Raw genomic sequence first — 56,123 nt, 5'->3', positions numbered from 1 at the left:
TCCCCCTGCGGCGGCCTGCGCGGCCCCGCGGAGGTTGAGAGAACTCCGACCAGATAGGAGTGCTCGTGACTCCTCCCCAACGGCCAGGGCCGTGGAGCTTCAAGCCAACCTGACGGCTGGCCCCGGACAAGCCCTGCCCGCCGCCTGACGGCAGGTGATCAGGCTACTACGCTGTGTCGCTCCGCGATGCCAGTTTCAGGATCCGATTCGACCGCTGGCTGAGGTCGGTGGTTTCCCTCGAAAGAAGGTGCTCATGGACCGCCGGATTTTCGGGCTGGAGAACGAGTACGGCGTGACCTGCACGTTCCGCGGGCAGCGACGGCTGTCGCCGGACGAGGTGGCGCGGTACCTGTTCCGCCGGGTCGTCTCCTGGGGCCGCAGCAGCAACGTCTTCCTGCGCAACGGCGCCCGGCTCTACCTCGACGTCGGCTCCCACCCCGAGTACGCCACCCCCGAGTGCGACGACGTGGTCGAGCTGGTGACGCACGACAAGGCGGGCGAGCGCATCCTCGAAGGACTCCTGGTGGACGCCGAGCGGCGGCTGCACGAGGAGGGCATCGCGGGGGACGTCTACCTCTTCAAGAACAACACCGACTCGGCCGGCAACTCCTACGGCTGCCACGAGAACTACCTGGTGGCCCGGCACGGCGAGTTCTCCCGGCTGGCCGACGTGCTGATCCCGTTCCTGGTGACCCGCCAGCTGATCTGCGGCGCGGGCAAGGTGCTGCAGACCCCGCGCGGCGCGGTGTACTGCGTCAGCCAGCGGGCGGAGCACATCTGGGAGGGCGTCAGCTCGGCGACCACCCGCTCCCGTCCGATCATCAACACCCGGGACGAGCCGCACGCGGACGCCGAGCGCTACCGCCGGCTGCACGTGATCGTCGGCGACTCCAACATGTCCGAGACCACCACGCTGCTCAAGGTCGGCGCCACCGACCTGGTGCTGCGGCTGATCGAGGCCGGCGTGGTGATGCGCGACCTCACCCTGGAGAACCCGATCCGGGCGATCCGCGAGGTCAGCCACGACCTCACCGGTACCCACCAGGTGCGCCTGGCCAACGGCCGCGAGGCCAGCGCGCTGGACATCCAGGAGGAGTACTACTCCAAGGCCCTGGAGTTCGCCGACCGCAAGGGGATCAACACCGGCACCATCGCCCGGGTGCTCGACCTGTGGGGCCGCACCCTGGAGGCCGTGCGCACCGAGCGGCTCGACGGGGTGGCCACCGAGATCGACTGGATCATGAAGTACAAGCTCATCGAGCGCTACCGCGAGAAGCACCAGATGAGCATGTCCAACCCGCGGGTGGCCCAGATCGACCTCGCGTACCACGACATCCACCGCCGTCGCGGCCTGTTCTACCTGCTCCAGGGCAAGGGCCAGGCGCAGCGGGTGACCACCGACCTCAAGACCTTCGAGGCCAAGTCGATCCCGCCGCAGACCACCCGGGCCCGGCTGCGCGGGGACTTCATCCGGCGGGCGCAGGAGCAGCGCCGGGACTTCACGGTGGACTGGGTGCACCTGAAGCTGAACGACCAGGCGCAGCGCACGGTGCTGTGCAAGGACCCGTTCCGTTCGGTGGACGAGCGGGTGGAGAAGCTGATCGCGGGGATGTAGCGACCGAACGTGATCAAGGCGCCATGATCGCGATGGCGCGTCCGGCCCCGGTGGTGTCTACCGGGGCCGGACGCGTGCCGGGCATACGCTGTCCGTCGAGTCACGAGAGCCGACTTCGATCGACAGTTAGGACCACCGTGCGCCGCACCGCCGGTTTGCTTCTCACCCTGCCGCTGCTGCTCGCGGTCGCCTGCAGCAGCTCGACCAAGGCGGCCGGCCCGGCGACGCCGTCCACCGCGACGGCCGCGCCGACGGTGCCCACGCCGGTCTCCGAGGCCTCGCCGATGCCCACTCTTTCGGGTGGCGGCTTCGGCAGCAAGGCCACCATCACCATCCCCGAGGGCCAGCAGCCGAGCGGTCAGTTCGTGGTGAACACGGTGGTCGAGGGCGATCGGTCGACGGTCAACAAGGGCGACTGGGTGACCGTCAACTACTCGGCGAAGGACTGGACCACCGGCAAGGACCTGCCCAGCTCGTACGACGACAACGGCAAGCCGCAGCTCTACCAGGCCGGCAGCGGGCAGTTGGTGCCGGCGTTGGACCAGAGCGTGATCGGCAAGAAGGTGGGCACCCGGCTGCTGGTGGTGGCCCCGCCGGCGGCGGCCTTCGCGGACAAGGGCTCCGGCCAGCTGGGCGTGGGCTCGGGGGACACCGTGGTGTTCGTGCTGGACATCGTCGAGAGCGTGCCGCAGGACGCCACCCTGACCGGGACCATGACCGAGCCCGCCGCGACGTCGCCGCAGGTCAAGGACAACGGCAAGGCGCCGGTGACGATCACCATCCCGGCCGGGCAGGCCGCACCCACCGACCTGCAGCAGTCGGTGCTGATCAAGGGCGAGGGCAAGCCGGTCAAGCCCGGGCAGACCCTGGTGGTGCAGTACACCGGGGTGCTGTGGAGCAACGGGCAGCAGTTCGACTCCTCTTGGACGCACGGTGGCGCGCAGGCGGTGCAGATCGGCACCGGCAGCGTGATCGAGGGCTGGGACAAGGGTCTGGTCGGGCAGAACGTGGGCAGCCGGATCCAGCTGGTGGTGCCGCCGTCGCTCGGGTACAAGGACCAGGCGCAGGGCGCGGTTCCGGCGAACTCCACGCTGGTCTTCGTGATCGACATCCTGGAAGCCGTCTAGCGGGCGCTCTAGGAAGTCACCCGCAGGATTCCGTACGCTTGGGCGGACGCTCGTACAACGAAGCGTCCGCCCTCATCCTGAGCTGTCATACTGCCCTCGCACTGTGGCAGGCGCCGCCCGGCGCCGAGGTCCGGGGCGGGCGGTGCGGCGGCAGGCCGGCGGTCAGCACGCCGGGCGCAGACCTGGAAGACCTCGTGGCGAGATGGATGGGGAGTCATGACTGAGAAGACGCCGAGCCCGGGCGGGGCCGGCACCGCGGCGAACGACAGCTCTGCGGGTGACCCGGCCGCCTCTCGTCCCGGCGGCCCGGTTGCCGGGGATCGCGAGTCGATCGTCGTTCCCCCGGCGATCCTGGCGCAGCAGGCCGGCTGGGCGCAGCCCGGCGAGAAGTCGCGCGCCACGGGTGGCACCACGACGGACGACGCCCCGCAGATCTTCGCCAGCAACGTGCGCAAGGCCGACGCCTCGGAGGCCGGGTACGACGAGAACCCGCCGAGCGTGGGCAAGCTGGGCGTGATCCTCGGCACGGTGCTGGCCGTGCTGCTGGTCGGCAGCGGCATCACGCTCTACGTGGTGAACAAGGGCGACTCCTCCAAGGACAGCGCCTCGGCCGCCAAGCCGGATGTGGCAACCGCGCCGCCCACGCCGAGCGCCGAGCCGGTGCCGCCGATCAAGGACAGTGCCAAGGTGCTGCCGACGGTCACCGGTGACTTCGGCAAGAAGGCCGACATCCAGGTGCCGGGCGACAAGTCCGACGGTTCCTTCGTGGTGAAGGTGCTGTCCGAGGGCAACGGCCCCAAGGTGGACAAGAACTCCTGGACCTCGGTGGACTACACCGCCAAGGACTGGAACACCGGCAAGGACATCCCGAGCTCGTACGACAACAACGGCAAGCCGCAGATCTTCCAGGCCGGCACCGACGCGCTGATCCCGGCGCTGGACCAGGCCGTGGTCGGGAAGAAGGCCGGCAGCCGGCTGCTGGTGGTGGCCCCGCCGGCCGCCGCCTTCGGCTCGCAGGGCAAGCCGGACATGTCGATCGGCGCCAAGGACGACCTGATCTTCGTGATCGACGTCCGCAACAGCAACGCGCCCGACGCCGTGGTGAGCGGTACCGTCACCCCGCCGCCGGCGGACTTCCCGCAGGTCAAGGACAACGGCAAGAAGCCGGCCGACATCACCCCGGTGGCGGGCGCCAAGGACCCGACCGAGCTGAAGACCCACGTCCTGATCAAGGGCACCGGGCCGGCGGTGGAGAAGGGCGAGAAGGTCGTCGTCCAGTACACCGGCGCGCTGGCCAAGGACGGCAAGATCTTCGACTCCTCGCTCAGCAAGGGCCAGGCGTTCTCCTTCCCGGTCGGCGGCGGCCAGGTCATCCAGGGCTGGGACCAGGGGCTGGTGGGCCAGACCGTCGGCAGCCGGGTCGAGCTGGTGATCCCGGCCTCGCTGGGCTACGGGGACAAGGGCCAGGGCGACATCCCGCCCGGTGCGACCCTGGTCTTCGTGGTGGACATTCTGGACGCCGGTCAGGGCTGATCCACTTTCGGGTGACAATAGAGGGCGTGTGACCTTCGGGTCCGGCCGCGTGGCCGGAGCCCTACGGGCGGCGGGCGCCCGTACCGTGGTCCAAGAACGGACCTGGGGTGCGGGTGCCCGCCGCTTGGTCGTGTAAGCAACGCGAACGTGAGAAGAGGGACTGTGAGCGTCAACCTCAACGAGAAGCCTGAGATCGACTTCCCGATCGGCGACGCCCCGACGGAGCTGCAGATCCGTGACATCGTCGTGGGCGACGGCGCGGAGGCCAAGAAGGGTCAGAACGTCAGCGTCCGCTACGTCGGCGTGACCTTCGAGACCGGCGAGGAGTTCGACGCGAGCTGGAACCGGAGCCCCAACGAGTTCCGCTTCCCGCTGGGCGGCGGCCGCGTCATCAAGGGCTGGGACCAGGGCGTCGTCGGCATGAAGGTCGGCGGCCGCCGTGAGCTGACCATCCCGTCGCACCTGGCGTACGGCAACCAGTCGCCGACCCCGGCCATCCCGGCCGGCTCGACCCTGATCTTCGTGGTCGACCTGCTGGCCGTCTGAGCCTGCCCTGACCTCGGGCCGGACCCCTCCGGGGGCCCGGCCCGAGGCCGTGTTCGGGCCCGAACGGCACGTCGTGGGGATCAGGCGTGGGACGCGGCTTTTGCAGTGCGTACCGCTACCGGTACGGTCGGTCCCGCCGGGTGAGGATCGCCCGGTTGGCGCACCCCGCGCGCGGCGCGGCACACCGGAAGGGTCAGCGATGGCGATCGCCAAGGCAGAGCGGCTGATGAATCTCGCCCTGTGCCTGATGAACACCAGACGTCCGCTCTCCAAGAAGGAGCTGCGGGAATCCATCGAGGCGTACCGTGAAGCCTGGCAGAACAGCAGCGAGGACGCCTTCAACCGGATGTTCGAGCGGGACAAGGACGACCTGCGCGAGCTCGGCCTGGTGATCGACGTCGACGAGAGCGCCCTGGACGGCGAGCTCGGCTACCTCGCCCGCGCCGACCGCAACCGGCTGCCCGAGATCGCGCTGGACGCCGAGGAGGCCGCCGCGCTCACCCTGGCCGCCCGGGTCTGGCAGCAGGCCAAGATGTCCGGCGCGGCCAGCGGCGCGCTGCAGAAGCTGCGCGCGGCCGGCGTGCCGTTCAGCGAGGCCGAGGGCCGGACCGCCCTGGAGCCGCGCATCCCCGCCCGGGAGGCCGCGTTCGAGCCGCTGCTCACCGCCGCCCGGGACCGCCGTCCGGTGACCTTCGAGTACCGCAAGGCCGGGGCCGCCGCCGTCGAGCAGCGCAGCGTCGAGCCGTGGGCGCTGGAGTGCTGGCGCGGGCACTGGTACCTGGCCGGGTACGACCGCGACCGGGGCGACGCCCGGGTGTTCCGGCTCAGCCGGATCACCGGCAAGGTGAAGGCGAAGAGCGGGGCCTTCCTCGGGACGGTGCCCGAGCACGTGGACGTGCGGGCCACGGTGGCCAAGTTCGCCGGGGAGGGCGCCACCGCCACCGCGACCGTCCGGGTTCGCCGGGGTGCCGGCTTCCCGCTGCGCACCAAGGCGCTGAACAGCAGCCGCGTGGACGAGGGCTGGGACGAGCTGGAGATCCCGTACGGCAACGGGCTGGGCGCCGACCTCGCGGAGTTCGGGCCGGACGTGCTGGTGCTCGGGCCGGAGGAGCTGCGGGCGGATGTGATCGACCGGCTGCGGGCGGTCGCGGGGCTGGACTCGGAGGACGTACGGGCATGAGTAATGCGATCGACCAGACGCGACGGATGCTGTCGCTGGTCACCTACCTGCGCGAGCGGCCCGGGGCCGAGGTCGCCGAGGTGGCCCGGGCCTTCGGGATCAGCGAGCGCGAGCTGATCGGGGACCTCAACGTGCTGCCGATGTGCGGCACCAGTTTCCGCGGCGGAGACCTGCTCGACATCGACACCGACGGTGAGCGGATCTGGTGGCACAACGTCGACGACGTGGCCCAGCCGCTGCGGCTGGCCGCCGACGAGGCCACCGCGCTGCTGGTGGCCGCCCGCGCGGTGGCCGGGCTGCCGGGCCTGCGGGCCGGGGACCGGGAGGCGCTCACCCGGGCCGTCGCCAAGATCGAGAACGCGGCCGGGGAGAGCGCCGAGGGCAGCGCCCGGGTCGGCGTGACCTTCGAGGCCGAGAGCCACGTCTTCGCCGACATCGACCGCGCGCTCAGCGAGGGCCGCCGGCTCTGGCTGCGCTACTACTCGCACGGGCGCGGCGGGATGACCGAGCGCGAGGTCGACCCGATCCGGCTGCTCACCGAGGGCCACACCTACCTCGAGGCCTGGTGCCGCACCTCCGAGGACCACCGGATGTTCCGGCTGGACCGGGTCGCCGAGATCCGCGTCCTGGACGTCCCGGCCGACCCGCCCCGGCGCGAGCCGCGCGACCTGAGCGGCGGGCTGGTCAACCCGGCGGCGGACGACCCCGAGGTGGTGGTGGAGGTCTCCTCCGGCGGGCGCTGGGTGGCCGAGTACTACACCCACGACCGCGCTGAGGAGCTGCCCGACGGCGGGCTGCGGATCACCCTGCGCAGCGCCGACCCCTCCCAGCTGCGCCCGCTGGCGCTGCGGCTGGGCCGGGACGGCCGGATCGTCTCGCCGCCCGAGCTGGCCGAGCAGGCGCGCTCGGCCGCGCGGGAGGCGCTGGCCGCCTACGGGGAGGGGCAGGTCTGACCGGTGGAGCCCGGGACCAGATTCAAGGTGTACTGCTCGGAGTGCCGGGAGAAGGTGGAGCTCCCGGCCGAGGAGTTCCGGCTGACCCTCGGTCGGACCTCGGCGCAGGCGCACTACAGCTTCGGCTGTCCGCTCTGCGGGGCGGCGGTGCGCAAGCCGGCCGGGGAGAAGATCGTCGAGGCGCTCACCGGGGCGGGGGTCCGCACCATGCGGCTCGTCCCGGCCGAGGGGTAGCGCGAGCCTGGCGATAGGGTGGGGCGCATGTCCTGGATGCTCGTCGCCGCCGTCCTGCTCGCCACCGCGGGCCTGCTGGTTCTCGGGGTACTCGCGATCCGGCTCTGGATGGACGTACGGGCGCTGGCCAAGGGCGTGGACGCGGCCTCGCGGGCGCTGACCGAGGCGGCGGGGGAGCTGGCCTCGGCGGTTCCGAACCGTTAGGCGGAATTTCGGGTGGCTCACCGGGGCATCGGCGGTACGGGGGCTGCTGGACCGAGGTAGGGGCGGGTTACGCTCTCAGGTGGCTCCTGAACTGCGAACCGGGAGCCGCTGTCCTGTTCGGGCGGCCGTCGTCGGGGCGTCATCCGCAGCGGTTACCATCCGCGGCGGGCGGCCTGTCGGGCCGTGGAGGCTGAAGGTGGTCGGCGCATGCGCTTGTCGGTGACCGCGATCGTGGTGATCGTGGTGTTCGCCATCGTGCTGTTCGGATCCAAGCGGCTGCCCGATCTGGCGCGCTCGCTGGGGCAGTCACTGCGGATCCTGAGGAGCGAGACCAAGGCGATGCGCTCGGACGGCGATTCGGCCGGGAGCGCGGCGCCGGCCGCGCCGCGGGTCGACGGCGCGGCGAGGTCGTCCGTCAAGACCATCCAGACGGCTCCGGGCGCGTCGGCCACGGCCCGGCCGGTGGCCGAGCCGGGCGCCGGGCCGTCCGCGCCCGACGACCGCCCGCACTGAGCGCGGCGTACGTGACGTACACGACGTACGTGGCGCAGGCGACGCGGGCGGCGCACGCGACCATGGAGGCCCGTCGACCGGCGGGCCTCGACGCACGAGTTGAGGACCGGGGTTGAGCAAGCTCTCCAAGGCGCCGAAGAAGGCACCCAAGGATCCTGAGGGGCGGATGGCCCTCGCCGACCACCTGCGGGAACTGCGCAACCGCGTGGTCAAGTCGGTCCTGGCGATCGTGCTGTTCGCGATCATCGCGGCGATCTACCACAAGCAGATCGAGCACTTCCTGCTCGAACCGCTGCCGCAGTGCGACAAGCAGAACTCGGGCGACTACCACGGGCGCTGCGCCCAGGTGTCCAACATCGGCCTCACTGCCGGCTTCAACTGGATGCTGAAGGTCGCGCTGACCGCGGGCGTGGTGGCGGCCGTCCCGGTCTGGCTGTACCAGGTGTGGGCCTTCGTGGCGCCCGGCCTGCACCGGCACGAGAAGAAGTACGCGGTCATCTTCATGGCCTGCGGCGCCCCGCTGTTCCTGACGGGTGTGGCGTGCGCCATCTGGGTGATGCCGACCATGGTCGAGATGCTGATCTCGTTCACCCCGAGCGACACGACGCCGATCCTGCCGCCCGAGGACTACTTCGACGTCGCCACCCGGATGGTGCTGGTCTTCGGTCTGGGCTTCGAGTTCCCGCTGCTGCTGGTGATGCTCAACATGGTCGGCATCGTGACCGGCAAGCGGCTGCTCAGCTGGTGGCGCGGGATGGTCATGGGCATCACCGTGTTCACCGCGTTCGCCACCCCGGGCGCCGACCCGATCAGCATGCTGCTGCTGGCCATGCCGATCTGGGCGCTGTACTTCGCCGCGGTGGCCGTCGCGCTGCTCAACGACCGGCGCAAGCGGCGCAACAACCCGGACGCCGACCTGGACGACGAGGAGGCCTCGCACCTGGACCTCACGGTGCAGGAGGTCGACGGCGCGGAGTCGGTGAGCGCCTCGGCGGCGCCGACGGCCAGTGCCGCGCCGGTGTCGTCCGGGCGGCACGAGCAGATGGACGACATCACCTGAGCCCGTAGGTCCTCGTGAAGCCCCGGCCCGCCGCCTCCCGCGGCGGGCCGGGGCTTTTTGCCGCCCTGCCGCTCCGGGCGGTCTTGGCAGCGTCGATGGCATGTGACATATTACTGGCGTGCTGAAGACCCAGAGACCTCCCCTGGACGTCGTCGTCGTCGGCGCCGGAGTCGTCGGCGCCGCCTGCGCCTACTACGCCGCCCGCGCCGGGCTCGCCGTCGCCGTCGTCGACCGCGGGCCGGTGGCCGGGGGTACCACCGGGGCGGGCGAGGGCAACCTGCTGGTCTCCGACAAGGAACCCGGGCCCGAGCTCGACCTCGCCCTGCTCAGCACCCGGCTCTGGCGCGAGCTCGCCGAGGACCTCGGTCCGGCCGTGGAGTACGAGCCCAAGGGCGGCGTGGTGGTCGCCTCGACGGCGGACGGGCAACAGGCGCTGCGGGCCTTCGCCGCCGGGCAGGCCGCGGCCGGGGTGGCCGCCGAGGAGGTCCCCGCCGAGCGGCTGCGCGAGCTGGAGCCGCACCTCGCTCCCGGGCTGGCCGGCGGCTTCCACTACCCCCAGGACGCCCAGGTCCAGCCCGCCCTGGCCGCCGCCCACCTGCTGCGCGAGGCCCGCCTGATGGGTGCCGAGCTGATCACCGGGGAGAGCGTGACGGCCGTGGACCTGGGGTCGGACGGCGCGGTGCGCGGCGTACGGACCGACCGGCGCCGACTGGCCGCGCCCGCCGTGGTCAACGCGGCCGGCACCTGGGGCGGCGAGCTGGCCGCCCTCGCCGGAGTGCACCTGCCGGTGCTGCCCCGGCGCGGCTTCGTGCTGGTCACCGAGCCGCTGCCGAGGATCGTCCGGCACAAGGTCTACGCCGCCGACTACGTGGCCGACGTCGCCAGCGGCTCGGCCGGGCTGCAGACCTCCGCCGTGGTCGAGGGCACCCCCGGCGGGCCGGTGCTGATCGGGGCCAGCCGGGAGCGGGTCGGCTTCGACCGCACCCTGTCCCAGGAGGTGCTGCGCCGACTGGCCGGCCAGGCCGCGGCGCTGTTCCCGGTGCTCGCGGACGTCGCCGTGATGCGCGTCTACCGGGGCTTCCGCCCGTACCTGCCGGACCACCTGCCCGCCGTCGGGGCCGACCCCCGGGTGCCCGGGCTCCACCACGCCTGCGGCCACGAGGGTGCCGGGATCGGGCTGGCGCCGGCCACCGGGCTGCTGATCAGCGAGCAGCTGACCGGGAAGCAGCCGGAGCTGGACCTCGCGCCGTTCCGTGCGGACCGGTTCCCGGCCGCGTCAGACTCCTTGGAGAAGCCGTGACCCGTCGTCCCCGCACCCCCGCCGGGCTGGTCGAGGCCCGGCCCGGGCCCGCCCACCACATCGAGTTCGACGGGCGGGCCGTCCCCGCGCTGTCCGGGCAGTCGATCGCCGCCGCGCTCTGGGCCGACGGTGTGCTCGCCTGGCGCACCACCCGGATCGGCGGGCGCCCGCGCGGGGCGTTCTGCGGGATCGGCGCCTGCTTCGACTGCCTGGCCACCGTGGACGGCCGCCCCAACCAACGCACCTGCCTGCTGCCCGCCGAGCCGGGCACCGTCGTCACCACCCAGGAGGGCCACGGCCGTGCCGATCTCGCCGTCTGACCCCCGTGACTCCCGCTACGACCTCGCGGTGGTCGGGGCCGGGCCCGCCGGGCTGGCCGCCGCCGTCACCGCCGCCGAGCTCGGGCTGAGCTGCGTCCTGCTGGACGGCGGGCAGAGCACCGGCGGGCAGTACTACCGGCACCCCGCGCCCGGACTGGGCGCGGCCCGTCCGGACCGGCTGCACCACGGCTGGTCGACCTACACCGGGCTGGCCGCGCGGCTCGACTCCGCCGAGCGGGCCGAGTTCCGGGGCGGCCACCAGGTCTGGGCGCTGGAGCGGACCGGGGACGGCTTCGCGGTGCACGTCACCCGGGGGCCGCGGGCCACCGACCGGGACACCGTCCTGGCCCGGACGGTGCTGCTCGCCACCGGGGCGTACGAGCGGCAGCTGCCCTTCCCCGGCTGGACCCTGCCCGGGGTGGTCACCGCGGGCGGCGCGCAGGCGATGCTCAAGGCCGGGCTGGTGCTGCCCGGGCGGCGGATCGTGGTGGCCGGCAGCGGGCCGCTGCTGCTCGCGGCGGCCTCCTCGCTGGTCAGTGCCGGGGCGGAGGTCCCGGCGGTGGTCGAGGCGGGCGACTACCTCGGGTACGCCCGGCGCCCCGGCGTGCTGGCGGCCGTCCCCGCCAAGCTGGTCGAGGGCGCCGGGCACGGCAGTGCGCTGCTGCGGCACCGGGTCCGGCTGCGGCGGCGCAGCGCCGTCGTGGAAGCCCACGGGACGGACCGGGTCACCGGGGTCACGGTGGCCCGGCTGGACGCGGACTGGCGACCGCGCCCCGGCACCGAGCGGCGGATCGACTGCGACGCGCTGGCCGTCGGGCACGGGCTGCTGCCGCAGATCGACCTCGCCACCGAGCTGGGCGCCGACACCCTGACCGGGCCGGACGGGGCGGTCGCGCTGCGGGTCGACGCCGGGCTGCGCACCTCGGTGCCGGGGCTGTGGTCGGCGGGGGAGACCAACGGCGTCGGCGGCGCGGACCTCGCACTGGTCGAGGGGGAGCTGGCCGCGCACGCGATCGCCGGGGCGCTGCCGGAGCCCGCGCTGCGGCGCCGGCGGGCGCGGCTGCGGGCCTTCGCCGAGCTGATGGCGGCCGCCCACCGGCCGGGGGCCGGCTGGACCGGGTGGCTGCGGCCGGAGACCGATGTGTGCCGGTGCGAGGAAGTGCCGGTCGCGCGGATCCGGGAGGCGGTGGAGGAGCTGGGCGCGGGCGATCCCCGGACCGTCAAGCTGCTCACCCGGGCTGGGATGGGCTGGTGCCAGGGGCGGATGTGCGGTCCGGCGGTGGCCTGTCTGTCGGGTGCCGCGGAGTCCGGGGCTGATCGGCGGCCGCTGGCCTGCCCGGTGCCGCTGGCGCAGCTGGCGGCGGGGGGCCCGGGGTCGATATCGGGCCCGGGTTCGGCGTCGGGTTCGGCGTCGGCGTCGGGTGACGGCTAGTCCGACAGTCCGGCAGTCCGTCGAACGCGCGGGGCGGGGACTCTTGTCTCCGGCCTGTTCCCGTTTATAAAATGTCACACCTCACCAAGGAGCTCAACGTGTCCATCACCCAGCACGACACCACCCGTCCCTGGCGCGGCGTCATGGTCGCCACCGCGATCCCGCTGCGCCCGGACCTCTCCGTCGACTACGACGCCTACGCCGAGCACGTCCGCTGGCTGATCGAGTCCGGCTGCGACGGCGTCGTCCCCAACGGCTCGCTGGGCGAGTACCAGACGCTCACCGCCGAGGAGCGCGCCCGGGTCGTCGAGGTGGCGATCGAGGCGGCCGGCGACGGCTCCCGGGTCATGCCCGGGGTTGCCGCGTACGGCAGCGCCGAGTCCCGCCGCTGGGCCGAGCAGGCCGCCGAGGCCGGGGCGGGCTCCGTCCTGCTGCTGCCGCCGAACGCCTACCGGGCCGACCACGACTCGGTGCGCGCGCACTACGCGGAGGTCGCCAAGGCGGGCCTGCCCGTCGTCGCGTACAACAATCCGATCGACACCAAGGTCGACCTGGTGCCCGCGCTGCTCGCCCGACTGCACGGCGAGGGCTCGATCGTGGCCGTCAAGGAGTTCAGCGGGGACGTCCGTCGGGCGTACGAACTCGCCGAGCTGGCGCCCGGGTTGGACCTGCTGATCGGGGCCGACGACGTGCTGCTGGAGCTGGCGCTGGCCGGTGCGGTCGGCTGGATCGCCGGATACCCGAACGCGCTGCCGGAGGCCTCGGTGGCGCTCTACCGCGCGGCCGTCGAGCACAACCTGGAGATCGCGCTGCCGCTGTACAAGTCGCTGCACTCGCTGCTGCGCTGGGACTCCAAGACCGAGTTCGTCCAGGCCATCAAGCTCTCCATGGACATCGCCGGGCGCCCCGGCGGCCCGGTCCGGGCGCCGCGGCAGCCGCTGGCGCCGGAGGTCGAGGCGGCCGTGCGCGCGGCCACCGAGAAGGCGCTGGCCGAGGGGCTCGCGTAGTCCGTGACCACCCGGCCGGCTGCGGGGGCAGCCGGCCTCAATCAACCGCAACCACATGGGAGTTGTGAGCCATGCGCAGCCGTCACGTGTTCCACGCCGTCGACTCGCACACCGAGGGCATGCCGACCCGGGTGATCACCGGCGGCTTCGGCGTCATCCCCGGCGCCACCATGGCCGAGCGCCGGGTGCACTTCCAGCAGCACCTGGACCACTTCCGCACCCTGCTGATGTACGAGCCGCGCGGGCACGCCGCGATGAGCGGTGCCATCCTGCAGCCGCCGACCCGGCCGGACGCCGACTTCGGGGTGCTCTACATCGAGGTCTCCGGACTGCTGCCGATGTGCGGGCACGGCACCATCGGGGTGGCCACGGTGCTGGTCGAGACCGGGATGGTGCCGGTGGTCGAGCCGGTCACCACGGTGCGGCTGGACACGCCCGCCGGGCTGGTGGTCGCCGAGGTGCTGGTCGAGGACGGCGCCGCCAAGGCGGTGACCATCCGCAACGTCGCCTCGTACTCCGTCGCGCTGGACCGCAAGATCGAGGTGCCCGGGTACGGCACGGTCGGCTACGACCTCGCGTACGGCGGCAACTTCTACGCCATCCTGCCGCTCGCCGAGTTCGGGCTTCCGTTCGAGCGTGAGCGCAAGCAGGACATCCTGGACGCCGGCCTCGCGCTGATGGCGGCCATCAACGCGAGCCCGGACCGGCCGGTGCACCCGGAGAACCCGTCCATCCACAGCTGCCACCACGTCCAGCTGCTCGCCCCCGGCTCCACCGCCGAGCACTCCCGGCACGCGATGGCCATCCACCCCGGCTGGTTCGACCGCTCGCCCTGCGGCACCGGCACCTCGGCGCGGATGGCGCAGCTGCACGCGCGCGGCGAACTGCCGCTGGGGCGGGACTTCCGCAACGACTCCTTCATCGGGACGACCTTCACCGGGCGGCTGGTCGAGGAGACCGAGGTGGCCGGGCGGCCCGCCGTGGTGCCCACCGTCACCGGGCGGGCCTGGATCACCGGCACCGCCCAGTACTTCCTCGACCCGGACGACCCGTTCCCGGCGGGTTTCCTGCTCTGACGCTCCGTTCCGAACTTGCTCCGAAGGGCTGCTAGTTGTGACCATCACCTCGTACAATCCGGCCGATCCGGGCGACCTCGTGGTCGCCGTCGAGGAGCCCGGCGCCGAGGCCGTACGGGCCGTCGTCGGACGGGCCCGGGCCGCGCAGGGCGGCTGGCTCGGGGCCGGGGCGGGCGCTCGGTCGGCGGCGCTGGGTCGGATCGCCGAGACCGTCGAGGCGCACGCGCAGGAGCTGGCCGCGCTGATCGTGCGCGAGGTCGGCAAGCCGCTCGCCGAGGCGCGCGGCGAGGTCGCCCGGACGGCGGCGATCTGGCGGTACTACGCGCAGGCGCCGTACGCGCCGTCCGGGGAGGTGCACGAGCCCGCCGCCGGGCCCGGGCTGCTGCTCACCCGGCGGCGCCCGTACGGGGTGGCCGGGCTGATCGCGCCGTGGAACTTCCCGCTGGCGATCCCCAGTTGGAAGGCCGCGCCGGCACTGGCGGTCGGGAACGCGGCGGTGCTCAAGCCCGCGCCGGAGGCGACGGCGTGCGCGCTGCGGCTGGCGGAACTGGCCGGGTTGCCCGCCGACGTCTTCACGGTGGTGCCGGGAGGGGCCGAGGAGGGCGCGGCACTGGTCGACGCGGCGGACGTGGTGTCCTTCACCGGCTCCACCGGGGTCGGGCGGGCGGTGGTGCGGGCGGCGACCGGGCGCGGGGTGCCGGTGCAGGCCGAACTCGGCGGACTGAACGCCGCTTTGGTGCTACCGGATGCGGATGTGGAGCTGGCCGCCGCCCACATCGCGGCCGCCGTCGCCGGGTACGCCGGGCAGAAGTGCACCGCCACCAGCCGGGTGATCGCGGTCGGCGCGGCCCACGAGCCGCTGCGTGAGGCGCTGGTCAAGGCGCTGGCGGCGGTGGACGACGCGGTGTGCGGGCCGGTGATCAACGCCGCCGCGCGGGAGCGGCTGACGGGGGCGGTCTCGTCGGCCGTCGCGGCCGGGGCGAGCGTGCTCACCGGCGGGCGGATCCCCGAGCGGGCCGGCTGGTACGTCGAGCCGACCCTGCTCGCCGACGTACCCGGCGAACACCCCCTGGCGCGCGAGGAGTTCTTCGGTCCGATCGCGGTGCTGCACGCGGCGGCCGACCTGGACGAGGCGATCGCGCTCGCCAACGACACCCCGCACAGCCTCGCCACCTCGGTGCACACCCGCAGCCTGGACGTGGCGCTGGCCGCCGCCGACCGGCTGGACGCGGGCATGATCCGGGTCAACGCCCCCTCCAGTGGTGTCGACTTCCACCTGCCCTTCGGCGGGACCAAGGGCGCGAGCCACGGCGACCGCGAACAGGGCCGGGCCGCACTGGACTTCTACACCGTGAGCCGGACGGTCAGCGTGCTGCCGGGCGGGGGCGCCTGATGGGCGTCGATGGCCTGATGGATGTCCGGGCGGTGGACTACCACGCGGCCGGTGAGCCGTTCCGGATCGTGCTGGACGGCGCGCCGACGATCCCCGGCGACAGCGTCGCCGAGCGCCGGGCCATCGCGCTCGGCGCGGGCGGCAGCGCCACCGCGCCCCGGCCCAGCGCGCTGGACGCCGTCCGGCAGCTGCTCGTCCGGGAGCCGCGCGGGCACGCCGGGATGTACGGCGGGTTCCTGGTGCCGCCGGACGACGACGAGGCGCACCTGGGCGTGCTGTTCTGGCACAAGGACGGCTACTCGACGGCCTGCGGGCACGGCACCATCGCGCTCGGCGCCTGGGCGGTGGACTCCGGGCTGGTTCCGGCCCCCGCCGACGGCGTGGCCCGGGTGCGGATCGACGTGCCCTCCGGGCGGGTCACCGCCCTGGTGCAGCGGTCCGGCGGGCGCACCACCGGGGTCACCTTCCGCAATGTGCCCAGCCGGGTCAGCGCGTTGAAGCTGCCGGTGACCACCTCGCGCGGGGTGGTCGAGGTCGCGGTGGCGCACTCCGGGGCGTGCTACGCGTCCGTCCCGGCGGCGGCGCTCGGGCTCGCGGTGGAGCCGGGGCAGCTGCCCGAACTCACCGCCGCGGGGCGGGAGATCAGGGCGCTGCTGGCCGACTCGGAGGCGGTCGCGCATCCGACGGACGCGCGGCTGTCGGGCGTGTACGGGGTGGTGCTGTACGACGAACTGCCCTCTGCTGATGGTGTGTTGAGCCAGCGGAACGTCGTCGTGTTCGCGGACGGGCAGATCGACCGCTCGCCCTGCGGCTCCGGAACCTCCGCCCGGCTCGCCGTACTCGCCGCCGAGGGGCGGCTCGCGCCGGGGGAGGAACTGCGCCACGAGTCGATCATCGGCACGGTCTTCACCGGACGGGTCCTCCCCGGGGGCGACCCTCCCCCAGCCTGGCGGCTGGGAGGTGCCCCCAGGGAGGGCGTGGTCACCGAGGTCGGCGGGACGGCGTTCCGCACGGGGGAGCACCGGTTCGTCCTGGAGCCGGGGGACTCACTGGGGACGGGGTTCCTGCTGTGAGTGGTGTCGTGCTGCCTGGTGCCGAGCTGCCCGGTGCGGCGGCTGAGCCGCTCCAGTACGCCGTGCCGGGCACCGGCGGGGTCGGGCCCGCCGGGGCGGTGCGGGCGATCGAGCGGGTGCTGCTGGACGGGTTCGACCCGGAGGCGGCGCCCGCCCGGTCGGCCGTACCGGTGCCGGCGGGGGAGCTGCTGCTGATGCCGGCCGCCGTCGGGCCGTACGCGGGCGTCAAGATCGCCGGGGTCGTACCCGGCAACCCGGCGCTCGGGCTGCCCCGGATCACCGGCAGCTACCTGCTGCTCGACGGGCCCACCCTGCAGCCGTTGGCCGTGCTGGACGGCGCGGCCCTCACAGCCCTGCGCACGCCCGCCGTGACGGCGGCGGCGCTGGCGCGGCTTGCGGTGCCGGAGGCCGAGCACCTGGTGGTGTTCGGCTCCGGGCCGCAGGCGTACGGACATCTGGACGCGCTGCTGGCCGTCCGGCCGCTGCGCCGACTCACCGTGGTCGGGCGGGATCCCGGGCGGGCTTCCGCTCTGGTGGCGTACGGGCGGGGGCTGGGGCTTTCGGCCGGCGCGGGTGGACCGGAGGCGGTCGGGCAGGCGGACGTGGTGGTCTGCTGCACCACCGCGCGGACGCCGCTGTTCGACGGCGCGGTGGTACCCGCGCACGCGGCCGTCGCGGCGGTCGGCTCGCACGAGCCGGACGCGCGGGAGGTGGACGAGGTGCTGGTCGGGCGGGCCGAGCTGTACGTCGAGGCACGGACGGCGGCGGTGCGGGAAGCCGGGGACCTGGTGCTGGCGGGCGTGGGCGGACGGCAGGTGTGGAACCTGGCCGAGCTGGTGCGCGGGGACGCGCTGGTGCCGAGCGGGCGGCCGCGGCTCTTCAAGAGCGTCGGGATGGCCTGGGAGGACCTGGCGGTGGCGGCGGAGGTGTACCAGGACTTCCGACGCGCCTGAGGATCAGTCGCCGAGGAGGCTGGAGTCGGCCTGACGGGAAGGGATCCCCCGTCGGGCCGGCTTCTTTCGTGTTTCAGCGGTAGTTCGTGTTTCAGCAGTAGGTCGAGAGCAGGCGGGCCAGGTGCTTGCCGGCGACGTGCAGGGGTTCCTCGCTGCGGGCGACCTGGGCGGAGAGTTCGGCGCCCTCCAGGGTGTTGATGACGGTGCCGGCCAGTTCGCGGGCGTCCTCGGTGCCGATACCGGCGGCGCGCAGGCGTTCCTCCACGATGGACTGCCAGTTGGCGAAGGCCTCGGCGACCGACTGCTCGATCACCGGGGCGCGGCCGACCGTCTCCAGGGCGGTGGTCGTGATCGGGCAGCCGTCCTGCCAGTCGGAGGCGCGCAGTTCGGTCGCGAGCAGCGTGGTGCAGGTGGTGATCGCCTCGGTCAGGTCCTTGGAGGAGCCGAGACCGGCGCGCAGGATCACGGCGAACTCCTGGTCCCCGTGCCGGATCGCCTCGGCAGCCAACTCCTGCTTCCCGCCCGGGAAGAAGTGGTAGACGGAGCCGAGCGTGGCCTCGGCCTCGCGGGAGATCTGCTTGATCCCGGTGCCCTCGTAGCCCTGGCGCTGCAGTAGCCGGGAGGTGGCCCGGACGATTCGCTCGCGGGTGCCGACGCTGCTGGTCTTCTCGGCGGTCTTCACGGGGGCATCCTAGCCGACGTTCTGAATAGAGCGTTCGTTCCAGAGCTGTGCTAGCGTCGCTCCCGGCGCTGGATAGAGCGTTCGTTCTAGAGGAGGGGCATCCGCATGTCTGTCGAGCTTTCCGCCGGGCTTTCCGCTGAGCGGCAGTCGAAGGCGTCCGTGACGGTGATCGGGCTCGGTCCGATGGGACAGGCCATGGCCGGGGCGTACCTGGACGCCGGCTACGCCGTCACGGTGTGGAACCGTACGGCCGCGCGGGCGGATGAACTGGTCGCCCGGGGGGCCGAATTGGCGCCCAGTGCGGAGGTGGCGGTGGCGGCCAACGAGCTGGTGGTGCTCAGCCTCACCGACTACGACGCGGTGTTCGCCGTACTGGAGTCGGTGGAGGCGGTGGTGGCCGGGAAGGTGATCGCGAACCTCGGCTCGGACACCCCTGAGCGGGCCCGGGAGGTGGCGACGTGGCTCGCCGAGCGTGGGGCCGGGCACCTGACGGGCGGGGTGCAGGTGCCGCCCTCGGGCATCGGCAGCCCGGAGTCGTCCACCTTCTACAGCGGGCCGGTCGAGCTGTTCCGGCGGCACCGGGCCGCGCTGGAGGTGCTGACCGGGGCCGACTACCGGGGCGACGACCCCGGGCTGGCGCAGCTGTACTACCAGATACAGATGGACCTGTTCTGGTCCTCGATGGGTGGCTACCTGCACGCCATGGCCATCGCCGAGGCCAACGGGATCTCGGCCGAGGAGTTCTTGCCCCATGCCGTCGCCACCGCCTCGCTGGTGCCGCGGCTGATCGAGTTCTACGCGCCGCGGATCACGGCCGGGGACCATCGTGGGGATGTCGACCGGCTGGCGATGGCGCTCGCCGGCATCGAGCACGTCCGGCACACCGCGGAAGCCTCGGGGGTCGACGGCGCGTTGCCCGCGCTGCTCGCGGAGGCGTTCGGGCGGGCCGCCGAGGCCGGGGACGGGGCGGCGAGCCTCAGCGTGATGGTGGGGCGGTTCCGGGCGGCGGCGCGGGCGCGATAGCGGCGCGGTGGCAGATCGTGTGCCGTCGGCCGTTGTCACGGTCGGCGGCCGCTGCCACCATGAGGTTCGGCGGGGTTGACGGGGGTGTTCGGATCCCGGACTGTTGCGCGCTCAACGTAACGTGACATTGTACGCTGGTGTTCTGCACCCACCCGGAGGAACACCATGGCCGAGCTCAAATCCCGCACCCTGATCTCCGTGCAGGAGCGGCTCCGCGACCAGGTCGCCCACGCACTCCGGGCGGCCCTGATCTCCGGCGAACTGCGCCCCGGCGTCGTCTACTCCGCCCCCGCCCTCGCCGCCGACTTCGGCGTCTCCGCCACCCCGGTGCGCGAGGCCATGCTCGACCTCGCCCGGGAGGGGCTGGTCGAGGCCGTCCGCAACAAGGGCTTCCGGGTCACCGAACTCACCGAGCGCGACCTGGACGACTACACCGAGATCCGCGCCCTGATCGAGGTCCCGACGGTGGGCCGGGTCACCCGCGCGGCGACCAAGGACCAGCTGGAGCGGCTACGCCCCCAGGCCGAGGCGATCGTCGCGGCCGCGCGCAAGCACGACCTGATCGGCTACCTGGAGGCGGACCGGCAGTTCCACCTCGACCTGCTGGGGCTCGCGGGCAACGCCCGGCTGGTGGACGTGGTCGGCGACCTGCGCAAGCGCTCGCGGCTGTACGGGCTCACGCGGCTCGACGAGAAGGGCGAGCTGGTCTCCTCGGCGGAGGAGCACCTGGAGCTGCTGGACCTGATGCTGGCCGGTGACGCGGACGCGGCGGAGGCGTGCATGACGCGGCACCTCAGCCATGTGCGGTCGCTCTGGGCGGGACAGGACGAGGCGGCGGAGACGGAGCGGCCGGCGCTGCGGCTGCGGGCTCGATAGGGCTGAACCACTCGTCCGGGTGAAGGCTGGGAATCGGGCGTCGGTAGGCGCTCGCGTTCTAAGATGATGCTCTCGACATCGGCAGTCAGGAGGAAATCCATGTCCGCCGCAGCAGTGGAAGAGCCCATGGAGCGGCCGACGCTGCTCGAAGCCGCAGAGCTGATTTCCAACCAGTTCGCCGGGCACCGGGTCGAGATCGTCGGGAGCCAGATCACCGTGACGCCACCGCCGAACGCTTCGCACGGTAAGTCGCTCAGCCGCCTCATGCGGGTGCTGTTCGCGGCAGGCCTCGACGGGGACGACGTCGACGTTCTGCAGAACGTTGGCATTTGGTTGCCAGATGGGCCGTCGGACTATGCCGTGCCTGACTTGTCGGTTGTCGATGCCGACATCGACGACCACTTGATCGAATACAACTGTTACGACCCGGCGGCCTTCCGTCTCGTACTGGAGGTCACGTCGTCCAATCTCAGTGACGACCTGAAGAAGAAGCCCTTCGCGTACGCTGCCGCCGGAGTACCTGTTTACGTCATCGTGGACCGCACGAACCAGCGTGTGATGGTGCTGACCGAGCCACAGGACGGCGAATACCGAGTGCACGCCGTCCACCATCCCGGGCAGTCGTTCACGCTGCCGGAGTCGATCGGGGCGTCGGTGACGCTTTCAGTGGACGACGTGCTGACTGTCAAGAGGTAGCTCAGACCGCGGTCGGCACCGTCAGGCGGCCGTCGCGGACTTCCGCGATCTGGTCGACGGCCGTCAGGTGGGTCCGGTCATGGGTGACCAGGACGGTCGCGGTGGCCCGGCGGTGGGTGAGGTCGGTGATCAAGTCCAGGACGGCTGCGCCGCGTTCGTGGTCGAGGGCGCTGGTGGGCTCGTCGACGAGCAGGACCGTGGGGTCGTTCATCAGCGCGCGGGCGATGTTGACCCGCTGGCGCTGGCCGCCCGACAGCTGGTGCGGTCGGCGGCCCGCCTGGTCGCGCAGGCCCACGGAGTCGAGCAGTTCCAGCGCGCGGGGGAGGGCTTCGCGCGGGGAACGGCCGTCGAGGTGGGCCATCACCTGGAGCTGTTCCACGGCGGTGAGCGAGGGCAGCAGGTTGGCCTGCTGGAAGACGATGCCGATCTTGGTGCGGCGCAGGGACGTCAGCTCGGCGCGGCTGAGGGCGGCGGTGTCGGTGCCGTCGACGACGATCCGGCCGGAGTCCGGGCTGATCAGGGTGGCCGCGACCGCCAGCAGGCTGGACTTGCCGGAGCCGGACGGGCCGACCACAGCGGTGATCGAGCCCTTGGGGACGGTCAGCGACACGTCGTCCAGGGCGGTGAGCCGGCCGTCGCCGTCCGGGTAGGTGAGGGTGATGCGGTCGAGGGTCAGGCTCATCGGGCGCTCCCCAGGGCGGTCAGCGGGTCGACGGAGGTGATCCGGCGGATGGACAGGGCCGCGCCGATCGCGCCGAGGGCGATCATGACGAGGGCTGGGAGGAGGACGGTCGGGGCGTCCAGGACGAAGGGCACGGCGGAGCCGATCAGCGCGCCGAAGCCGGACGCGATCGCGGTGCCGAGGACCGTACCGAGCACCAGCAGCAGGACGGCCTGGCCGAGGGCGTCGCGCAGCAGGTAGCGGGTGGAGGCACCGAGGGCCTTCAACACCGCGATGTCGCCGCTGCGCTGGATCGTCCAGACGGTGAAGAAGGCGCCGATGACCAGCGCGGAGATGGCGAACAGGAAGCCGCGCATCAGCTGGAGGGAGCCGTTCTCCGAGGTGTAGGAGCCGATCGCGGCCAGGGCGTCGTCGCGGGTGCGGGTCACGGTGGCGTGGCGGGCGTCGGCGGCGGCGAGGTTGGCGCCCTTGGCGGTGTGGAGGGCGATGACGGTGGCGTGGCCGGCGCCGCCGGGGGCGAACTGCTGCCAGTCGGTGAGGCTGGTCCAGACCACCGGGGTGTGGCTGTACGCGGCGTCGCCCTCGATGGCCGACACGATGAGGTGGTGCCCGGCGAGGGTGAAGTCGGCGCCGGGGGCGAGGTTCCCCAGCTTCTCGGCGGCGGTCTTGGACAGGACGGCCTGGCCGGTTCCGACCCGGCTGCCCTGCGGGGCCAGGTCGGAACCGTCCGGGACGCCGAAGGCGGAGAGCGCGGCGGTGCGCTGCCCGGCGGCGGCCTTGGTGGTGGTGATGCCGAGCGGCTGGGCGGAGGTGACGCCGGGCTCGCGGGCCCAGGCCTGCCACTGCTCGGGGGTGATCTGGGAGTCGGTGAAGGAGAGCTCCTGCCCGTCGGCCGGCTTGCCGAAGACCAGGTGGTCGGCCGGCAGGCTGGTGATCGCGGAGATGTTCTGCCGGCCGAGCCCCGCGGTCAGGCCGGACAGCAGGCCGACCAGGACGGTGATCAGCACGATGACGGTCCCCATCAGGGCGAACCGCCCCTTGGCGAACCTGAGATCCCTCCAGGCGACGAACACGGTGGGCCTTTCCTACGGAGCGGGACTGGTGACGTTCACACGGTCCTGGAAGAAGGGCCTCGCGGGCATCGCGCCGGGGATTGCTTCCTGGGCATCAAAGGGCAGAAGCGGAGTTCAACCTTTTGATTGATGTCGGGTCTCGGGCTCGGAACTTAGGCTGGAGGGATGGCGACCGAACGATCCAGAACCACTCCCGTCGCCCGCGTCCTTCAGGTCTGCCTGCACCTGCTCGTGGCGGGCCTGCTGCTGCTCGCCGTCGCCCGCTCCGTGTTCGTCGAGCGGGGCGGCGATCCGGCCGCCGTCGCCGCCGCGGCCTCCGCGATGGCCGCCGGGTACGCCGTCGGGCCGAGGCTGGCCGCTGTCCGTACCTCCCGGCGGGCCGCCGGGCTCTGGCTGGCGCTGCTCGGCGTCACCTGGGTGGGCCTGCTGGTCGCCACCCAGGACGGGGTGTGGCTGGCGTTCCCGCTGTACTTCCTGGAGCTGCACCTGCTCGGGCGGCGCGGCGGGCCGGTGGCCGTCGCACTGACCGCGGCCGCGGCGATCGCCGCCTGGTCCTGGCACCAGCACAGCTTCAGCGTCGCCGCCTCGATCGGGCCCGCGCTCGGCGCGGCCGTCGCCACCGCCACCGTGCTCGGCTACCAGGCGCTGTACCGGGAGAGCGAGGAGCGGCGCCGGCTGATCGACGAACTGACCGCCGCCCGCGCCGACCTCGCCGCCGCCCACCACACCGCCGGGGTGACGGCCGAGCGCGAGCGCCTCGCCCGGGAGATCCACGACACCCTCGCGCAGAGCCTCAGCTCCATCCAGCTGCTGCTGCGGGCCGCCCAGCGGGCGCTGCCCGAGCGCACCGAGGCCGCCGCCGGGTACGTCGAGCAGGCGCGGCAGGCCGCCCAGGACAACCTGGACGAGGCCCGGCGCTTCGTCCGGGCGCTCACCCCGCCCGCGCTGGACGGCGATCCGCTGCCGGTCGCGCTGGAGCGGCTGTGCGCGACCACGACGGCACACAGCGGTCTGCCCGTCCACCTGCACGTCTCCGGGGATCCGGTCCGGCTGCCGGCCGCGCAGGAGGTGGCGCTGTTGCGGATCGCGCAGTCGGCGCTCGGCAACACCGTGCGGCACGCGAAGGCCTCGCGGGCCGAGGTGACACTCAGCTACATGGAGGGCGAGGTGGCGTTGGACGTGTTCGACGACGGGGCAGGGTTCGATCCGGCGGCGGTCGCCGGCCGCACGGGTGGGGACGGCGGTTTCGGGCTGCCCTCGATGCGGGCCCGGGCGCGGGCGCTCGGCGGCAGCTTCACCGTCGAGTCGGCGCCCGGGGAGGGTACGGCGCTGGCGGTGCTGCTGCCGGTCACCACGGAGGTCGGCCCGTGATCCGGCTGCTGATCGCCGACGACCACCCGGTGGTGCGGGCCGGGCTGCGGGCGGTGCTGGAGAGCGAACCGGACTTCACCATCGTGGCGGAGGCCGCCACCGCCGAGCGGGCCGTCGAGCTGGCGGCCGAGCCGGGGGTCGACGTCGTGCTGATGGACCTGCAGTTCGGGCCCGGCTCGGCGATGAACGGGGCCCAGGCGACGGCGGCGATCACCGCCCGGGCGGGCGCGCCGCGGGTGCTGGTGGTCACCACCTACGACAGCGACGCGGACACCCTGCCGGCGCTGGAGGCCGGTGCGACCGGGTACCTGCTGAAGGACGCGCCGCCCGAGGAACTCGCCCAGGCGGTACGGGCGGCCGCGGCCGGGCGCAGCGCGCTGGCGCCGAGCGTGGCGGACCGGCTGCTGGAGCGGATGCGGGCGCCCTCGGCGGCGCTCAGCGCGCGGGAGACCGAGGTGCTGGGGCTGGTCGCGGACGGGCTGACCAACCAGCGGATCAGCCAGCAGCTGCACCTGAGCCAGGCCACTGTGAAGTCGCATCTGGTGCACATCTACAGCAAGTTGGGGGTCGACTCGCGCACGGCGGCGGTGCGGGAGGCGCGGGGGCGGGGGCTGATCCGCTGAGTGCGGGGTGGGGCCGATCCGCTGGGCGTAGCGTGGGAACAGTCCGTGCCCGTAGCAGTGTGAGGAGCGCCCCGATGACCGTCCGTCTCGACGAGCTCGCCGTGCCGGTGATCGGCTCCCCGATGGCGGGCGGGGCCTCGACGCCCGAGCTGGTGGCGGCGGTGAACCGGGCCGGTGGGCTCGGGTTCCTGGCCGCGGGCTACCGGAGCGCCGAGGGGATGGCCGAACAGGTGGCCGCCGTACGCGCGTCGACCGACCGGCCGTACGGGGTGAACCTCTTCGTCCCGGCCCCGCCCGGGGATCCGGCGGCGGTCGCCGCCTACCGGCAGCGGCTGCGGCCGGAGGCCGAGCGGTGGGGGGTGGCGCTGCCGGAGGAGATCGGGCCGGACCGGGACGACTGGGAGGCCAAGCTCGCCGCGCTGCTCGCCGACCCGGTGCCGGTGGTCTCGTACACCTTCGGGCTGCCGACGGCCGCGGAGGCGGCGGCGCTGCGGGCGGCGGGGACGCTGCAGGTCGGCACCGTCACCACGCCGGAGGAGGCGCGGGCGGCAGAGGCGGTCGGGATGGACGCGCTGTGCGTGCAGGGCCCGGAGGCCGGCGGGCACCGCGCCACCCACCGGGTCGCGGACCTGCCGGGGGAGCTGCCGCTGCCGCAACTGCTGCCCGCCGTACGGGCGGTGACCGCCATGCCGCTGATCGCCGCCGGCGGGCTGGGCGACGGCCCGGCGATCGCGGCGGCGCTGCGGGCCGGGGCGGTCGCGGTGCAGTTGGGGACGGCTCTGCTGCGCTCCGACGAGTCCGGCGCCTCGGCCGCCCACCGGGCCGCGCTCACCGAACTGCCGGAGACCGTCGTCACCCGCGCCTTCACCGGCCGCCCGGCCCGCGGCCTGCGCAACGCCTTCATCGACCGCCACGGCCCGTACGCCCCGCCCGCCTACCCCGAGGTCCACCACCTCACCGCCCCGCTGCGTGCGGCCGCCACCCGCCGCGGGGACACGGACGCCATGCACCTCTGGGCGGGCACCGCCCACCGGCTGGCGCGCTCGGGCCCGGCGGAGCGGATCGTCGCGGAGCTGTGGCGGGACGCGCGGGGGTAGTGCGCCCGGCGCGCGCCGGCCGGGGCGTGTCGTCGCTCGGAGGGGTGGATTGGGCGGGAAAGCGCGCGGTAACACATAAGGGGCAACTTAATTTTGTCCCATGTGGGAGATCACACTCGTTGGTCCGGTGAACGACTGGTTCCTGGACATCTCTGCCAAGGATCCGCGCACCGCCCGCCAGGTCGCTGAAGCCATCAGGTTGCTCGCCGGCGACAAGAACGGGGAGTGGTCCCGGTGGTACGACATCAACATCCCGCTGGCGGAAGCTCGCTACGAGCAGTACATCAGTGAGAAGGACAAGGGAGCACGCGCATGAAGGGCCGTAGCTGGACTGAGGTGCGGGCTGAGGCGCAGCGGATCAACCCGTGGCTGGCCTCGCCGGAGGCAGAGGCCGAGGGGGCGCGGATCCGTCAGGAGATGCTGGCGCAGATTCGCGGCTACGAGCTCGCCGAGCTGCGGAAGGCGGTCGGGCTGACCCAGAAGGAGGTGGCTGCGCTGATGGGTGTGAGCCAGGCGCGGGTGTCGCAGATCGAGCACGGGCAGGTGGACAGTCTGGACAACCTGCGGGCGTACGCGGCGGCGATCGGCGGGGAGGTCGAGGTCACCGTTCGGCAGGGGGAGCGGACGATCAAGGTGGCCTGATCCCCCTGCCCTCACGGTCAGTTCAACAGATCCGCCATCCAGGACTCGATGGCCTCGGCCGTCCGCGGCAGGGCGCCGGACATCAGATGGGCACCGTCGGCGGTGATGACCAGGTCGTCCTCGATGCGGATGCCCATGCCGCGTAGCTCCAGGGGGAGGGTTTCGTCGTCGGGCTGGAGGTAGAGGCCGGGTTCGACGGTGAGGACCATGCCCTCCTCCAGGGTGGCGTCGAGGTAGCGGTCGGCGCGGGCCTGGGAGCAGTCGTGGTAGTCGAGGCCGAGCATGTGGCCGCTGCCGCAGAGGGTGTAGCGGCGGTGGAGGCCGTTGTCCTCGGCGAGGGCCTGGTCGGCGGGGACGCGGAGGACGCCCCAGTCGGCGAGGCCTTCGGCGATGACGCGCATGGCGGCCTGGTGGAAGTCGCGGAAGCGGGCGCCGGGGCGCAGGGCGGCGATGCCGGCGCTCTGGGCGGCGAGGACGAGGTCGTAGGCCTGGCGTTGGATCGGGGTGAAGGTGCCGCTGAGGGGGACGGTGCGGGTGATGTCGGCGGCGTAGAGGGTGTCGGTCTCGACGCCGGCGTCCAGCAGGAGCAGGGAGTTCGGGTCGAGGGCGCCGTCGTTGCGGATCCAGTGCAGGACGCAGGCGTGGGCGCCGGAGGCGGCGATGGTGGTGTAGCTGGTGCCGTTGCCCTCGGCGCGGGCGCGCAGGTCGAAGACGCCCTCGATCCAGCGTTCGCCGCGGTGGTGGCGCAATGCGGTGGGCAGGGCGCGGACGACGTCCTCGAAGCCGGTGACGGTGTGGTCGACGGCGAGTTGCAGCTGCCCGACTTCCCACTCGTCCTTGATCAGTCGCAACTCGGCGAGGACGGCGGCGAGTTCGCCGTCGCGCGGGTCCGCGCGGGGGCGCCCGGTGGCGGAGTCGACGAGGGCGTCGGTGCCGGCCAGCACCCGGGTGGGCGGCTGCGGTCCGGTGAGCAACTTGCCGAGGTCGTCGAGGTGTTCGGTGCGCAGCCCGGTGAGTCGGGCGGCTTCGGCGAGGTCGGGCCGGCGGCCGACCCAGAACTCGCCGTAGCGGCGGTCGCGGTAGAACTCGCCGCCGCTGCGCGGGGAGCGGGGGCGCAGGTAGAGCACCGGTTCGTGATCCTCGGGGCCGGCCGGTTCGAGGACGAGGACGTGGTCGGCCTGGTCCTCGCCGGCGAGTCCGGTGAGCCAGACGTACGCGCTGTGCGGGCGGAAGCGGTGGTCCAGGTCGTTGCAGCGGACCTTGAGGCGTCCGGCGGGGACGATCAGCCGCTCGCCGGGGAAGGCGGCGGAGAGGCGGGCTCGGCGGCCGGGGAAGCGGTCGTAGCCGGGGACGCGCTGGTCGGCGGGGAGGGGGGTGGGGGTCCAGCGAACGCCCATGAAGGCGTCCAGCTCGGGGGAGACCGGGAGGTCGTGGCTGCCGGTGTTGAGGCCGGCCTGAGGGTGGGTCACCGGTGAACTCCTAGGCGGGGCTGGGGAGGTGAGGGCGCACGGACACGGCTGGGTAACGACCGGCGCCACCTCTTGTGCAGTGCAATTTCACATTACTATGTTACGGGTCACACAGCGGAGCGGCCAGAGCAGGCCCCCCACAGCGGAGTTGCACATGACCAGGCGCACCCATGCCCTCCTCGCGGCGGCCCTCGCGGCGACCCTCACCCTCGGCCTCGGGGCCTGCAAGAACGACAAGAGCGACAGCGGCGGCGACGGCGCCGCGGCCGGCAGCACCGGAGCCCCCGGCGCCGCGTCCGGGACGATCGTCGGTGGCACCCCGGTCAAGGGCGGCACCCTGACCGTGCTGTCCAACCAGGACTTCGCCCACCTCGACCCGGCCCGCAACTGGACCATGCCGAACATGGACTTCGGCATCCGGCTGCTCTACCGCACCCTCGTCACCTTCAAGGCCGAGCCCGGCGCGGCGGGCAGTGAGATCGTCCCCGACCTCGCCACCGACCTCGGCAAGTCCTCGGACGGCGGCAAGACCTGGACGTTCACCCTCAAGGAGGGCGTCAAGTACGAGGACGGCACGCCGATCAAGTCCGCCGACGTCAAGTACAACGTCGAGCGCTCCTTCGCGCCGGACCTCACCGGTGGCCCCGACTACGCCCAGCAGTACCTGGCCGGCGGCGAGAACTACAAGGGCCCGCTGAACGGCGAGCACCTGTCCAGCATCGAGACCCCCGACGACAGGACGATCGTCTTCCACCTCAAGCGCCCGGTCGCCGAGTTCTCGTACACCGCGACGCTGCCGACCTTCGCCCCCGTCCCGCAGTCCCAGGACAAGGGCACCCAGTACGACCTGCGGCCGTTCTCCTCCGGCCCGTACAAGATCGAGACCTACGACCGCGGCAAGCAGCTGGTCCTGGTCCGCAACACCAACTGGGACCAGTCCACCGACCCGGTCCGCAAGGCCTACCCGGACCGGATCGTGGTCACCGAGGGCCTCAAGGCCGGCCAGGTGGACGACCGGATCATCGCCAGCGAGGGCGCGGACGCCTCCGCGGTCGAATGGATGAACCTGCGGCCCGAGTCGGTCGCCAAGGTGCTGCCCAAGGCGGATGTGAAGTCCCGGCTGATCGCCGAGCAGCAGGGCTGCACCGACATGCTGTACCCCAACACCTCCAAGGCGCCGTTCGACGACCCCAAGGTCCGCGAGGCGCTGATGTACGCGGTGGACCGGGACGCGCAGGTGACCGCGAACGGCGGTCCGGCGATGGGGGACGTGGCCACCTCCTACCTGCCGCCCGCGCTGTCCGGCGGGACCAGGCTGGACCCGCTGAAGATCCCGGCCGCCGGGGACCCGGAGAAGGCCAAGCAGCTGCTCAAGGACGCCGGCAAGACCGACCTCAAGGTCTCGCTGACCACCTCCTCCGGTGACAAGACCCGGGCCGAGGCCCTGCAGCAGTCGCTGGCGAAGGTCGGCATCCAGGTCACCATCACCACCGCCGACCCGTCCGTCTACTACGACACCATCGGTGACACCAAGAACGCCCCCGACCTCGCCATCCTCGGCTGGTGTCCGGACTACCCCTCCGGCGCCACCTTCCTGCCGCTGGTCTTCGACGGCCGCACCATCAAGGAGAAGGGCAACCAGGGCAACGTCGAGCAGTTCCGCGACCAGGCCACCGAGGACCGGATCGACCAGATCAACGCGATGACCGACGTCACCGAGGCCAACAAGGCGTGGGTGCAGCTCAACGAGGACCTGATGAAGAAGGCGCCCACCGTACCGATGCTGTGGCAGCGCCGCCCGCTGCTGGCCGGGACGAACGTGGCCGGGGCCTTCGGCCACCCGGTGTGGACCGGTCAGTGGGACTTCGCCACGATCGGCCTCAAGGACCCCTCCAAGAGCCAGGGCTGAGGGACCGTCCGATGAGTACCACCATCGAAACGGCCACGGCCGACACGGTCGGGGCGGGCCCGGCGAAACGTTCCGGCCGCGGGCCCTGGCGGCTGGTCTGGGACCAGCTCTGGGCCAAGGGGTCGGCCCGCTTCGGCCTGGTCGTCGTCGCCCTGCTGGTCCTGCTCGTCGCCCTGGCCGGGCCGCTGAGCGCGCTCGGCGGCTGGGGCCCCGACGAGTTCGACAAACGCGCCGTGGACCCGTACCTGGGCGGACAGCCGATCGGGGACTTCGGCGGGATCGGCACCCGGCACTGGCTGGGCGTCGAACCCGCCACCGGGCGCGACCTGTTCGCCCGGGTGCTGCACGGCGGGCAGGTCTCGCTGCTGATCGCCTTCACCGCCACCGCCGTGGTCGTGGTGACCGGCACCCTGGTCGGCATCGCGGCCGGCTACTTCGGTGGGCGGACCGACACCGTGCTGTCCCGGCTGATGGACCTCACCATGTCCTTCCCCTCGCTGATCTTCATGATCTCGATGATGTCGGTGGCCAAGGACGTCAACCGGGTGCTGCTGATCACCCTGGTGATCGGGATGTTCACCTGGCCCGGCATCGCCCGGGTGGTGCGGGGGCAGACCCTCTCGCTCAAGCACCGCGAGTACGTCGAGGCCGCCAAGGTCGGCGGCGCCCGCTCCTGGCGCATCCTCACCCGCGAGATCCTGCCCAACGTCTCCGGCCCGATCATCGCCTACACCACGCTGCTGGTCCCCGGCATGATCGCCACCGAGGCCGCGCTCAGCTACCTCGGGGTGGGCGTGCGCCCGCCGACCCCCTCCTGGGGCCAGATGATCGCCGAGAGCATCAGCTTCTACGAGACCGACCCGACGTACTTCCTGATCCCGACGGCCTTCCTGTTCCTGGCCGTGCTCGCCTTCACCCTGCTCGGCGACGCGCTGCGCGACATCCTCGACCCGCGGGGAGGCCGGTCGTGATCCTCTACCTCGGCCGCCGGCTGCTCGGCGCGCTCGGCATCCTGCTGGCGATCTGCGCGATCACCTTCACCATCTTCTACCTGCTGCCCTCCGACCCGGCGGTGGCCGCCTGCGGCAAGACCTGCAGTCCCGAGCGGATCGCCGAGGTCAAGGTCGCGATGGGGCTCGACAAGCCGGTCTGGGAGCAGTTCGCCACGTACGTGACCGGCATCTTCGCCGGGCGCGACTACGGCAGCGGTCCCAGCGCCACCCACTGCGGCTTCCCCTGCCTCGGCTACTCCTACGAGTACTCGCTGCCGGTCTGGAACCTGCTGACCGACCGGCTGCCGGTCTCCGTCTCGCTGGCCGTCGGCGCGGCCGTGCTCTGGCTGGTCCTCGGCCTGGGCGCGGGCGTCACCTCGGCGCTGCGCAAGGGCGGGGTGACCGACAAGGCGCTGATGGTGCTCTCGGTCGGCGCCGCCTCGCTGCCGGTCTACTTCACCTCGATCATGCTGATCTGGGGCGTCGTCAGGACGGCCGGGCTGCTGCCCTACCCGGCCTACCACGCGTTCACCGAGAACCCCGTCGAGTGGGCCTCCAACCTGCTGCTGCCGTGGATCGCCCTGGCCCTGCTGTACGCGGCCATGTACGCCCGGCAGAGCCGGAACTCGATGATCGAGGCGATGGCCGAGCCGTACATCCGCACCGCCCGGGCCAAGGGCCTGCCCGCCACGACCGTCGCGGTCAAGCACGGGCTGCGCTCCGGGATGACGCCGATCCTGACCATCCTCGGGATGGACCTCGGTGGGCTGCTGGCCGGTGCCGTCATCACCGAGTCGATCTTCGGACTGCCCGGGGTGGGACGGCTCTTCTACGACGGGCTGGTCCGCTCCGACCAGCCCGTCATCCTCGGCGTCACCCTGCTCGCGGCCGCCTTCATCGTCGCCGCGAACCTGCTGGTCGACCTGCTCTACGCGTACGTCGACCCGAGAGTGAGGTACTGATGGCCCTCCTGGAAGTCGAGGACCTCGGGGTCCGCTTCGACACCCCGCGCGGCACCGTCCGGGCCGTCGACGGCATCTCCTTCACCGTCGAGGCCGGGCGCACCCTCGGCCTGGTCGGCGAGTCCGGCAGCGGCAAGTCCGTCACCTCGCTCGCCGTCATGGGCCTGCACCGCGGCGCCGCCGTCACCGGCTCGATCCGGCTCGGCGGGCAGGAGCTGAACGGGCTGGGGGAGCGGGAGTTGGGCGCCGTCCGGGGCCGGCGGATCGCGATGATCTTCCAGGACCCGCTGTCCAGCCTGCACCCCTTCTACACCGTCGGCGAGCAGATCGCCGAGCACTACCGGGTGCACTTCAAGGCGGGCCGAAAGGCCGGACGGGCCAGGGCCGTCGAGATGCTGGCCGAGGTCGGCATCCCGGAGCCGGCCCGCCGGGTCGACGAGTACCCGCACCAGTTCTCCGGCGGCATGCGCCAGCGCGTCATGATCGCCATGGCACTCGCCTGCGAACCCGAGCTGCTGATCGCCGACGAGCCCACCACCGCCCTGGACGTCACCGTCCAGGCGCAGATCCTCGACCTGATCGCCCGGATCCAGCGGGAACGCGGCCTCGGCGTCGTGATGATCACCCACGACCTCGGCGTGGTCGCCCGGGTCGCCCACGAGGTGCTCGTCATGTACGGCGGCCGGGCGGCCGAACAGGCCCCGGTGGAACGGCTGTTCGCGCAGCCCGCGCACCCGTACACCCGAGGTCTGCTGGACTCGCTGCCGCGCCTGGACGACACCGACGACGCCCCGCTGCGGGCCATCCCCGGAAGCCCGCCGTCACTGATCGTCCCCGCTCCCGGCTGCTCCTTCGCCCCGCGCTGCGCCCGCACCACCGCCGCGTCCGCCGAGGAGCACGCCCGCTGCCTGGCCGAGCGCCCGATACTCGGCCCGCTCGCCCCCGGCCACCAGGCCGCCTGCCACCTGCCGCTGGTGCCGGAGGGAGTGCTGTGACCGTTGTGAACGACCAACCACTGCTGTCCGTACGGGACTTGGTGAAGACCTTCCCCGGGCGGCGCGGCCGCACCGGGCGGGCCGGGGCGCCGATCCGGGCCGTGGACGGGGTCAGCTTCGACCTCGGCGCGGGCGAGACGCTCGGCCTGGTCGGCGAGTCCGGCTGCGGAAAGTCCACCACCGGGCGGATGATCGTCCGGCTGCTCGACCCGACCTCGGGCACCGTCACCCTCGACGGCATCGGGATCGGCGGCCTCTCCCAGGCCCAACTGCGGCCGCACCGGCGGCACTTGCAGATGGTCTTCCAGGACCCGTACTCCTCGCTCAACCCTCGCCAGACGGTGGCCCGGATCATCTCCGAACCGCTCCTGGTCCAGGGCGCGGGCGCGGCCGAGGCGCGCAAGCGGGCGGCCGAGCTGATCGAGCTGGTCGGGCTGATCCCCGAGCACCTGGACCGCTACCCGCACGAGTTCTCCGGCGGCCAGGCGCAGCGCATCGGCATCGCCCGCTCGCTGGCCACCTCGCCGAAGCTGGTGATCGCCGACGAGCCGGTGTCCGCGCTGGACGTCTCCATCCAGGCCCAGGTGGTCAACCTGATGGAGCAGTTGCAGCGCGAGCTGGGCCTGGCGTACGTGTTCATCGCGCACGACCTCTCGGTGGTCAAGCGGGTCTGCGACCGGGTCGCGGTGATGTACCTGGGCCGGATCGTCGAGATCGGCGACAAGGCCGAGGTGTACGGAAACCCGGCGCACCCGTACACCCGGGCGCTGCTGTCCGCCGTACCGCTGCCGGATCCGGCCGCCGAGCGGGCCCGGGAGCGGATCGTGCTGCTCGGCGACCCGCCGAGCCCGGCCGACCCGCCGGCCGGGTGCGGCTTCCACCCGCGCTGCCCGAAGGCGCAGGAGGTGTGCCGGACGGAGCGGCCGCTGCTGCGGGTGGTCGGAACGGGGCTGCGCGAGGCGGCCTGCCACTTCCCGGAGGCCTGAGGGTCGCCACAGACCCCCGGTCGGGCGCGGCGGGGAACCTCACGAGGGCCGCGTCCGACCGGGTTCCACCGCTCGGTGCCAGCTGGGCGGCTGCTCGGCGTCCGGCTACTGCTCGTCGTTCGGCAGCAGCAGGCGCGGGCCGGGGCCCTCGGTGGCGAGTTCGTCGCCCGGGTTGAGCACCCGGCAGCGGCGCAGCGACACACAGCCGCAGCCGATGCAGCCGGTCAGCTCGCCCTCCAGCCGCTCCAGCTCCGTCCGGCGGGCGCGCAGCTGCTCGGCCCAGCGCCGGGAGATCCGCTCCCAGTCGTGCTTGCCGGGCATCCGGTCCTCGGGCAGGCCGGTGAAGACCTCGGCGACCTCGGCGAGCGGGATGCCGAGCCGCTTGGCGACCAGGATCAGCGAGATCCGGCGCAGCACGTGCCGCCGGTAGCGGCGCTGGTTCCCGGCCGAGCGCTCGGAGGAGATCAGCCCCTGGTCCTCGTAGAAGCGCACCGCCGAGGTGGCGATCCCGGCCCGCCGGGCCACCTCGCCGACGCTCAGCAGGTCCACCGGCGCCGTACTCATGCTCCCGCCTCGCTGTTCTCGCCCACGGCCCCTCCTTGACTTCAAGTTCTGTTGAAGTCCTAGCGTACCGGACGTGACCGGGATTTCCGTCGTCGAGGACGCCACAGTCCGTGCTGAGCAGGCCAGTTGCACTACGCAGTCGCCCTGCGGAGGTGCCTCCGGAGGGTGGCGCGAACTGTTCTCCCGCCGGTTCGCCGCCGCCGCGTCGATCCTGGCCGGGGGCGGCAAGGCCGCGGCGGCGATCAACACCACCCAGCTGATCTCCGGGCGGACGGAGACCGGCCCCTTACCGGCGGGCCCGCCACGGACCGGCCCCGGATCCCTTGTCGTCGGGGGGATCCGGGGCCTTCTCACGTGCGGGTCAGGAGGCCGGGCCGACCCGGACGGTCGTGATCCGCCCGTCCTGGTACTCCCGGACCACCTCGATCTTCGTGTTGGTGTCCGGCACCTTCACGGTGAGCTGCGGGGCGGCCGGGTCGCCGTACACTCCGGTGTGGTCGTTGAACACCGGGACGGCCGGCTCGGCCGGGATCCGCACCGCGACCCCGCCCTTGTGCAGGGTGAACGGCGTGGTGGGCTTGAGTGAGAACGGCGCGTCGAAGGTCTGCGCCCGCCCGTTGACCAGGCCGCCGTCGGCGAAGCGGATCGGCGTCGGGTGGGCGTCGATGGGCAGGATGAGCCCGCCGCCGGGGTGGTCCTTGGTGTTGTTGTCGCCGTACGAGGTGTCCCACAGCCAGAGCAGGACGCCTTCCTGGTACGGGTAGGTGTCGACCACGTTGGCCTTGCCCGCGACGCCGCCGTACCCGAAGTTGTAGGGGCCGGTCTTCAGGAACGCTCCGTAGCCGGTGTAGCGGCGGTTCTCGGCGAGGTAGGCGCGCGGGTGCTGCTTGACCGCGGTGCGGCCGGTGATGATCGTGAAGCCGTTGGCGGTCCAGCCGTTGGCGCCGTTCTCGGCTCCGTCGGCGAACAGCACGGCGGCGCCGGCGGTGAGCTTCACGGCGTCGACCAGTACGCCCCTGCCGTGGGTGTTGCCGTCCGAGGTGGCGTGGACGCGCAGCCGGACCTGCTGGCCGAGGTAGCCGTCCAGCGGGATGTGCAGCTTGCGATAGGTTCCGGAACTTCCGCTCAGGCCGGGCGTGTTGGCGTTGGTGTTGCCGATCGGCGCGCCGTCCACGGTGCCGCCGAGGGCGGTCCAGTGCTTGCCCTGGTCGGTGGAGGCCTCGACGGTGAGGAAGTCGTAGTCCTGCTCGGTGTCGTACCAGACCGCGGCGTCCAGGGCGGCCGGGCCGGCGGTGGTGCGCAGATCGACGTCCCGGGACAGGGAGTTGTCGAGGTTGTCGCCGGTGTCGCTCCACCACTGCCTGTCGCCCTCGTACGGGTCGGTCAGGTCGGTGCTGGTGGTGCCGTCCGGCAGGTGGACCAGGACGGCCTGGGCCAGGTCGGTGTTGTAGCTGCTCACCCCGAGGGCGTGGGTGGAGCGGGTGGCGGCCTGTGCCTCGTCGTAGTTGAGCCAGCCGAACTGCAGCTTGCTCCAGGCGTCGAGGTCGCCGGGGTAGCCGCCGGTGGTGTTCGGGCCCTTGCCGAGGTAGGAGCCGGAGGACATCAGCGACCAGAAGTTGACGCTGTTGTCGCCGCCGTTGGTGGGGTACAGGTCGGGCAGGCCGAGGTTGTGGCCGTACTCGTGGGCGAACAGGCCGACGCCGCTGTTCTCGCCCGCCTGGACGTAGTCGTAGACGTAGAAGCCGGTGTCGCCGACCGGCGCGCCGCCGATCTTGTCGCCCGCCGGGCCGGTCTGCCCGGTCGCGTCCGGGAAGGCCCAACTGCGGTGTGCCCACAGCGCGTCGGCGCCCTGGGCGCCGCCGCCCCAGGTCTCGTCGACGCCCGCGTGCACCACGATCACGTTGTCCAGGTAGCCGTCGGGCTGGTTGAACTCGCCGGTCTTGGTGTGGTCGTAGCGGTCGTAGACGTCGTACTGGGCGAGCTGGGCCTTGATGTCGGCGACGGAGCGGCCCTTGGCGATCTCGCCGTCGTACCAGGCCTTGAGGGCGTCCCGGACGAATTCCTGGGCCTGGGTCCAGGCGCCGGAGCCCTGGGGGCCCTTGTTGCTGCCGTAACGGGCCTCGTTGTACGGGACGGTGACCCAGTCGCTGACGCTGCCCTCGATGTCGTAGCGGCCGGAGGACTGGGTGCGGTAGTAGTTGCGCATCGATACGGCGCCGGGCGCGTCGTCGAAGAACATCTTCTGGTAGTACTCGCGGTTGAAGTCCCTTTCCCACAGCGTGTGGTTGTCGTCCTTGCCCGGCTGGGGGATCTGGTCGTGGCGCGGGCCGGGGGTGCCGCCGTAGCGGGGCCGGCCGTTCCACTGGGTGGTGTTGTCGACCTGGTCGCCGAACTGGGCGAGGATCACGAAGACCTTGTCCGTGCGCTGGTGGGCGAGTTGGACGTAGTCGTTGCCGATCCGCACCTTGGCGGGCGCGCGTTTGTCGGCGGTCTTGGCGACGGCGCCCTTGTTGAGCTGCTCCAGGGCCTTGCCGCGCAGGGCCTGGCGCTCGCGCTCCTGGGGAACCAGCGGCGCGGGCGGGGCCTCGGCGCCCTCCGGTGCGGTCGGCGCGGCGGCGGCCGTGACGGTGAGGGGTGCGGGGGGAGCGGCCTGGGCGGGGGTGCCCAGCAGGGTGGCCGCTATCGCGCTCGTGGTGAGCGCGGCGGCGAGGGCCGCGGACAGTCTGCGCAACTGACCGGTCCTTTCCGGGGGATGGGGGTCGATGGGGCCGACGGGGCCGATGGAGCCAGGGGTGGCTGCTTCTGCTTCCGGGCATCGGCCGGTCAAGCGCAGGTAATATTTCACATGTCACGGGTCACGTGGAAGAGGTCGAACGCAAACGCAAGGGGCGCCGCACCCTCCGGTGCGGCGCCCCTTTCCGGCGGACCGTCAGCGCGTGCCGTACTCCACGGCGACGCTGATCACCACGAGCACGGCGTACACCACCGCGAGGGTCGTCCGCCCGGTCGCGTGCAGGGCGAGCGCGGCGGTGAGCAGGGCCAGGAGCTTGAGCGCGATCTCCACGCCGAGCGGCTGGCGGAACTTCGGCCCGCCCGCGGCCAGGAACAGGCCCCAGACGGTGGCCGCCAGCGCCGGGGCGCCGATGCCCAGCAGCAGCCGGGTGGCCAGGTTGGAGCCGGTCTTGAACCCCCAGTAGCAGAGCGCCGCCAGCATGGCGAGCTCCAGCCCGAACGCGAGTCCTGCGTTGGTGGCCGTCAGCGGGGTCCACTGCCGCCGGCCGACCGGGCCCGGTCTCTCGAATCTCATCCGCGTTCTCCCCGTCTCGCCGAGCCGCCCGGGCCGGGCGGCGGTCGTGCGGAGTGTCCCAGCCCGACCGGTCCGTACTCAATGGATCAACCCAAAGAGGCACGCAGGAAGGCGAGTTCGGCCATGGTGAGCTGTTCGTTCGTTCCGCCCGGGGTCATGTGGGTGACGCCCGGCAGCGGGAGCACGCTGTGCGGGCGCCCGGCGCGGGTGAGCGCCTGGGAGAGCAGCAGGGTGTGCGCGGGGTGGACGTTGTCGTCGGCCAGCCCGTGGATCAGCAGGAGCGGCCTGGTCAGCCCGGGGGCGTCGGTGAGCAGGCAGTCGTCGGTGTAGCCCTCGGGGTTGTCCTGGGGCAGGCCGAGGTAGCGCTCGGTGTACGCGGTGTCGTACAGCCGGAAGTCGGTGGGAGGGGCGCCCGCGCAGGCGGCGTGGAAGACGTCCGGGCGGCGCAGTACGGCGAGTGCGGCGAGGTAGCCGCCGTACGACCAGCCGCGCACGCCGACCCGGCCGAGGTCGAGGTCGGGGTGGTGTGCGGCGAGTGCGTGCAGGGCGTCGACCTGGTCGTCCAGGGCGACCTGGGAGAAGCGCCGGAAGATCGCCCGGGTGAAGTCGGGGGAGACGAAGGGGGTGCCGCGGTTGTCGGTGGTGACCACGGCGAAGCCCTGGTCGGCCCACCACTGGCGGAGCTGCCAGCGGCGCGGCTCGGCGGCCACGGCCTGGAAGCCGGGCCCGCCGTAGACGTCCAGCAGGACGGGCAGCCGGCGGCCGGGGACGTGCCCGCGCGGGTACACCACGGCGGTGGGCAGGGCGCGTTCGGTGACCCGGGCGAGCCGGGGGCGGACGGTGTACGGCAGGGCGGCGCTCCGGTCGGTGAGTGTCAGCTCGCGGCCCGCGCGCCGGACCACCCGTCGGACGCCGTCGGCGGTGGCGGTGGTGAGCAGCAGGGTGTCGGCGGCGGCGAGCGCGGAGTGCACGCCCGGTCCGGCGCTGAGGAGTTCGGGCGGGCCGCCGTCCGGGTCGACCAGGTGGAGGTGCTGGTCGGCCGGGTCGCCCTGGCCGGTCTCGCAGAGCAGCCGGCCGTCGTACTGCCCGACCACCCGGCGGATCTGCAGTCCGGCGCTGTCCAGCGGCTTGCCGTCCACGGCGAGGCCGCGGGCCTGCGGGCTGTCGTGGGCGGTGAGCAGGCGGCCGTCGGGCAGCCGGGCGGGGGTGCCGGGCAGGTCGTCCACCCAGAACTCGTCGGTGGTGCGGGAGAGTTCGGATGTCGCACCGGTGGCCGGGTCGGCGCTGAGCAGCAGCAACCGCTGTTGCAGGCGGTCGGCGACGGTGAGCAGCACCTCGCCGTCCGAGGCCCAGGAGGCGTCGCAGAGGTACGGGAACACGGCGGCGTCCCAGTGGATTCGGGCCCGGCTGCCGTCCAGGCCGAGCACCCAGAGCTGGACGTCGGCGTTGGGCCCGCCGGCCTGCGGGTAGGCGAAGTCCTCGGCGGGCTCGCCGGGGTGGGCAGGGTCGGCGAAGTACCGGCGGGGGAGGGCGGATTCGTCCACCCGGGCGGTCAGCAGCGCGCCGCCGTCCGGGCGCCACCAGTGGCCCCGGGAACGGCCGAGCTCCTCGGCGGCGGCGAATTCGGCGACGCCCCAGCGGGCGCCGTCGGCGGGGGAGATCGGCGTCAACTCCGGTGTGACGTACAGGGCGTCGTCGGCGACGTAGGCGACCCGTCGGCCGTCGGCGTCCGGGCGGGGGTCGAACGCGGGCCCGGCGGTGGGGAGTTCGACGGCGGTGCCGGTGGCGGTGTCGATGCGGAACAGTCGGCCGTCCAGGGTGAGGGCAGCGGTGGCGAGGTCGGCGGTGGCCGCGTAGCCGCCGATCCCGGCGGCGACCAGCCGGGTGCGCTCGCGCAACCGCCGTTCGACGGCGGGCAGTTCGTCGTGCCGACCGCTACGGCCCGGGGCGAGCACGGCCGGGTCGGCGACCAGTCGCTCCTCGCCGGTGGTGAGGTCGAGCAGCTGGAGGCGGTCGAGCGGATCCTCGGAACCGGTCGAGCGGAGCAGCAGCAGCCGGGTACCGTCCTCGGCGAGGGTGTACGCGCGTGGGGCGCCGTAGGTGAACCGACCGGTACGGGCGCTGAGGGAGAGGAAGGCGTCGGTGATGGTCACGGCCCGATGGTGGTCGTGCGATGCTCACCCGACCAGTAGTCTGTCATGTGAAATGTCACACATCACGACTGGGAGGACCACCGTGATCGACGACCTGAGCACCGTCGAGCCCCCGGCCCCGCTGCTCGTCGCCGAGGGCCTGTTCAGCGTCTCGCCGGGGGACGCGCACCTGAACCACGGCTCGTACGGCGCCGTGCCCGTCCCGGTGCAGCGGGTGCAGGAGCGGCTGCGGGCCGAGCACGAACTCGATCCGGACGGCTTCTTCGCCGACCTGCCGGACCGGATCGCCGAGGCCCGGGTGCGGATCGCCGCCGAGCTGGCCACCGACCCGGCGCGGCTGGCGCTGGTCACCAACGTCACCGAGGCGGTCGCGATCGCCCTGGACAGCATCCCGTTCGCCCCCGGCGACCGGATCCTGGTCACCGACCACGGCTACGGCGCGGTCAACCAGGCCGTCGCCCGCAAGGCCGCCGAGACCGGCGCCGAGCTGGTGGTGGCCGAGGTCCCGCTGGACGCCCCGGACGAGGAGGCCGTACGGGAGGCGGTGCTCGCCGCCGTGGACGGCCGCACCACGGTGGCCGTCCTGGACCGGATCACCTCGCTCACCGCCCGTACGGTGGCCGCCCCGAAGCTCCTCGCCGAGCTGCGCGAGCGCGGGGTGACCACCGTGGTGGACGGCGCCCACGCCCCCGGCATGCTGCCCGCCCCGGTCGACCCGAACGCCGACTTCTGGTTCGGCAACCTGCACAAGTGGGCGTTCGCCCCGCGCGCCACCGGTGTGCTCGCCGTCCGCCCGGAGTGGACGGCCCGGGTCCGCCCGCTGGCGCTGTCCTGGGAGCACCACCGGGGCTTCCCGGCCAACGTCGAGTGGCGCGGCACCTGCGACTACACGCCCTGGCTGGCCGCCCCGGCCGGCTTCGAGCTGCTGCGCGGGCTCGGCTGGGAGGCGGTGGCCGCGCACAACGCGGCCCTCGCCGCCTACGGCCGGCGGGTGCTGGTCGAGCGGGCGGGCCTGCGGCCGCTGCCCGCGTCGCCCGAGGTGTGGATGCGCGCCGTGCGGCTGCCGGCGGGCCGGTTCGGCACCGAGACGGAGGTCCGGGCGCTGCTGGCCGAGTTGTGGCGGCGGCACGGCATCCGGGTCGCCGTCCGGCCGGGGCCCGACGGCGGGGTGCTGCGGGTCAGCGCCCAGTTGTACAACCGGGCGGCGGAGTACGAGCGGCTCGCGGACGCGCTGGCGGAGCTGCTCAAGGAGTAGCTCGAGGAGTAGCTCAAGGAACACTTCGAGGAGCAGCCGGTCGCTGCGCGGAGCCGCCGACCGCCTCGGGGAACGGCTGGTCGCCGGCCGCCCGCAGCTCGGCGAGCAGAATGGTGCGGTCGGCGAGCAGCCCGGTGAGGATCCGCCGGGCTGCTCGCAGCAGGTCGGCGACGTCGCCGCCGGCCAGCGCGTAGACCACCGTGCTGCCCTCGCGGGTGGCGGTGACGATGCCCGACCGGCGCAGCACCGCGAGTTGCTGCGACAGGCTGGAGGGCTCGACCTCCAGCTCGGCGAGCAGGCCGCGGACGGGCGTCGGTCCGTCCTGGAGCAGCTCCAGCACCCGGATCCGGACGGGATGGCCGAGCATCCGGAAGAACTCGGCCTTGGCCTGGTAGAGCGCTACCGTCACGAGGCCCCCCTTCCCTGGTGTCGGTGGGCTCAGATCTCCAGCGAGAGTTCGATCCGCTTGAGCTGGTGGCGGGCCATCGCGAGGTTGGAGTGCTGGCGGTTGAGCGCGAGGAAGAGGAACAGGCCGCGGCCGCTGGGCGTCGTGATCGGCCGGACCATGTGGTACTGGTGGGTCAGCGTGATCAGGATGTCCTCGATCTCGTTGTCGTGGAGGTTGAGCATCTCCATCGCCCGCATCTTGGCGCGGACCACGTCGGTGTTCCCGGCCGCGGCGACGTTGAGGTCCAGCTCGCCGCCGTCGCCGAGGCTGCCGAGGGCCATGCCGCTGCCGTAGTCGACCAGGGCGACGCCGATCGCGCCAGCAATGCCCATGGCCTCTTTGAGGGACGTCTCCAGGTTCGCCATCGTGGCTGTCCTCCCGTGAGTTGGTGGCTGTGACGACGAAGGTAGGGAGCAACTGCCGGACTCCACCGGGAATGATCGGAGACGTTCGAACCTGGCCGCATTCAGATCACTTGAAGATATTTGCAACTATGGATCTGAGAGAGGAGTGATCTCCTGGCGCGGAAAACGGTGCTATCGATGTCACTCCTCCCGGGTAACCTCTCGCTGAGATGCGAGATCACACCAACCACACCCGGACGGCGATGAACACCCCCGATCCAGAGCCCCAGGAAGTCCAGGAGCTCAGCCCCGCCGAGGCGTACGCGGCCAGCCGTCGCCGGGCCAAGGAGCAGGCCACCGCCCTGTACGGCTTCCAGCAGCTGTACGACTTCCCGCTGGACGACTTCCAGCTGGAGGCCTGCGAGACGCTGGAGGCCGGGTCGGGCGTCCTGGTCGCCGCCCCCACCGGCTCCGGGAAGACGATCGTCGGCGAGTTCGCCGTGCACCTGGCCCTCCAGTCGGGCCGCAAGTGCTTCTACACCACGCCGATCAAGGCGCTGTCCAACCAGAAGTACGGCGACCTGGTCAAGCGCTACGGCGCCGCCAAGGTCGGCCTGCTCACCGGCGACAACAGCGTCAACGGCGACGCCCCCGTGGTGGTCATGACCACCGAGGTGCTGCGCAACATGCTCTACGCGGGCTCCAGCACCCTCGACGGCCTCGGCTACGTCGTCATGGACGAGGTGCACTACCTCGCCGACCGCTTCCGCGGCGCCGTCTGGGAGGAGGTCATCATCCACCTCCCCGAGTCGGTCACCCTCGTCTCGCTCTCCGCGACCGTCTCCAACGCCGAGGAGTTCGGCGACTGGCTCGACACCGTGCGCGGCGGCACCAAGGTGATCGTCTCCGAGACCCGCCCGGTCCCGCTGTGGCAGCACGTGATGGCCGGCAACCGGATGTACGACCTGTTCGCCAACCCGGACCGGGACGGCCGCCCCAAGAACAACCTGAAGAACCCCGGCAAGGCCGTCAACCCCGAGCTGGTCCGGCTCGCCCGCTCCGAACTGGACCGCAATCCGCGCGACCGCTTCGGCCGCGGCCGGGGCCGCTCGATGCCCAACGGCCGTCCCGGCAAGGTCTGGACCCCGGGCCGGGTCGACGTCATCGACCGGCTCGACGCCGAGGGCCTGCTGCCCGCGATCACCTTCATCTTCAGCCGGGCCGGCTGCGAGGCCGCCGTCCAGCAGTGCCTCAGCTCCGGGCTGCGGCTCAACAAGGACTCCGAGCGCGCCCAGGTCCGCGCCGTCGTCGAGGAGCGCTGCGCCGACATCCCCGACGAGGACCTGCACGTCCTCGGCTACTTCGAGTGGCTGGACGGGCTGGAGCGCGGCATCGCCGCCCACCACGCCGGGATGCTGCCCCGGTTCAAGGAGGTCGTCGAGGAGCTCTTCGTGAAGGGCCTGGTCAAGGCCGTCTTCGCGACCGAGACCCTGGCGCTCGGCATCAACATGCCCGCCCGCTCGGTGGTCATGGAGAAGCTGGTCAAGTGGAACGGCGAGACCCACGCCGACATCACCCCCGGCGAGTACACCCAGCTCACCGGCCGGGCCGGGCGGCGCGGCATCGACGTCGAGGGCCACGCCGTGGTGCTCTGGCAGCGCGGTCTCGACCCGGAGGCGCTGGCCGGCCTGGCGGGCACCCGCACCTACCCGCTCAAGTCCTCGTTCCGGCCGAGCTACAACATGGCCGTCAACCTGGTCTCCCAGTTCGGCCGGCACCGCTCCCGCGAACTGCTGGAGACCTCCTTCGCCCAGTTCCAGGCCGACCGCTCGGTGGTCGGCATCGCCCGCCAGGTGCAGCGCAACGAGGAGGGCCTGGAGGGCTACCGCGAGTCGATGACCTGCCACCTCGGCGACTTCGACGAGTACATGGAGCTGCGTCGCCGACTCAAGGACCGCGAGAACGAGTTGGCCCGCGAGGGCACCACCCAGCGCCGCGCTGCCGCCATCGAGTCCATCGAGCAGCTCAAGCCGGGCGACGTCATCCACGTGCCCACCGGCAAGTTCGCCGGCCTCGCGCTGGTCCTCGATCCGGGCCTGCCGCCGGTCAACCGCTCCGGCCGGGGCGGCCCGCGCCACCCCGACTTCCAGGACGGCCCGCGCCCGGTGGTGCTCACCGCCGAACGGCAGGTCAAGCGGCTCGCGATGATCGACTTCCCGCACCCGGTCGCCGCGATAGAACGCCTGCGCATCCCCAAGTCCTTCAACCCGCGCAGCCCGCAGTCCCGGCGCGACCTCGCCTCCGCACTGCGCACCAAGGCCGGCCACCTGGAGCCCGAGCGGTTCCGGCGCGGCCGCGCGGCCGCCGCCGACGACCCGGAGATCACCCGGCTGCGCGCCGAACTGCGCCAGCACCCCTGCCACGGCTGCTCCGACCGCGAGGACCACGCCCGCTGGGCCGAGCGCTACCACCGGCTGCACCGCGACACCGAACTGCTGGAACGCCGGATGCGCTCCCGCACCCACACCATCGCCCGCACCTTCGACCGGGTCTGCGGGCTGCTCACCGACCTCGGCTACCTGCAGGGCGATACCGTCACCGACGACGGCAAGCGGCTCGGCCGGCTCTACGGCGAGCTCGACCTGCTCGCCTCCGAGTGCATCCGCGAGGGCGTCTGGAGCGGTCTGGCCGCCGCCGAACTCGCCGCCTGCGCCTCGGCGTTGGTGTACGAGGCGCGCCAGTCCGACGACGCCGGCGCCCCCCGGGTGCCGGAGGGCGCGGCCAAGGAGGCGCTCGGCAAGATGGTCCGGATCTGGGGCCACCTGGACGCCCTGGAGGAGCAGCACCGGATCAACACCGCCGAGGGCGTCGGCCAGCGCGAACCCGACCTCGGCTTCGCCTGGGCCGCCTACCGCTGGGCGCTCGGCCACAACCTCGACCAGGTCCTGCGCGACGCCGACATGCCGGCCGGCGACTTCGTCCGCTGGACCAAGCAGCTGATCGATGTCCTCGGCCAGATCCAGGACGCGGCCGGCGAGGACGCCGAACTGCGCAAGACCGCCCGCAAGGCCGTCGACGGCCTGCGCCGCGGCATCATCGCCTACTCCTCGGTGGGTTAGAACGAGTAGCAGGGGCCCGCACGAGATCGCTCGTGCGGGCCCCTGCTGCCTGTCTGAAGGCGAGCCTGTGGTGGGGATCTCTGCTTGTCCGCGTGCCCTGGGCGGCCGGGGCGCGCGGGGTCATGCGAGGGGAGCGCCGTGTTCCAGGTAGACGGTCTCGGTGCGGGCCGGGGCGGTGCAGGCGGCGTGGACTCGGCGGCGTGATGCCGAGCCCTTCTGCTACTCCCGGTGTCGGCCCGGGGTGGCGGAGTCGAGGCGGCGGACGAGTTCGCGCAGGGCGCGCAGTTCGCGGTCCAGGGCCTCGGCACCGCGCGCGGTGAGTGCGACCCAGGTGCGTGGGCGGCGGCCCGCGTAGCCCTTGGCGACGGCGACCAGGCCGGAGTCCTCCAGGACCTTGAGGTGGCGGGACAGGTTGCCGTCGGTAGCGCCGAGCTGTTCCTTCAGGAAACCGAACTCCACCCGGTCGGCCTCGCGGGCGATGGTCAGGATGCCGAGTCGGACCCGCTGGTGGACGGTGTCGTCCAGGGCGAGGGTCGGGTGCTGCTCAGCGGCTTCGTCCGCAACGTTCATGAGGTGACCGTACGGGATGCCGTCGGCCTGCGGCGCTTAGCGGTTCGTTGCGCGGTCCACTGCGCCAGCCCCGCGACCAGCGGGATCGCCGCCAGTAGCAGCGCCTTGAGCTCGGGCCCGTCGACCCAGCCGGTGCCGGACCGGCCGAGCCCCGGCAGCCAGCCGCTCTCCCAGGGCGCCGACAGGTAGGCGGTGAGCAGCGCGACGTGGCCGAGGCCGGCGGCGGCCACCAGGGGGCTGCGTTCGGCAAGACCGAGAGCGAACAGCCCGACGCCCAGCACGTACCAGGGTGACGCGTAGGTGTTGGCCAACTGGGAGAGCACGAAGGGCTGGCTCCGGGCGGAGAGCAGCATCAGCAGTACGGCGGTGACCACGACTCCGACGCCGGCCGTGGTGCCGAGCCAGGCCTTGCGCCGCGGCACGATGCCCCGGGCCTCCCCGCGCCGCCGGTACCAGAGGGCCAGCACCAGGCAGGCGAGTGGGACCAGTGCGTACCAGATCCCCCAGGCCAGGAAGCGGAGCACCGCCCCGTCGAACTCGCCGGCCCGGCAGGCGGTGCCGGGTTCGTGCTGTACGCAGAGGTGGCGCAGCTCCGCGTAAGCGAAGAGCGGGTAGGACCTGACGTACCGTCCGTTGGCGCCAAAGTTGAAGGCCTGACCCGCGACCGGTACGGCCGCCAGTGCGAGCAGGCCGAAGCCGAGCAGCGGGACACCTGCCCCCTGCAGCCGGGTACGGGCGCGCGCCCGCAGCCCGTCCGCCTCGGCCAGCAGCTCGGCCGGGCCGCCCTGATGCACTGTTCCCATGATCCACCCCTCGTGACGTCTGCCGGGTCCCCTCCCGGCGGGACCAACTTTGTAATGCAAAGTAGCTTGCGGTCAAGAGTTCACGGGATGGCAAAGCAAAGCGCGCCCCGGGAACGCCAGGGGCCCGCCGCGCGATGCGACGGGCCCCCAGGGAGTGGGCTCAGTGGGCGGCCAGGGCCTCCAGGACGCGGTCGAGGGAGGTGCCGAGGCCCCAGCGGGCGGAGAGGTGTTCCAGGGTCATCGGGTCGAGCGGCTCCTGGGGGAGGGCCGGGTCGAAGTCGGGCAGCGGGGCGTCCTGAGCCACCTGGACGACGGTGGGGGCGACGTCGAGGTAGCCGGAGCCCTCGACGATGTTGCGGCGGCGGGCCGGGGTGAGCTTGGAGCCGACGTCGAGGGCGGCGGCGCGGATGGCCGCGAGGTCGCCGTACTCGTTGATCAGTTGGGCGGCGGTCTTCTCGCCGATGCCCTTGACGCCCGGCAGGCCGTCCGACGGGTCGCCGCGCAGGGCCGCCATGTCGGCGTACTGGGCGCCGCGCACGCCGTACTTCTCCAGCAGCAGCGCGTCGTCGGTGACCTGCAGGTTGCCCATGCCCTTGACCGGGTAGAGCACGGTGATCCGCCGGGCGTCGTCGACCAGCTGGAAGAGGTCGCGGTCGCCGGTGACGATCTGCACCGGGCCCTTGGCGCGGGCGGTGAGGGTGCCGATCACGTCGTCGGCCTCGTAACCGGGGGAGCCGACCCGGGCGATGCCGAGGGCGTCGAGCACCTGCTCGATCACCGGGACCTGCGGGGCCAGCGTGTCGGGCACCTCCTCCTCGCCGTCCTCGGCGGCTTCGGCGACCCGGTGGGTCTTGTAGGAGGGAACGAGGTCCACTCGCCACTGGGGGCGCCAGTCGGCGTCCATGCAGGCGACGAGTTCGTCGGGGCGGTGGTCGTGGACCAGCCGGGCGATGAAGTCCAGCAGGCCGCGGACGGCGTTGACCGGCTCACCCTGCGGGGAGCGCAGGGTGTCCGGTACGCCGAAGTAGGCCCGGAAGTACAGGCTGGCGGAGTCGAGCAGCATCAGTCGCGGTGCGGTCACGTGTCAGATCATGCCGCACCGCGACGACGAAGAGCGGTCTCAGTGCTCGTGCGGGCCGGCGCGGTGCACCGGGCCGTGCGCGTCGGCGCAATGTTCGGCGGTCGAATCGCCCGGGGCGGCGATCTGGAGCAGTGCGCCCGCCTCGTCCTCGCCGACGTGGTCGACCTGGAGGGTGCTGTGGGTGATGCCGTACTCCTCGGCCAGCCGGCGCTGCAGCGAGCGCCGGACGGCGTGGCAGTCGCCGCCGGGGGTGACCAGGATGTGGGCGGACAGGGCCGGCTGGTTGGAGGTGATCTCCCAGATGTGCAGGTCGTGGATCTCCTCGACCAGCGGCTCCGCGACCAGTCGGTCGGCCACCGTGTCCGGGTCGATCCCGGCGGGGGCGGCCTCCAGGAAGATCCGTCCGGAGTCGCGGACCAGCCCGATGCCGGCCTTGAGCATCAGCGCGACCACGATCAGCGAGGCGATCGCGTCGGCCCGGGCGAAGCCGGTGGTCAGCATGATCGCACCGGCGACGGCGGTGGCGATGAAGGCGTACAGGTCGGTGAGGACGTGTTGGAAGGCGCCTTCGACGTTCAGCGAGCTGCGGTTGGCCTTCGACATGCACCAGGCGGCGGCCAGGTTGACCACGATCCCGATCAGCGCGGTGATCAGCACCAGCGAGCCGGTGACCTCGGGCGGCTCGATCAGCCGGGTGATCGCCTCGTAGCCCAGCCAGGCCGACAGCACCAGCAGCGTCACGCCGTTGGCCTGCGCGGAGAGGATCTCGGCGCGCTTGAGCCCGTAGGTGTAGCCGCCGCGGGCCGGGCGGGCGGCGAGCCGCATGGCGACCAGGGCCAGCACGATCGAGGCGGCGTCGGTGAGCATGTGCGCCGCGTCGGAGATCAGGGCCAGCGACTGGGCGGCGAAGCCGACCACGACCTCGCCGGCCATGAAGACGGTGATCAGGGCGAGGGCGCTGACCAGCCAGCGGCGGTCCGCGTCGGCGGAGACGCCGTGCGAATGGCTGCCGTGTCCGTGCCCGCCGTGCCCGTGCCCGTGCCCGTGCGAGTTCTGGTGGTCATGCGCATGATCATCGTGGGAATGCTCGTGCCCCGCCATCGAAGTCCTCTCTGGACGCACGGGTGGAGGTGACGCGGTGCGATCGCCCCGCACTCGAAGTGAACCGCAGAATCGACAAAGATCCAAAGGCTGTACTGGTGACCGTTGTCGTTGCCGTTCGGTCGGCGCCCGGTTGCCGCTCACACGCCTTGCGTCGGCCCGGACCGTGGGCGGGTTGCCGGTGGCATGTACCCAGGTCGGAGCCGCGATCTGCGGTCACCTGAACGGGTGAGGCGAGCTTGCGCGGCCGTGTGCCGGTCCGCGACGATCACGGCCCGTGAAGATCGCTACCGCGGACTTCCCCCGCTGGCTCTCCGAACTCGAACCGACCGTCGAAGAGTTGATGAACCGCCATCTCGCGACGTCCCGCGAGTGGTTCCCGCACCAGTACGTCCCCTGGAGCCTCGGCCGGGACTTCGACGGCCCGCTCGGCGGCGAGCCCTGGCACCCGGAGCAGTCCGCCCTCGCCCCGGCCGTGCGCTCCGCCCTGGTCGTCGACCTGTTGACCGAGGACAACCTGCCCGGCTACCACTGGATCATCGCCAGCCGGACCTCCCGGGACGGCGCCTGGGGCGCCTGGCTGCACCAGTGGACCGCCGAGGAGAACCGGCACGCCGCCGCCCTCCGCGGCTATCTGCACGCCGCCCGCGCCGTCGACCCGGTCGCCCTGGAACGCGCCCGGATGGTCCACCTCGGCACCGGCGGGGTCCCCGAGCCCGACGGACCCCTCGGCGTGATCGCCTACGCCGCCGTCCAGGAGCTCGCCACCCGGGTCGGCCACCGCAACACCGGGCGGCTCAGCGGCGACCCGGTCTGCGAACGGCTGGTCGCCCGGATCGCCCAGGACGAGAACCTGCACATGATTTTCTACCGGGAACTCCTGAGCACCGCCCTGGAGCTGGACGCCGACCAGGTGCTCGAAACGCTCGACGCCACGATCCGCGACTTCGCCATGCCGGGCCAGGCCATGCCCGGCTTCGACCGGATGGCCGCCGAGATCGCGGTGGCCGGCGTCTACGACCTGCGGGCGCACCACGACGAGGTGCTCGTCCCGCTGCTGCGCGCCCTCAAGGTGAACGACCTGACCGGGCTCGGTCCGGCCGGGGAGCGGGCCCGCGACCGGATCGCCGCGTACGTCGAGTGGACCGACACCCGGGCCGCCCGCTTCGTCGAGCGCCGCGCCCACCGGGCGTACCTCGCCGGACACGGCGCCACCGACTGGAGCGTCCCGGTCGCCGACGGCCGGTACGCCCCGGCCCGACCGGTCCCCGAAGACCACCCGCTCACCCTGCTGATGCTCGGCGACTCGCTCGCCCGGGGCTTCGGCGCCCACCGCCCCGACCAGACCCTCGGCGCCCTGCTCGCCACCGGCCTCGCCGAGGGCACCGGTCGGCCCGTCGACCTGCGCGTCCACGCCCGGGTCGGCGCCACCACGGCGGCCGTCGGACGCCAACTCCTGCGCGCCGCCCGGCTGCGGCCAGGCATCGCCGTCCTGATCGTCGGCGGCAACGACGTCCTGCTGCCCACCCCGCTCGGCCGCGCCGGCCGCCGGTACGCCCGCCTCGCCCGGTCCCTCCGGGAAGCCGGCTGGCAACTCGTCGTCGTCCCCTGCCCCGACCCCGGCTACGGCCCCGGCTTCCGCGCCCCCGCCCGCTGGCTCGGCCACCACCGCTCCCGCCGCCTCGCCCGCCTCCACACCCGCACCGCCACCCGCACCGGCGCCCACCTCGCCCCCACCTCCGGCCCCGAGTTCCGCGACCAGGCCGATCGCCTCCTCGGGCCCGACGGCATCCACCCCTCGCCCCACGGCTACGCCGCCCACGCCACGCGGATGCTCCCCGTTCTCCTCGCGGCCGCCGAACACCTCCCGTCCCCGGTATCGACCCTTCAGGCCTGAACGTGAAGCTCCCCGCGCCCCGGCGGGGGCGCGGGGAACCGCGCGGGGCGGCAGGCCGCGCCCCGAATCCCCCCTTCCCCACCGCCAGTTGCAGGCCCCGCCCGAGCTCAGCCCAGCGCCACCGCGTCGAGCGCCGCCGCGGTGGCGGCCCGTACCAGGGCCGCCATCACCCGTAGGTCGTCCCCCTGTTCCGGGTGCCACTGGACGCCCACGGTGAACCCCGGTCCCTCCACCGCCTCCACCGTCCCGTCCGGTGCGAGCGCGCTCACCCGCAGGCCCGTTCCCAGCCGGTCCACCGCCTGGTGGTGGAAGGTCGGGACCGAGAGCTCGCTCTCCGGCAGCAGCCCGCCGAGCAGCGTCCCCGGTACCGGTCGCACCACGTGGGCGCCGTAGACCCCGGGCGTTCCGCCGTGCACGTCCACCGCGACCACGTCCGGCAGGTGCTGCACCAGCGTGCCGCCGCAGACCACGTTCAGCACCTGCATCCCCCGGCAGATCCCGAGCACCGGCATCCCGGCCGCCAGGGCGCCCCGCAGCAGCGCGACCTCCCAGGCGTCCCGCTCCGGCGAGTCGACCTCCGTCAACGGGTGCGCCGGCTCGCCGTAGTACGCCGGGTCGATGTCCGGCCCGCCGGCGATGACCAGGCCGTCCAGCCGGGCGAGCACCTCGGGGGCGCGTTCGGGGGCGTCGGGTGGCAGGAGGACGGCGATCCCGCCGGAGTTCCGGACGTACGCGGTGTACCGCTCGGGCACCAGGGCGACCCGGCGGCCCCGCCAGTCACTCCAACTCGCGTCCACCAGGTAGGTGCTGACGCCGATCAAAGGCCTGCGATCCATGGCGCGCATTCTCCTCCCGCGCCGACTGATCCCTCGTCAAGCACGCATATCGGCGCGCCACACCCATCGGCCCTCTTCCGCCCCGCGAGCCACAGGCCGTACGGTTCGCTGTGACCGTTTGAATTCAAAGAGTGATCGATGGGGAGGGTTCCGCCATGCCCGAGAACGCCGCTGCGGGCTCGCCGCCCCGGCCGCCGCTGACCCTGGACGAGCTGCGCACCCTGGTGGACGCCGGCGAGGTGCACACCGTGGCGCTCTCGTTCACCGACATGCAGGGCCGGCTGCAGGGCAAGCGCTTCGCCGCCCGGTTCTTCCTCGACGAGGTCGCCGAGAAGGGCGCCGAGGCCTGCGACTACCTGCTGGCCGTGGACGTGGACCTGAACACCGTGGACGGCTACGCCTTCTCCTCCTGGGCCACCGGCTACGGCGACTTCGCGATGCGCCCCGACCTCGGCACCCTGCGGTTGACCCCGTGGCAGCCCGGCACCGCCCAGGTCACCGCCGACCTGGCCCGGCACGGCGGCCACCCGGTGGACGCCGCCCCGCGCCAGCTGCTGCGCCGCCAGATCGCCCGGCTCGCCGAGTACGGCCTGGCCGCCGACATCGGCACCGAACTGGAGTTCCTGGTGTTCCGCGACACCTACGAGCAGGCCTGGCTCGGCGGCTACCGCGGCCTGACCCCGGCGAACCTGTACAACGTGGACTACTCGATGCTGGGCACTGCCCGGATCGAGCCGCTGCTGTCCCGGATCCGCAACGAGATGGCGGGCGCCGGGCTGACCGTCGAGTCCGCGAAGGGCGAGTGCAACCTCGGCCAGCACGAGATCGCGTTCCGCTACACCGACGCCCTCACCACCTGCGACCAGCACAGCGTCTACAAGACCGGCGCCAAGGAGATCGCCGCCCAACAGGGCTGCGCGCTCACCTTCATGGCCAAGTACGACGAGCGCGAGGGCAACAGCTGCCACATCCACCTGTCGCTGCGCGACGCGGTGGGCGCCCCCGCGTTCGCCGACCGCGACGGCCGGATGACCGACACCATGCGGCACTTCCTGGCCGGACAGCTCCTCGCGCTGCGCGAGTTCAGCCTGCTGTACGCGCCGAACATCAACTCCTACAAGCGCTACCGCCCCGGCTCCTTCGCCCCGACCGCCGTCGCCTGGGGCCGGGACAACCGCACCTGCGCCTACCGGGTGGTCGGCCACGGCCCGGGGCTGCGGATGGAGAACCGGGTGCCCGGCGGCGACGTCAACCCGTACCTCGCGGTGGCCGGCATGATCGCCGCCGGTCTGTACGGCCTGCAGCGCAAGCTCGACCTGCCCGCGCCCTGCCTGGGCAACGCCTACGCGGTGGAGGAGTACGCCCGGGTGCCCGGATCGCTGCGCGAGGCGGCCGGGTTGTGGGCGGAGAGCGAGCTGGCCCGGTCGGCCTTCGGCGACGACGTGGTCGAGCACTACCTGAACATGGCCCGGGTCGAGCAGGCCGCCTACGACGGGGCCGTCACCGACTGGGAGCGCTACCGATCCTTCGAACGGATGTGAGCCGTGACCGAGCCGACCAGCAGCACCGTCCGCAACCCCGCCACCGGCGAGGTGCTCGCCACCGTCCCGGACACCACCGCCGAGCAGCTGGACGCGGCCGTCCAGCAGGCGGTGAAGGCCCAGGCGGGCTGGGCGGCGCTGGCGCCCGGTGAGCGCGCCAGGCTGCTGCGCCGGTTCGCCGACCAGGTCGAGGGGCACATCCCCGAACTGGCCGCCCTGGAGGTGCGCGAGGCAGGCCACACCGTGGGCAACGCCCGCTGGGAGGCCGGCAACGTCCGTGACCTGCTGGAGTACGCCGCCGGTGGAGTGGAGCGCCTGACGGGACGTCAGATCCCCGTCCCCGGCGGCCTGGACGTGACCTTCCACGAACCGGTCGGCGTGGTCGGGGTGATCGCCCCCTGGAACTTCCCGATGCCGGTCGCCGCCGCGGGCTTCGCGCCCGCCCTCGCGGCCGGTAACGCCGTACTCCTCAAGCCCGCCGAGGCGACCCCGCTGACCGCTCTGCGGCTGGCCGAACTGGCCCTCGCCGCGGGCCTGCCCGAGGGCCTGTTCCAGATCGTCCCCGGCGCCGGCGGCACCGCCGGGCGGGCCCTGGTCGACCACCCGGCTGTCCGCAAGGTCGTCTTCACCGGCTCGACCGTGGTCGGCAAGGAGGTCGCCGCCCGCTGCGCGGCCCGGGCCAAACGGGTCACCCTGGAACTCGGCGGCAAGAGCCCCAACATCGTCTTCGCCGACGCCGACCTGGCCCGCGCCGCCGATCCGATGTCCTTCGCCGACAACAGCGGCCAGGACTGCTGCGCCCGCAGCCGCATCCTGGTCCAGCGCGAGGTGTACGAGGACTTCCTCGCCCTGTTGCTGCCCGCGGTGGAGGCGCTGCGCACCGGCGACCCGAACGACCCGAACACCCAGCTCGGCCCGTTGATCTCGGCCGCGCAGGTCCGCCGGGTCGGTTCGTACGTCACCCCCGAACTGCCGGTGCTGGCCCGCGGCACCGTGCCGGACGGGCCCGGCTACTGGTACCCGCCGACCGTGCTCGCCCCCGCCGACCCGGAGGTCCCGGCGGTCACCGAGGAGATCTTCGGCCCGGTCGCCGCCGTGCTGCCGTTCACCGACGAGGCCGACGCGCTGCGCCTGGCCAACGCCACCCGCTACGGCCTGTCCGGCTCGATCTGGACCCGGGACGTCGGCCGGGCGCTGCGGCTGGCCCGGGGTGTGCAGGCGGGCAACCTCTCGGTCAACTCGCACTCCTCGGTGCGCTACTGGACGCCCTTCGGCGGCTTCGGCGAGTCCGGGGTGGGCCGCGAGCTGGGGCCGGACGCGCTGCGCCACTTCACCGAGACCAAGAACGTCTTCATCCACAGCGAGGAGTAGGAGCCCGATGCGCGACAACGACGTCGTCTGCCGCCGCCTGGTCGGCCGCACCGCCGTGGTCACCGGGGCGGGCAGCGGGATCGGCCTGGCCGCCGCGCGCCGACTCGCCTCCGAGGGCGCCAAGGTGGTCTGCGCGGACCTGGACGAGGAGACCGGCCGGGCGGCCGCCAAGGAGGTCGGCGGGCTGTTCGTGCACACCGACGTCACCGACCCGTACATGGTCGAGGCGCTGTTCGACGAGGCGTACGAGACCTACGGCAGCGTGGACGTCGCCTTCAACAACGCGGGCATCTCGCCGCCCGAGGACGACTCCATCCTGACCACCGGCCTGGACGCCTGGCGCAAGGTCCAGGAGGTCAACCTGACCTCGGTCTACCTGTGCTGCAAGGCCGCGCTGCCGTACATGCGCCGGCACGGGCGGGGCTCGATCATCAACACCGCCAGCTTCGTGGCCCGGATGGGCGCGGCCACCTCGCAGATCTCGTACACCGCCTCCAAGGGCGGGGTGCTGGCGATGTCCCGCGAGCTGGGCGTGCAGTTCGCCCGGGAGGGGATCCGGGTGAACGCGCTGTCGCCCGGGCCGGTGGACACCCCGCTGCTGCGCGAGCTGTTCGCCAAGGACCCGGAACGGGCGGCCCGCCGGCTGGTGCACATCCCGCTCGGCCGCTTCGCCCGGGCCGAGGAGATCGCCGCCGCGGTGGCCTTCCTGGCCAGCGACGACTCCTCGTTCATCACCGCGAGCGAGTTCCTGGTGGACGGCGGCATCTCCGGGGCGTACGTCACCCCGCTCTAGGCCGTCGGTGGGCCGCCGATGGGCCGTCGGCGGCTTCTCACCGTAATCTCATCGAAAACCGCGGCAATTCGCGGCCGCGCTGATTTCCCGTTTATCCGGGTGCCTTTAGATTCTGTGGTGTGAGCGAGCAGATTCCAGCCGGGTGGTACCCGGATCCGAAGGACACCACCAGCCACCCGAGGCCGCAGCGCTGGTGGGACGGGCAGGGCTGGACGGCCGACACCCGGCCCGCACCCTCGGACGCCCCGCAGCCGGAGCGTCCGGCCGCCGCGGCTCCGGGGCCGGGAGCGGCGGAGCAGCCCACGGTGCTGGAGGGCGAGGTCCTGGACAGCGGCCAGACGGTCCGCTACCCGGAGCCGCCGCCCTTCGGTGCTGCCTACGGCTCCTACGGCGAGCCCGCCAAGCCGCCGCGCAAGGCCTGGCGCAAGCCCTCCAAGCTGGTGGTGGCGACCGCCGTCGCGGCCCTGCTCGGGCTGGGCGCCGGCTCGGGGATCACCTACCTCGCGATGGACGGCCACGGCAAGGACCGCACCCAGCGCAGCGCCCGGCAGCTGCCCGCGCCGAACGGCGACGCGGGGCCGTTCGGCGGACTCCCGGGCTTCGGCGGCGGCAGTGGCGGCAGCGGTGGCAGCAGTGGCGGCGGAAACGGCGGCGGAAACGGCGGCGGCAGCGGGAAGTCCAAGCCGGGCGCCGGGAAGGCGATCGACCTGGTGAACAAGCTCACCCTGCCGGTCCCCGCCGGCTGGCAGGCCGACCAGACCCAGGACGGCTACGCCGCGATCACCGTCGGCTCGTACACCTGTGCGGACGGCAAGAGCCAGTGCACCCTCGGCGGGGTGACGACCGGCCGGATCGACGGCGGCGGCACCGACGTCCAGGCGGCGGCCAAGGCGGACATCGAGAAGGCCGCCCAGGAGTCGTACGGGGACAGCACCGGGCACCAGGAGCTCAAGTCCGAGGCCGTGAAGGTCAACGGACAGGGCGGCTACCTGGTCCGCTGGAAGGTGGACGCGGCCAAGGGCAACAGTGGCTACGTGCAGACCGTGGTCTTCCCGTCCACCGACGGCAAGGCGCTGGTCGCGGTGCACTTCGGCTTCGACATCGCCGACAAGGCGCCGGACGTCGCCGTGATGGACACCATCGTCAAGGGCATCGCCGACTTCAAGGGCAAGCTCCCGTCCGTCCCCGGCCTCCCGGGGATGCCGGGCGGCGGGTCCGGAGGGTCCGGCGGCTCCGATGGCGCCGGCGGCTCGGACAGCCCCGACGGCTCGGGCACCGAGACCACCTGAGCCCCCCGCTCCTCACATCTGCGGCGGCCCACCCGGGAGGAACCCCTCCCGGGC

Annotated in this window: 53 protein-coding genes; 38 read left to right on the top strand and 15 right to left on the bottom strand. The window is 72.8% G+C overall.

Going from position 1 to position 56,123, the window contains the following annotated elements; all coding sequences use genetic code 11:
• Window positions 1-253: 253 nt before the first annotated feature.
• The 18 genes from pafA to ACFVWU_RS20660 all read left to right on the top strand — a co-directional run bounded on the left by pafA (window position 254) and on the right by ACFVWU_RS20660 (window position 17,519).
• Complete coding sequence (gene pafA / locus ACFVWU_RS20745; protein WP_380610481.1) at window positions 254-1,615, top strand: Pup--protein ligase; 1,362 nt, start codon at window positions 254-256, stop codon at window positions 1,613-1,615.
• A gap of 137 nt (window positions 1,616-1,752) precedes the next feature.
• Window positions 1,753-2,742 (top strand): FKBP-type peptidyl-prolyl cis-trans isomerase, encoded by a 990-nt coding sequence (locus ACFVWU_RS20740; RefSeq protein WP_387622869.1) that lies wholly within the window; start codon window positions 1,753-1,755, stop codon window positions 2,740-2,742.
• A 216-nt stretch (window positions 2,743-2,958) separates the two neighbouring features.
• Window positions 2,959-4,275 carry an FKBP-type peptidyl-prolyl cis-trans isomerase gene (locus ACFVWU_RS20735; RefSeq protein ID WP_387622866.1) on the top strand — a complete coding sequence of 439 codons (1,317 nt, stop codon included), beginning with the start codon at window positions 2,959-2,961 and terminating at the stop codon, window positions 4,273-4,275.
• A 162-nt stretch (window positions 4,276-4,437) separates the two neighbouring features.
• Window positions 4,438-4,821 carry an FKBP-type peptidyl-prolyl cis-trans isomerase gene (locus ACFVWU_RS20730; RefSeq protein ID WP_350523841.1) on the top strand — a complete coding sequence of 128 codons (384 nt, stop codon included), beginning with the start codon at window positions 4,438-4,440 and terminating at the stop codon, window positions 4,819-4,821.
• A gap of 199 nt (window positions 4,822-5,020) precedes the next feature.
• Window positions 5,021-6,001 (top strand): helix-turn-helix transcriptional regulator, encoded by a 981-nt coding sequence (locus ACFVWU_RS20725; protein WP_380610478.1) that lies wholly within the window; start codon window positions 5,021-5,023, stop codon window positions 5,999-6,001.
• Entirely contained in the window at window positions 5,998-6,954 is a 957-nt protein-coding gene (locus tag ACFVWU_RS20720; protein ID WP_316520336.1) for a WYL domain-containing protein, read from the top strand. Before ACFVWU_RS20725 ends, ACFVWU_RS20720 begins: the two co-directional genes overlap by 4 nt.
• Window positions 6,955-6,957: 3 nt before the next feature.
• Entirely contained in the window at window positions 6,958-7,188 is a 231-nt protein-coding gene (locus ACFVWU_RS20715; RefSeq protein WP_387622862.1) for a hypothetical protein, read from the top strand.
• 27 nt (window positions 7,189-7,215) lie between these two features.
• On the top strand, window positions 7,216-7,392 hold the full coding sequence (locus ACFVWU_RS20710) for a hypothetical protein (protein WP_387622859.1): 177 nt from the start codon (window positions 7,216-7,218) through the stop codon (window positions 7,390-7,392).
• Window positions 7,393-7,599: 207 nt separating this feature from the next.
• Window positions 7,600-7,905 carry a Sec-independent protein translocase subunit TatA gene (gene tatA, locus ACFVWU_RS20705; RefSeq protein WP_387622857.1) on the top strand — a complete coding sequence of 102 codons (306 nt, stop codon included), beginning with the start codon at window positions 7,600-7,602 and terminating at the stop codon, window positions 7,903-7,905.
• A gap of 166 nt (window positions 7,906-8,071) precedes the next feature.
• Window positions 8,072-8,965 (top strand): twin-arginine translocase subunit TatC, encoded by an 894-nt coding sequence (tatC, locus tag ACFVWU_RS20700; protein ID WP_387622912.1) that lies wholly within the window; start codon window positions 8,072-8,074, stop codon window positions 8,963-8,965.
• A gap of 118 nt (window positions 8,966-9,083) precedes the next feature.
• Entirely contained in the window at window positions 9,084-10,265 is a 1,182-nt protein-coding gene (locus tag ACFVWU_RS20695) for an NAD(P)/FAD-dependent oxidoreductase (protein WP_387622854.1), read from the top strand.
• On the top strand, window positions 10,262-10,585 hold the full coding sequence (locus ACFVWU_RS20690) for a (2Fe-2S)-binding protein (protein WP_387622852.1): 324 nt from the start codon (window positions 10,262-10,264) through the stop codon (window positions 10,583-10,585). Before ACFVWU_RS20695 ends, ACFVWU_RS20690 begins: the two co-directional genes overlap by 4 nt.
• Complete coding sequence (locus ACFVWU_RS20685; protein WP_387622850.1) at window positions 10,566-12,017, top strand: NAD(P)/FAD-dependent oxidoreductase; 1,452 nt, start codon at window positions 10,566-10,568, stop codon at window positions 12,015-12,017. Before ACFVWU_RS20690 ends, ACFVWU_RS20685 begins: the two co-directional genes overlap by 20 nt.
• 143 nt (window positions 12,018-12,160) lie before the next feature.
• On the top strand, window positions 12,161-13,024 hold the full coding sequence (locus tag ACFVWU_RS20680; RefSeq protein ID WP_387622910.1) for a dihydrodipicolinate synthase family protein: 864 nt from the start codon (window positions 12,161-12,163) through the stop codon (window positions 13,022-13,024).
• Window positions 13,025-13,095: 71 nt separating this feature from the next.
• Window positions 13,096-14,100 carry a proline racemase family protein gene (locus ACFVWU_RS20675; RefSeq protein WP_387622848.1) on the top strand — a complete coding sequence of 335 codons (1,005 nt, stop codon included), beginning with the start codon at window positions 13,096-13,098 and terminating at the stop codon, window positions 14,098-14,100.
• Window positions 14,101-14,137: 37 nt separating this feature from the next.
• Window positions 14,138-15,493, top strand: a complete 1,356-nt coding sequence (locus ACFVWU_RS20670) for an aldehyde dehydrogenase family protein (protein WP_387622846.1) — start codon at window positions 14,138-14,140, stop codon at window positions 15,491-15,493.
• Window positions 15,493-16,566: a proline racemase family protein gene (locus tag ACFVWU_RS20665; RefSeq protein ID WP_387622843.1), complete on the top strand. Its 1,074-nt coding sequence runs from the start codon at window positions 15,493-15,495 to the stop codon at window positions 16,564-16,566. The genes ACFVWU_RS20670 and ACFVWU_RS20665 overlap by 1 nt, the downstream gene beginning before the upstream one ends.
• Window positions 16,563-17,519 (top strand): ornithine cyclodeaminase family protein, encoded by a 957-nt coding sequence (locus tag ACFVWU_RS20660; protein ID WP_387622840.1) that lies wholly within the window; start codon window positions 16,563-16,565, stop codon window positions 17,517-17,519. Before ACFVWU_RS20665 ends, ACFVWU_RS20660 begins: the two co-directional genes overlap by 4 nt.
• A 91-nt stretch (window positions 17,520-17,610) precedes the next feature.
• Here the strand turns inward: ACFVWU_RS20660 and ACFVWU_RS20655 are convergent, their stop codons facing one another.
• Window positions 17,611-18,201: a TetR/AcrR family transcriptional regulator gene (locus ACFVWU_RS20655; RefSeq protein ID WP_387622837.1), complete on the bottom strand. Its 591-nt coding sequence runs from the start codon at window positions 18,199-18,201 to the stop codon at window positions 17,611-17,613.
• A gap of 105 nt (window positions 18,202-18,306) precedes the next feature.
• Here ACFVWU_RS20655 and ACFVWU_RS20650 point away from each other — a divergent pair, with 105 nt between their 5' ends.
• From ACFVWU_RS20650 to ACFVWU_RS20640, 3 genes are all read left to right on the top strand, one after another.
• Entirely contained in the window at window positions 18,307-19,224 is a 918-nt protein-coding gene (locus ACFVWU_RS20650; RefSeq protein WP_387622834.1) for an NAD(P)-dependent oxidoreductase, read from the top strand.
• Between the two features lie 165 nt (window positions 19,225-19,389).
• Window positions 19,390-20,100, top strand: a complete 711-nt coding sequence (locus ACFVWU_RS20645) for a GntR family transcriptional regulator (RefSeq protein ID WP_387622831.1) — start codon at window positions 19,390-19,392, stop codon at window positions 20,098-20,100.
• Window positions 20,101-20,199: 99 nt separating this feature from the next.
• The gene (locus ACFVWU_RS20640; protein ID WP_387622828.1) at window positions 20,200-20,796 is read left to right on the top strand and encodes a Uma2 family endonuclease; all 597 of its coding nucleotides are present in this window, start codon (window positions 20,200-20,202) and stop codon (window positions 20,794-20,796) included.
• Between the two features lies 1 nt (window position 20,797).
• On the opposite strand, the gene ACFVWU_RS20635 is transcribed toward ACFVWU_RS20640, so the two are convergent.
• Both ACFVWU_RS20635 and ACFVWU_RS20630 read right to left on the bottom strand, forming a co-directional pair.
• A complete protein-coding gene (locus ACFVWU_RS20635) occupies window positions 20,798-21,478 on the bottom strand; it encodes an ABC transporter ATP-binding protein (protein WP_387622826.1) in 681 nt (226 codons plus the stop codon).
• Window positions 21,475-22,551 carry an ABC transporter permease gene (locus tag ACFVWU_RS20630; protein ID WP_387622823.1) on the bottom strand — a complete coding sequence of 359 codons (1,077 nt, stop codon included), beginning with the start codon at window positions 22,549-22,551 and terminating at the stop codon, window positions 21,475-21,477. Before ACFVWU_RS20630 ends, ACFVWU_RS20635 begins: the two co-directional genes overlap by 4 nt.
• A 165-nt stretch (window positions 22,552-22,716) precedes the next feature.
• On the opposite strand from ACFVWU_RS20630, the gene ACFVWU_RS20625 reads away from it, so the two are divergent.
• The 5 genes from ACFVWU_RS20625 (at window position 22,717) to ACFVWU_RS20605 (ending at window position 26,284) form a co-directional block, all read left to right on the top strand.
• Window positions 22,717-23,922, top strand: a complete 1,206-nt coding sequence (locus ACFVWU_RS20625) for a sensor histidine kinase (RefSeq protein WP_387622820.1) — start codon at window positions 22,717-22,719, stop codon at window positions 23,920-23,922.
• Window positions 23,919-24,545: a response regulator gene (locus tag ACFVWU_RS20620; RefSeq protein WP_387622817.1), complete on the top strand. Its 627-nt coding sequence runs from the start codon at window positions 23,919-23,921 to the stop codon at window positions 24,543-24,545. Before ACFVWU_RS20625 ends, ACFVWU_RS20620 begins: the two co-directional genes overlap by 4 nt.
• Before the next feature lie 74 nt (window positions 24,546-24,619).
• Entirely contained in the window at window positions 24,620-25,642 is a 1,023-nt protein-coding gene (locus tag ACFVWU_RS20615) for a nitronate monooxygenase (RefSeq protein ID WP_387622815.1), read from the top strand.
• Between the two features lie 100 nt (window positions 25,643-25,742).
• The gene (locus ACFVWU_RS20610) at window positions 25,743-25,958 is read left to right on the top strand and encodes a hypothetical protein (protein WP_387622812.1); all 216 of its coding nucleotides are present in this window, start codon (window positions 25,743-25,745) and stop codon (window positions 25,956-25,958) included.
• On the top strand, window positions 25,955-26,284 hold the full coding sequence (locus ACFVWU_RS20605; RefSeq protein ID WP_387622809.1) for a helix-turn-helix domain-containing protein: 330 nt from the start codon (window positions 25,955-25,957) through the stop codon (window positions 26,282-26,284). The genes ACFVWU_RS20610 and ACFVWU_RS20605 overlap by 4 nt, the downstream gene beginning before the upstream one ends.
• Window positions 26,285-26,301: 17 nt before the next feature.
• Here the strand turns inward: ACFVWU_RS20605 and ACFVWU_RS20600 are convergent, their stop codons facing one another.
• Window positions 26,302-27,753 (bottom strand): aminopeptidase P family protein, encoded by a 1,452-nt coding sequence (locus ACFVWU_RS20600; protein WP_387622807.1) that lies wholly within the window; start codon window positions 27,751-27,753, stop codon window positions 26,302-26,304.
• 154 nt (window positions 27,754-27,907) lie between these two features.
• On the opposite strand from ACFVWU_RS20600, the gene ACFVWU_RS20595 reads away from it, so the two are divergent.
• From ACFVWU_RS20595 to ACFVWU_RS20575, 5 genes are read left to right on the top strand one after another with little or no spacing between them, the layout of a single operon-like run.
• Entirely contained in the window at window positions 27,908-29,662 is a 1,755-nt protein-coding gene (locus ACFVWU_RS20595; RefSeq protein WP_387622804.1) for an ABC transporter substrate-binding protein, read from the top strand.
• Between the two features lie 11 nt (window positions 29,663-29,673).
• Window positions 29,674-30,633 carry an ABC transporter permease gene (locus ACFVWU_RS20590; protein ID WP_387622801.1) on the top strand — a complete coding sequence of 320 codons (960 nt, stop codon included), beginning with the start codon at window positions 29,674-29,676 and terminating at the stop codon, window positions 30,631-30,633.
• On the top strand, window positions 30,630-31,616 hold the full coding sequence (locus tag ACFVWU_RS20585) for an ABC transporter permease (RefSeq protein WP_387622798.1): 987 nt from the start codon (window positions 30,630-30,632) through the stop codon (window positions 31,614-31,616). Before ACFVWU_RS20590 ends, ACFVWU_RS20585 begins: the two co-directional genes overlap by 4 nt.
• Entirely contained in the window at window positions 31,616-32,611 is a 996-nt protein-coding gene (locus ACFVWU_RS20580; RefSeq protein WP_387622794.1) for an ABC transporter ATP-binding protein, read from the top strand. Before ACFVWU_RS20585 ends, ACFVWU_RS20580 begins: the two co-directional genes overlap by 1 nt.
• Window positions 32,575-33,597: an ABC transporter ATP-binding protein gene (locus tag ACFVWU_RS20575; protein WP_387622907.1), complete on the top strand. Its 1,023-nt coding sequence runs from the start codon at window positions 32,575-32,577 to the stop codon at window positions 33,595-33,597. The genes ACFVWU_RS20580 and ACFVWU_RS20575 overlap by 37 nt, the downstream gene beginning before the upstream one ends.
• A 105-nt stretch (window positions 33,598-33,702) precedes the next feature.
• Here the strand turns inward: ACFVWU_RS20575 and soxR are convergent, their stop codons facing one another.
• From soxR to ACFVWU_RS20555, 4 genes are all read right to left on the bottom strand, one after another.
• Window positions 33,703-34,161 (bottom strand): redox-sensitive transcriptional activator SoxR, encoded by a 459-nt coding sequence (gene soxR / locus ACFVWU_RS20570; RefSeq protein WP_387622791.1) that lies wholly within the window; start codon window positions 34,159-34,161, stop codon window positions 33,703-33,705.
• A 361-nt stretch (window positions 34,162-34,522) separates the two neighbouring features.
• Window positions 34,523-36,892, bottom strand: a complete 2,370-nt coding sequence (locus ACFVWU_RS20565; RefSeq protein WP_387622789.1) for an immune inhibitor A domain-containing protein — start codon at window positions 36,890-36,892, stop codon at window positions 34,523-34,525.
• 198 nt (window positions 36,893-37,090) lie between these two features.
• Window positions 37,091-37,468, bottom strand: a complete 378-nt coding sequence (locus ACFVWU_RS20560; RefSeq protein ID WP_387622786.1) for a YrdB family protein — start codon at window positions 37,466-37,468, stop codon at window positions 37,091-37,093.
• An 86-nt stretch (window positions 37,469-37,554) separates the two neighbouring features.
• Entirely contained in the window at window positions 37,555-39,621 is a 2,067-nt protein-coding gene (locus ACFVWU_RS20555) for a prolyl oligopeptidase family serine peptidase (protein WP_387622784.1), read from the bottom strand.
• Window positions 39,622-39,703: 82 nt separating this feature from the next.
• On the opposite strand from ACFVWU_RS20555, the gene ACFVWU_RS20550 reads away from it, so the two are divergent.
• Complete coding sequence (locus ACFVWU_RS20550; RefSeq protein WP_387622781.1) at window positions 39,704-40,876, top strand: aminotransferase class V-fold PLP-dependent enzyme; 1,173 nt, start codon at window positions 39,704-39,706, stop codon at window positions 40,874-40,876.
• Window positions 40,877-40,889: 13 nt separating this feature from the next.
• On the opposite strand, the gene ACFVWU_RS20545 is transcribed toward ACFVWU_RS20550, so the two are convergent.
• A complete protein-coding gene (locus tag ACFVWU_RS20545; RefSeq protein WP_387622778.1) occupies window positions 40,890-41,285 on the bottom strand; it encodes an ArsR/SmtB family transcription factor in 396 nt (131 codons plus the stop codon).
• Between the two features lie 29 nt (window positions 41,286-41,314).
• Complete coding sequence (locus tag ACFVWU_RS20540; RefSeq protein ID WP_380612019.1) at window positions 41,315-41,689, bottom strand: hypothetical protein; 375 nt, start codon at window positions 41,687-41,689, stop codon at window positions 41,315-41,317.
• A 242-nt stretch (window positions 41,690-41,931) separates the two neighbouring features.
• On the opposite strand from ACFVWU_RS20540, the gene ACFVWU_RS20535 reads away from it, so the two are divergent.
• Window positions 41,932-44,787 (top strand): DEAD/DEAH box helicase, encoded by a 2,856-nt coding sequence (locus tag ACFVWU_RS20535; RefSeq protein ID WP_387622904.1) that lies wholly within the window; start codon window positions 41,932-41,934, stop codon window positions 44,785-44,787.
• Between the two features lie 219 nt (window positions 44,788-45,006).
• Here the strand turns inward: ACFVWU_RS20535 and ACFVWU_RS20530 are convergent, their stop codons facing one another.
• The 4 genes from ACFVWU_RS20530 to ACFVWU_RS20515 form a co-directional block, all read right to left on the bottom strand.
• On the bottom strand, window positions 45,007-45,357 hold the full coding sequence (locus ACFVWU_RS20530) for a winged helix-turn-helix domain-containing protein (RefSeq protein WP_387622776.1): 351 nt from the start codon (window positions 45,355-45,357) through the stop codon (window positions 45,007-45,009).
• Window positions 45,354-46,160: a hypothetical protein gene (locus ACFVWU_RS20525; RefSeq protein ID WP_387622773.1), complete on the bottom strand. Its 807-nt coding sequence runs from the start codon at window positions 46,158-46,160 to the stop codon at window positions 45,354-45,356. The genes ACFVWU_RS20530 and ACFVWU_RS20525 overlap by 4 nt, the downstream gene beginning before the upstream one ends.
• Before the next feature lie 160 nt (window positions 46,161-46,320).
• Entirely contained in the window at window positions 46,321-47,223 is a 903-nt protein-coding gene (locus ACFVWU_RS20520; RefSeq protein WP_387622901.1) for a 5'-3' exonuclease H3TH domain-containing protein, read from the bottom strand.
• A 57-nt stretch (window positions 47,224-47,280) separates the two neighbouring features.
• Window positions 47,281-48,342, bottom strand: coding sequence for a cation diffusion facilitator family transporter (locus ACFVWU_RS20515; RefSeq protein WP_387622770.1), 1,062 nt, complete (start codon window positions 48,340-48,342; stop codon window positions 47,281-47,283).
• 277 nt (window positions 48,343-48,619) lie between these two features.
• On the opposite strand from ACFVWU_RS20515, the gene ACFVWU_RS20510 reads away from it, so the two are divergent.
• Window positions 48,620-50,239 (top strand): acyl-ACP desaturase, encoded by a 1,620-nt coding sequence (locus ACFVWU_RS20510; RefSeq protein ID WP_387622767.1) that lies wholly within the window; start codon window positions 48,620-48,622, stop codon window positions 50,237-50,239.
• Window positions 50,240-50,346: 107 nt separating this feature from the next.
• Here ACFVWU_RS20510 and ACFVWU_RS20505 read toward each other — a convergent pair whose 3' ends face one another.
• Window positions 50,347-51,075 (bottom strand): gamma-glutamyl-gamma-aminobutyrate hydrolase family protein, encoded by a 729-nt coding sequence (locus ACFVWU_RS20505; protein WP_387622765.1) that lies wholly within the window; start codon window positions 51,073-51,075, stop codon window positions 50,347-50,349.
• Between the two features lie 155 nt (window positions 51,076-51,230).
• Here ACFVWU_RS20505 and ACFVWU_RS20500 point away from each other — a divergent pair, with 155 nt between their 5' ends.
• From ACFVWU_RS20500 to ACFVWU_RS20485, 4 genes are all read left to right on the top strand, one after another.
• On the top strand, window positions 51,231-52,616 hold the full coding sequence (locus ACFVWU_RS20500; protein WP_387622762.1) for a glutamine synthetase family protein: 1,386 nt from the start codon (window positions 51,231-51,233) through the stop codon (window positions 52,614-52,616).
• Window positions 52,617-52,619: 3 nt separating this feature from the next.
• Window positions 52,620-53,987: an aldehyde dehydrogenase family protein gene (locus ACFVWU_RS20495; RefSeq protein ID WP_387622760.1), complete on the top strand. Its 1,368-nt coding sequence runs from the start codon at window positions 52,620-52,622 to the stop codon at window positions 53,985-53,987.
• Window positions 53,988-53,994: 7 nt separating this feature from the next.
• Complete coding sequence (locus tag ACFVWU_RS20490) at window positions 53,995-54,780, top strand: 3-oxoacyl-ACP reductase (RefSeq protein WP_387622757.1); 786 nt, start codon at window positions 53,995-53,997, stop codon at window positions 54,778-54,780.
• A gap of 119 nt (window positions 54,781-54,899) precedes the next feature.
• Window positions 54,900-56,069, top strand: coding sequence for a DUF2510 domain-containing protein (locus tag ACFVWU_RS20485; RefSeq protein ID WP_387622754.1), 1,170 nt, complete (start codon window positions 54,900-54,902; stop codon window positions 56,067-56,069).
• Window positions 56,070-56,123 lie beyond the last annotated feature (54 nt).

The sequence above is a fragment of the Kitasatospora sp. NPDC058190 genome (assembly GCF_042883685.1).
Classification (GTDB): Bacteria; Actinomycetota; Actinomycetes; order Streptomycetales; family Streptomycetaceae; genus Kitasatospora.
The sequence above is the reverse complement of the archived record's forward strand: the minus strand, read 5'-3'. Positions and strand labels throughout refer to the sequence as shown.

Bases quoted from the DNA above. Each gene is read 5' to 3' on its own strand.
- ACFVWU_RS20735 (WP_387622866.1), top strand. From the start codon at position 2,959: ATGACTGAGAAGACGCCGAGCCCGGGCGGGGCCGGCACCGCGGCGAAC.
- ACFVWU_RS20515 (WP_387622770.1), bottom strand. From the start codon at position 48,342: ATGGCGGGGCACGAGCATTCCCACGATGATCATGCGCATGACCACCAG.
- ACFVWU_RS20680 (WP_387622910.1), top strand. From the start codon at position 12,161: ATGGTCGCCACCGCGATCCCGCTGCGCCCGGACCTCTCCGTCGACTAC.
- ACFVWU_RS20720 (WP_316520336.1), top strand. From the start codon at position 5,998: ATGAGTAATGCGATCGACCAGACGCGACGGATGCTGTCGCTGGTCACC.
- ACFVWU_RS20650 (WP_387622834.1), top strand. From the start codon at position 18,307: ATGTCTGTCGAGCTTTCCGCCGGGCTTTCCGCTGAGCGGCAGTCGAAG.
- ACFVWU_RS20560 (WP_387622786.1), bottom strand. From the start codon at position 37,468: ATGAGATTCGAGAGACCGGGCCCGGTCGGCCGGCGGCAGTGGACCCCG.
- ACFVWU_RS20505 (WP_387622765.1), bottom strand. From the start codon at position 51,075: ATGGATCGCAGGCCTTTGATCGGCGTCAGCACCTACCTGGTGGACGCG.
- pafA (WP_380610481.1), top strand. From the start codon at position 254: ATGGACCGCCGGATTTTCGGGCTGGAGAACGAGTACGGCGTGACCTGC.
- ACFVWU_RS20525 (WP_387622773.1), bottom strand. From the start codon at position 46,160: ATGGGAACAGTGCATCAGGGCGGCCCGGCCGAGCTGCTGGCCGAGGCG.
- ACFVWU_RS20675 (WP_387622848.1), top strand. From the start codon at position 13,096: ATGCGCAGCCGTCACGTGTTCCACGCCGTCGACTCGCACACCGAGGGC.
- ACFVWU_RS20530 (WP_387622776.1), bottom strand. From the start codon at position 45,357: ATGAACGTTGCGGACGAAGCCGCTGAGCAGCACCCGACCCTCGCCCTG.
- ACFVWU_RS20615 (WP_387622815.1), top strand. From the start codon at position 24,620: ATGACCGTCCGTCTCGACGAGCTCGCCGTGCCGGTGATCGGCTCCCCG.
- ACFVWU_RS20635 (WP_387622826.1), bottom strand. From the start codon at position 21,478: ATGAGCCTGACCCTCGACCGCATCACCCTCACCTACCCGGACGGCGAC.
- ACFVWU_RS20490 (WP_387622757.1), top strand. From the start codon at position 53,995: ATGCGCGACAACGACGTCGTCTGCCGCCGCCTGGTCGGCCGCACCGCC.
- soxR (WP_387622791.1), bottom strand. From the start codon at position 34,161: ATGAGTACGGCGCCGGTGGACCTGCTGAGCGTCGGCGAGGTGGCCCGG.
- ACFVWU_RS20595 (WP_387622804.1), top strand. From the start codon at position 27,908: ATGACCAGGCGCACCCATGCCCTCCTCGCGGCGGCCCTCGCGGCGACC.
- ACFVWU_RS20580 (WP_387622794.1), top strand. From the start codon at position 31,616: ATGGCCCTCCTGGAAGTCGAGGACCTCGGGGTCCGCTTCGACACCCCG.
- ACFVWU_RS20725 (WP_380610478.1), top strand. From the start codon at position 5,021: ATGGCGATCGCCAAGGCAGAGCGGCTGATGAATCTCGCCCTGTGCCTG.
- tatA (WP_387622857.1), top strand. From the start codon at position 7,600: ATGCGCTTGTCGGTGACCGCGATCGTGGTGATCGTGGTGTTCGCCATC.
- ACFVWU_RS20535 (WP_387622904.1), top strand. From the start codon at position 41,932: ATGAACACCCCCGATCCAGAGCCCCAGGAAGTCCAGGAGCTCAGCCCC.
- ACFVWU_RS20590 (WP_387622801.1), top strand. From the start codon at position 29,674: ATGAGTACCACCATCGAAACGGCCACGGCCGACACGGTCGGGGCGGGC.
- ACFVWU_RS20625 (WP_387622820.1), top strand. From the start codon at position 22,717: ATGGCGACCGAACGATCCAGAACCACTCCCGTCGCCCGCGTCCTTCAG.
- tatC (WP_387622912.1), top strand. From the start codon at position 8,072: ATGGCCCTCGCCGACCACCTGCGGGAACTGCGCAACCGCGTGGTCAAG.
- ACFVWU_RS20610 (WP_387622812.1), top strand. From the start codon at position 25,743: ATGTGGGAGATCACACTCGTTGGTCCGGTGAACGACTGGTTCCTGGAC.
- ACFVWU_RS20605 (WP_387622809.1), top strand. From the start codon at position 25,955: ATGAAGGGCCGTAGCTGGACTGAGGTGCGGGCTGAGGCGCAGCGGATC.
- ACFVWU_RS20645 (WP_387622831.1), top strand. From the start codon at position 19,390: ATGGCCGAGCTCAAATCCCGCACCCTGATCTCCGTGCAGGAGCGGCTC.
- ACFVWU_RS20500 (WP_387622762.1), top strand. From the start codon at position 51,231: ATGCCCGAGAACGCCGCTGCGGGCTCGCCGCCCCGGCCGCCGCTGACC.
- ACFVWU_RS20665 (WP_387622843.1), top strand. From the start codon at position 15,493: ATGGGCGTCGATGGCCTGATGGATGTCCGGGCGGTGGACTACCACGCG.
- ACFVWU_RS20520 (WP_387622901.1), bottom strand. From the start codon at position 47,223: ATGCTGCTCGACTCCGCCAGCCTGTACTTCCGGGCCTACTTCGGCGTA.
- ACFVWU_RS20710 (WP_387622859.1), top strand. From the start codon at position 7,216: ATGTCCTGGATGCTCGTCGCCGCCGTCCTGCTCGCCACCGCGGGCCTG.
- ACFVWU_RS20540 (WP_380612019.1), bottom strand. From the start codon at position 41,689: ATGGCGAACCTGGAGACGTCCCTCAAAGAGGCCATGGGCATTGCTGGC.
- ACFVWU_RS20640 (WP_387622828.1), top strand. From the start codon at position 20,200: ATGTCCGCCGCAGCAGTGGAAGAGCCCATGGAGCGGCCGACGCTGCTC.